Origin of the sequence: Nonomuraea maritima, assembly GCF_900100395.1 — a bacterium.
Taxonomy (GTDB): Bacteria; Actinomycetota; Actinomycetes; order Streptosporangiales; family Streptosporangiaceae; genus Nonomuraea; species Nonomuraea maritima.
Genome location: NZ_FNFB01000004.1, coordinates 1 through 56,378 on the forward strand (window position 1 = coordinate 1; position 56,378 = coordinate 56,378).

The 56,378-nt window shown below is 71.0% G+C and carries 49 protein-coding genes, 1 rRNA gene and 2 pseudogenes (1 of these 52 running past the window's edge); 24 read left to right on the plus strand and 28 right to left on the minus strand.

Annotated elements, in window-relative coordinates:
• Positions 1-221, minus strand: a 16S ribosomal RNA gene (locus tag BLR04_RS08805); the annotation flags it as partial.
• Between the two features lie 872 nt (positions 222-1,093).
• Between BLR04_RS08805 and BLR04_RS08810 the strand changes: the two genes are divergently transcribed.
• Entirely contained in the window at positions 1,094-2,551 is a 1,458-nt protein-coding gene (locus BLR04_RS08810; RefSeq protein ID WP_245740122.1) for a glycosyltransferase family 39 protein, read from the plus strand.
• 96 nt (positions 2,552-2,647) lie between these two features.
• Here the strand turns inward: BLR04_RS08810 and tyrS are convergent, their stop codons facing one another.
• On the minus strand, positions 2,648-3,913 hold the full coding sequence (tyrS, locus tag BLR04_RS08815; protein WP_090761612.1) for a tyrosine--tRNA ligase: 1,266 nt from the start codon (positions 3,911-3,913) through the stop codon (positions 2,648-2,650).
• An 87-nt stretch (positions 3,914-4,000) separates the two neighbouring features.
• On the opposite strand from tyrS, the gene BLR04_RS08820 reads away from it, so the two are divergent.
• Entirely contained in the window at positions 4,001-4,402 is a 402-nt protein-coding gene (locus tag BLR04_RS08820; RefSeq protein ID WP_090761614.1) for a PH domain-containing protein, read from the plus strand.
• Here the strand turns inward: BLR04_RS08820 and BLR04_RS08825 are convergent.
• From BLR04_RS08825 to BLR04_RS08875, 11 genes are all read right to left on the minus strand, one after another.
• On the minus strand, positions 4,342-5,031 hold the full coding sequence (locus BLR04_RS08825) for a DNA-3-methyladenine glycosylase (RefSeq protein WP_090761616.1): 690 nt from the start codon (positions 5,029-5,031) through the stop codon (positions 4,342-4,344). The two genes, BLR04_RS08820 and BLR04_RS08825, sit on opposite strands and share 61 nt — an antisense overlap.
• A complete protein-coding gene (argH, locus tag BLR04_RS08830; RefSeq protein WP_090762220.1) occupies positions 5,013-6,410 on the minus strand; it encodes an argininosuccinate lyase in 1,398 nt (465 codons plus the stop codon). Before argH ends, BLR04_RS08825 begins: the two co-directional genes overlap by 19 nt.
• Before the next feature lie 302 nt (positions 6,411-6,712).
• A complete protein-coding gene (locus BLR04_RS08835; protein WP_090761618.1) occupies positions 6,713-7,225 on the minus strand; it encodes an arginine repressor in 513 nt (170 codons plus the stop codon).
• Positions 7,222-8,145, minus strand: coding sequence for an ornithine carbamoyltransferase (gene argF / locus BLR04_RS08840; protein ID WP_090761620.1), 924 nt, complete (start codon positions 8,143-8,145; stop codon positions 7,222-7,224). The genes BLR04_RS08835 and argF overlap by 4 nt, the downstream gene beginning before the upstream one ends.
• Positions 8,142-9,308: an acetylornithine transaminase gene (locus BLR04_RS08845; RefSeq protein ID WP_090761622.1), complete on the minus strand. Its 1,167-nt coding sequence runs from the start codon at positions 9,306-9,308 to the stop codon at positions 8,142-8,144. Before BLR04_RS08845 ends, argF begins: the two co-directional genes overlap by 4 nt.
• Positions 9,308-10,180, minus strand: coding sequence for an acetylglutamate kinase (argB, locus tag BLR04_RS08850; RefSeq protein ID WP_090761624.1), 873 nt, complete (start codon positions 10,178-10,180; stop codon positions 9,308-9,310). Before argB ends, BLR04_RS08845 begins: the two co-directional genes overlap by 1 nt.
• Positions 10,177-11,328 (minus strand): bifunctional glutamate N-acetyltransferase/amino-acid acetyltransferase ArgJ, encoded by a 1,152-nt coding sequence (gene argJ, locus BLR04_RS08855; RefSeq protein WP_090761626.1) that lies wholly within the window; start codon positions 11,326-11,328, stop codon positions 10,177-10,179. The genes argB and argJ overlap by 4 nt, the downstream gene beginning before the upstream one ends.
• Positions 11,325-12,347 carry an N-acetyl-gamma-glutamyl-phosphate reductase gene (argC, locus tag BLR04_RS08860; protein ID WP_090761628.1) on the minus strand — a complete coding sequence of 341 codons (1,023 nt, stop codon included), beginning with the start codon at positions 12,345-12,347 and terminating at the stop codon, positions 11,325-11,327. Before argC ends, argJ begins: the two co-directional genes overlap by 4 nt.
• Before the next feature lie 182 nt (positions 12,348-12,529).
• A complete protein-coding gene (locus tag BLR04_RS08865) occupies positions 12,530-14,572 on the minus strand; it encodes a bifunctional aldolase/short-chain dehydrogenase (RefSeq protein WP_090761630.1) in 2,043 nt (680 codons plus the stop codon).
• Between the two features lie 7 nt (positions 14,573-14,579).
• The gene (gene rhaI / locus BLR04_RS08870) at positions 14,580-15,737 is read right to left on the minus strand and encodes an L-rhamnose isomerase (protein WP_090761632.1); all 1,158 of its coding nucleotides are present in this window, start codon (positions 15,735-15,737) and stop codon (positions 14,580-14,582) included.
• A gap of 10 nt (positions 15,738-15,747) precedes the next feature.
• Positions 15,748-16,065 (minus strand): L-rhamnose mutarotase, encoded by a 318-nt coding sequence (locus tag BLR04_RS08875; protein WP_090761634.1) that lies wholly within the window; start codon positions 16,063-16,065, stop codon positions 15,748-15,750.
• 169 nt (positions 16,066-16,234) lie between these two features.
• Here BLR04_RS08875 and BLR04_RS08880 point away from each other — a divergent pair, with 169 nt between their 5' ends.
• From BLR04_RS08880 to BLR04_RS08905, 6 genes are all read left to right on the plus strand, one after another.
• A complete protein-coding gene (locus BLR04_RS08880; RefSeq protein WP_090761635.1) occupies positions 16,235-17,236 on the plus strand; it encodes a LacI family DNA-binding transcriptional regulator in 1,002 nt (333 codons plus the stop codon).
• Positions 17,233-18,654, plus strand: coding sequence for a rhamnulokinase (locus tag BLR04_RS08885; protein ID WP_090761637.1), 1,422 nt, complete (start codon positions 17,233-17,235; stop codon positions 18,652-18,654). The genes BLR04_RS08880 and BLR04_RS08885 overlap by 4 nt, the downstream gene beginning before the upstream one ends.
• 80 nt (positions 18,655-18,734) lie before the next feature.
• Positions 18,735-21,977, plus strand: coding sequence for a formate dehydrogenase (gene fdh / locus BLR04_RS08890; RefSeq protein WP_090761639.1), 3,243 nt, complete (start codon positions 18,735-18,737; stop codon positions 21,975-21,977).
• Position 21,978: 1 nt separating this feature from the next.
• Positions 21,979-22,848: a 4Fe-4S dicluster domain-containing protein gene (locus BLR04_RS08895; RefSeq protein WP_090761641.1), complete on the plus strand. Its 870-nt coding sequence runs from the start codon at positions 21,979-21,981 to the stop codon at positions 22,846-22,848.
• Entirely contained in the window at positions 22,845-23,840 is a 996-nt protein-coding gene (gene nrfD, locus BLR04_RS08900; RefSeq protein WP_090761644.1) for an NrfD/PsrC family molybdoenzyme membrane anchor subunit, read from the plus strand. Before BLR04_RS08895 ends, nrfD begins: the two co-directional genes overlap by 4 nt.
• 134 nt (positions 23,841-23,974) lie before the next feature.
• The gene (locus BLR04_RS08905; protein ID WP_090761646.1) at positions 23,975-24,511 is read left to right on the plus strand and encodes an NUDIX hydrolase family protein; all 537 of its coding nucleotides are present in this window, start codon (positions 23,975-23,977) and stop codon (positions 24,509-24,511) included.
• Positions 24,512-24,577: 66 nt separating this feature from the next.
• On the opposite strand, the gene BLR04_RS08910 is transcribed toward BLR04_RS08905, so the two are convergent.
• From BLR04_RS08910 to BLR04_RS08920, 3 genes are all read right to left on the minus strand, one after another.
• Positions 24,578-26,212 (minus strand): arylsulfatase, encoded by a 1,635-nt coding sequence (locus BLR04_RS08910; RefSeq protein WP_176903007.1) that lies wholly within the window; start codon positions 26,210-26,212, stop codon positions 24,578-24,580.
• A 76-nt stretch (positions 26,213-26,288) separates the two neighbouring features.
• Positions 26,289-27,179, minus strand: coding sequence for a sulfotransferase family protein (locus BLR04_RS08915; protein ID WP_090761651.1), 891 nt, complete (start codon positions 27,177-27,179; stop codon positions 26,289-26,291).
• A gap of 66 nt (positions 27,180-27,245) precedes the next feature.
• Positions 27,246-28,130, minus strand: a complete 885-nt coding sequence (locus BLR04_RS08920; RefSeq protein WP_090761653.1) for a MurR/RpiR family transcriptional regulator — start codon at positions 28,128-28,130, stop codon at positions 27,246-27,248.
• Positions 28,131-28,208: 78 nt separating this feature from the next.
• Between BLR04_RS08920 and BLR04_RS08925 the strand changes: the two genes are divergently transcribed.
• From BLR04_RS08925 to BLR04_RS08955, 7 genes are read left to right on the plus strand one after another with little or no spacing between them, the layout of a single operon-like run.
• Entirely contained in the window at positions 28,209-29,750 is a 1,542-nt protein-coding gene (locus tag BLR04_RS08925; protein WP_090761655.1) for an ABC transporter substrate-binding protein, read from the plus strand.
• A 1-nt stretch (position 29,751) separates the two neighbouring features.
• A complete protein-coding gene (locus tag BLR04_RS08930) occupies positions 29,752-30,720 on the plus strand; it encodes an ABC transporter permease (protein WP_090761657.1) in 969 nt (322 codons plus the stop codon).
• On the plus strand, positions 30,717-31,547 hold the full coding sequence (locus tag BLR04_RS08935; RefSeq protein ID WP_245740123.1) for an ABC transporter permease: 831 nt from the start codon (positions 30,717-30,719) through the stop codon (positions 31,545-31,547). Before BLR04_RS08930 ends, BLR04_RS08935 begins: the two co-directional genes overlap by 4 nt.
• Complete coding sequence (gene murQ, locus BLR04_RS08940; RefSeq protein ID WP_090761659.1) at positions 31,544-32,458, plus strand: N-acetylmuramic acid 6-phosphate etherase; 915 nt, start codon at positions 31,544-31,546, stop codon at positions 32,456-32,458. The genes BLR04_RS08935 and murQ overlap by 4 nt, the downstream gene beginning before the upstream one ends.
• The gene (locus BLR04_RS08945) at positions 32,455-33,618 is read left to right on the plus strand and encodes an anhydro-N-acetylmuramic acid kinase (protein WP_090761661.1); all 1,164 of its coding nucleotides are present in this window, start codon (positions 32,455-32,457) and stop codon (positions 33,616-33,618) included. The genes murQ and BLR04_RS08945 overlap by 4 nt, the downstream gene beginning before the upstream one ends.
• Positions 33,615-34,655, plus strand: coding sequence for a serine hydrolase domain-containing protein (locus BLR04_RS08950; RefSeq protein ID WP_090761663.1), 1,041 nt, complete (start codon positions 33,615-33,617; stop codon positions 34,653-34,655). Before BLR04_RS08945 ends, BLR04_RS08950 begins: the two co-directional genes overlap by 4 nt.
• Positions 34,652-36,250, plus strand: coding sequence for an ABC transporter ATP-binding protein (locus BLR04_RS08955; RefSeq protein ID WP_090761665.1), 1,599 nt, complete (start codon positions 34,652-34,654; stop codon positions 36,248-36,250). The genes BLR04_RS08950 and BLR04_RS08955 overlap by 4 nt, the downstream gene beginning before the upstream one ends.
• Before the next feature lie 174 nt (positions 36,251-36,424).
• On the opposite strand, the pseudogene BLR04_RS08960 reads toward BLR04_RS08955, so the two are convergent.
• Positions 36,425-37,486, minus strand: a pseudogene (locus BLR04_RS08960) (RNA-guided endonuclease InsQ/TnpB family protein); the annotation flags it as partial.
• A gap of 53 nt (positions 37,487-37,539) precedes the next feature.
• Positions 37,540-37,893, minus strand: a pseudogene (gene tnpA / locus BLR04_RS08965) (IS200/IS605 family transposase); the annotation flags it as partial.
• Positions 37,894-38,059: 166 nt separating this feature from the next.
• Between tnpA and BLR04_RS08970 the strand changes: the two are divergent.
• The 8 genes from BLR04_RS08970 (at position 38,060) to BLR04_RS09005 (ending at position 46,385) form a co-directional block, all read left to right on the plus strand.
• The gene (locus BLR04_RS08970; RefSeq protein WP_090761667.1) at positions 38,060-38,881 is read left to right on the plus strand and encodes an alpha/beta fold hydrolase; all 822 of its coding nucleotides are present in this window, start codon (positions 38,060-38,062) and stop codon (positions 38,879-38,881) included.
• A 51-nt stretch (positions 38,882-38,932) separates the two neighbouring features.
• A complete protein-coding gene (locus tag BLR04_RS08975) occupies positions 38,933-40,288 on the plus strand; it encodes an extracellular solute-binding protein (RefSeq protein WP_090761669.1) in 1,356 nt (451 codons plus the stop codon).
• Positions 40,285-41,199: a carbohydrate ABC transporter permease gene (locus tag BLR04_RS08980; RefSeq protein ID WP_090761671.1), complete on the plus strand. Its 915-nt coding sequence runs from the start codon at positions 40,285-40,287 to the stop codon at positions 41,197-41,199. The genes BLR04_RS08975 and BLR04_RS08980 overlap by 4 nt, the downstream gene beginning before the upstream one ends.
• Positions 41,196-42,017, plus strand: a complete 822-nt coding sequence (locus tag BLR04_RS08985; protein ID WP_090761673.1) for a carbohydrate ABC transporter permease — start codon at positions 41,196-41,198, stop codon at positions 42,015-42,017. The genes BLR04_RS08980 and BLR04_RS08985 overlap by 4 nt, the downstream gene beginning before the upstream one ends.
• 110 nt (positions 42,018-42,127) lie before the next feature.
• On the plus strand, positions 42,128-42,733 hold the full coding sequence (locus BLR04_RS08990; protein WP_090761675.1) for a VOC family protein: 606 nt from the start codon (positions 42,128-42,130) through the stop codon (positions 42,731-42,733).
• A 130-nt stretch (positions 42,734-42,863) separates the two neighbouring features.
• Positions 42,864-44,525 carry a class I adenylate-forming enzyme family protein gene (locus tag BLR04_RS08995; protein ID WP_090761677.1) on the plus strand — a complete coding sequence of 554 codons (1,662 nt, stop codon included), beginning with the start codon at positions 42,864-42,866 and terminating at the stop codon, positions 44,523-44,525.
• A 113-nt stretch (positions 44,526-44,638) separates the two neighbouring features.
• Positions 44,639-44,989, plus strand: coding sequence for a nuclear transport factor 2 family protein (locus tag BLR04_RS09000; RefSeq protein ID WP_090761679.1), 351 nt, complete (start codon positions 44,639-44,641; stop codon positions 44,987-44,989).
• A gap of 133 nt (positions 44,990-45,122) precedes the next feature.
• Positions 45,123-46,385, plus strand: a complete 1,263-nt coding sequence (locus BLR04_RS09005; RefSeq protein WP_245740124.1) for an MFS transporter — start codon at positions 45,123-45,125, stop codon at positions 46,383-46,385.
• A gap of 54 nt (positions 46,386-46,439) precedes the next feature.
• On the opposite strand, the gene BLR04_RS09010 is transcribed toward BLR04_RS09005, so the two are convergent.
• Positions 46,440-46,673 carry a hypothetical protein gene (locus BLR04_RS09010; RefSeq protein ID WP_090761681.1) on the minus strand — a complete coding sequence of 78 codons (234 nt, stop codon included), beginning with the start codon at positions 46,671-46,673 and terminating at the stop codon, positions 46,440-46,442.
• Positions 46,674-46,770: 97 nt separating this feature from the next.
• Between BLR04_RS09010 and BLR04_RS09015 the strand changes: the two genes are divergently transcribed.
• Entirely contained in the window at positions 46,771-47,394 is a 624-nt protein-coding gene (locus tag BLR04_RS09015) for a Uma2 family endonuclease (protein WP_245740125.1), read from the plus strand.
• Positions 47,395-47,440: 46 nt separating this feature from the next.
• Here BLR04_RS09015 and BLR04_RS09020 read toward each other — a convergent pair whose 3' ends face one another.
• The 9 genes from BLR04_RS09020 to mltG all read right to left on the minus strand — a co-directional run.
• Positions 47,441-49,996: a phenylalanine--tRNA ligase subunit beta gene (locus BLR04_RS09020; protein ID WP_090761683.1), complete on the minus strand. Its 2,556-nt coding sequence runs from the start codon at positions 49,994-49,996 to the stop codon at positions 47,441-47,443.
• Positions 49,996-51,036 carry a phenylalanine--tRNA ligase subunit alpha gene (pheS, locus tag BLR04_RS09025; protein ID WP_245740163.1) on the minus strand — a complete coding sequence of 347 codons (1,041 nt, stop codon included), beginning with the start codon at positions 51,034-51,036 and terminating at the stop codon, positions 49,996-49,998. The genes BLR04_RS09020 and pheS overlap by 1 nt, the downstream gene beginning before the upstream one ends.
• A gap of 130 nt (positions 51,037-51,166) precedes the next feature.
• On the minus strand, positions 51,167-52,258 hold the full coding sequence (locus BLR04_RS09030; RefSeq protein WP_090761686.1) for a sensor histidine kinase: 1,092 nt from the start codon (positions 52,256-52,258) through the stop codon (positions 51,167-51,169).
• A gap of 50 nt (positions 52,259-52,308) precedes the next feature.
• Positions 52,309-53,112: a TrmH family RNA methyltransferase gene (locus BLR04_RS09035; RefSeq protein ID WP_090761688.1), complete on the minus strand. Its 804-nt coding sequence runs from the start codon at positions 53,110-53,112 to the stop codon at positions 52,309-52,311.
• A 71-nt stretch (positions 53,113-53,183) separates the two neighbouring features.
• Positions 53,184-53,567, minus strand: coding sequence for a 50S ribosomal protein L20 (rplT, locus tag BLR04_RS09040; protein ID WP_090761690.1), 384 nt, complete (start codon positions 53,565-53,567; stop codon positions 53,184-53,186).
• Positions 53,568-53,591: 24 nt separating this feature from the next.
• The gene (gene rpmI, locus BLR04_RS09045) at positions 53,592-53,786 is read right to left on the minus strand and encodes a 50S ribosomal protein L35 (RefSeq protein WP_090761693.1); all 195 of its coding nucleotides are present in this window, start codon (positions 53,784-53,786) and stop codon (positions 53,592-53,594) included.
• A 122-nt stretch (positions 53,787-53,908) separates the two neighbouring features.
• Positions 53,909-54,601: a translation initiation factor IF-3 gene (infC, locus tag BLR04_RS09050; protein ID WP_425413433.1), complete on the minus strand. Its 693-nt coding sequence runs from the start codon at positions 54,599-54,601 to the stop codon at positions 53,909-53,911.
• Between the two features lie 240 nt (positions 54,602-54,841).
• A complete protein-coding gene (locus BLR04_RS09055; RefSeq protein ID WP_090761695.1) occupies positions 54,842-55,690 on the minus strand; it encodes a shikimate dehydrogenase in 849 nt (282 codons plus the stop codon).
• 114 nt (positions 55,691-55,804) lie between these two features.
• A protein-coding gene (mltG, locus tag BLR04_RS09060) for an endolytic transglycosylase MltG (RefSeq protein ID WP_090761698.1) crosses the window boundary here: on the minus strand, positions 55,805-56,378 show its 3' portion. It continues 575 nt past the right edge of the window; the window shows 574 of its 1,149 coding nt (coding positions 576-1,149); the start codon falls outside the window, past its right edge; its stop codon occupies positions 55,805-55,807.

Sequence of the window (56,378 nt, forward strand, 5' to 3'; positions counted from 1 at the left end):
ATCCCCAACCGAAAAACTTTCCACCACCAGCCCATGCGGACGGTGGTCATATCCGGTATTAGACCCAGTTTCCCGGGCTTATCCCAGAGTCGGGGGCAGGTTGCTCACGTGTTACTCACCCGTTCGCCGCTCGAGTACCCCGAAGGGCCTTTCCGCTCGACTTGCATGTGTTAAGCACGCCGCCAGCGTTCGTCCTGAGCCAGGATCAAACTCTCCAAAAAATGTTTGGAAACTTCGTCCAAGCAAAACCGTCAAACAATTGTTTTGACGAGGTGTTGCATGAAAAATCATGCACTGGCTTTTAACACACTGTTGAGTTCTCAAGAAACGGACGCGTACTTCCTGACCAGAACCACTTTCGTGATCCTCGCTCGGAGGCGCTATCTCGCTTACCTCAATCTTAGCAGATCCTCTAGCTCCTGTCAATCTCTGGAGCCGATCTGATCTTCTAGGATCGTGTGCCCCGGCTTGGGGCAACCCTCGTAACTTACCGTGTCACCGGCCCCGTGTCGAATCAACCGGTTTTCGGTGGATGCGAACGAGTCCTGAGACAATCCGGGCAAGAGCATGCCGAAGCAGCTTCGCCGGATGGCTCGTTTTCGAGGACTTGCCCTGGGGCCCGTCCGCCTCATCGGCGTCCGGCTCACTCCCGGGGCGAGGAGAAACATTAGGTCGCGATTCGCCACTCGTCAAATCGCCCCGCAGGAGGTGTTCGATCTTTGCTGTGACCACTATCGGATCCTCGGAGATTCCGGGGGTTCCGGCCGAGGTTCGATCACCACACTCTGGCGAATGGCGTGGTGCCACGGGAACAACCATCCCCTGGCGCCGGCGTGCACACCACTCGGACGGGTGTGTGCCAAGGGCTGGAGCCGGGCGAGGGTGGGCCGTGGGTCGGGACGGTTCTGTGGCCCCGACCCCGGCGGCTTCACGGAGCGCAGGCCGGCCGTTGGCGACGTGCACTCCAGCGGGTGGACCCGGCTGTGGGGCCATGCGGAGATGGCGCGCACGGCCGGCTTCCGCCGTAACGTAGACAAGATCCAATACGACGGTATTCGCCATACGGCATACCTCTGTTGCGTATTCTGCCCGGATGACCGCTGCTACCACCCTGACCTCCGCGACCCGTCCCACCATTCGTCCGCGAGGCTCGGCTCGATGGTGGATGGGGTCGCTGGCGGGGATCGCGGCGTTCTCGGGGAACGGTGTGGCGTCGCTCAACGGCGACGAGATCGCCACCATCAGCGCCGCGTCGAGGTCACTGTCCGGGATATTCGAGCTGGCGCGCCACATCGATGGCCATTTCTTCCCTTACTACCTGTTCATGCACCTCTGGACGCTGGTGGGGACGACCGAACTGTGGTTGCGCCTGCCGTCGGCGGTGGCGATCGGGGTCGCCGCCTGGCTGCTGACCGACCTGGGACGGCGGCTGCACAGCGTTCGGGCGGGCGTGATCGCGGCCGCGATCTTCGCGATCCTGCCGTCGGTGTCCTATTACGGAGCCTTCGCCCGACCGTACGCGCTCGCCGCCGCGGCGGTCGTGTTCGCCTTCTGGGCGCTGCACCGAGCCCTCGAACGACCCACCGGCCGCCGGTGGGTCGTGTACGGGGTCGCGGTGGCGCTCGTGTGCTGTGCGCACCTGTTCGCGGTGCTCGTCCTGCCTGCCCAGGTCCTGCTGGTGCGGCGGGCGGTGCTGGGACGGATGGTCGCCGCGCTCGGCCTCGGGTGCGTGCCCGCCGTCGTCCTGGGGCTCATCGGGTACGGGGAGCGGCACGCGATCAGCTGGATCCCCCAGCGCGGGATCGACGTGCTGGCGACGTTCCCCAAGATGGTCTCGGAGGCGGCGGTGCTCGGCGTGGTGCTGTTCGCGATGGCACTCGCCGGGGTGGCGCTGCTGTGGGTCTCCTCCCGGCATGAGCGCGCGGGCGCGGGGGTGTGGTCCCTCGCGCTGGCGGGATGGCTGCTGCTCCCGCCGCTCCTGCTGCTGGCGGTCTCGCACCTGGTGACGCCGGTGTACGTCGACCGCTACCTGTTCGTCACCGCGCCCGCCCTGGCGCTGCTGGCGGGGCTTGCCGTGGCATCCCTGCCGCGGATGCACGTGGTGGCGGGGATCGCCGTCGTCGTGCTCGGGTGCGCGCTGGCCTTTCCCGAGCACGTGGGCGTCCGTGAGGAGAACGGGCGTACCGACAACGTCCCGTGGGCGCTGCGGGTGATCACGGCGGAGCCGGGCGACGCGATCGTGTACGGCCAGAGCCATCTGCGCGGCGGCTTCGACTACTACGCCGACTCGCTGATGCCCGCGGACGTGCTACGCATCGGGCAAGCACCGGATCCCGAGGGGTTCAGCTATCCGGAGCGCTCCGATGTCTCGGCGGCGCTGCAGGGGCACGAGCGCGTGTGGGTCGTGTGGCGCGGGACGAAGCAGTCGGGCCTGGATGACGACGACCTGCCGCGGATCGGCGAGGTGGAACGGGCGGGCTTCAAGCTGTCGCTCGCCAAGCATTCCGGCGACCTGCCCGGGATCACGGTGGCGTTGTTCACCCGCCGCTGACCACGAGCCGCCTCACCCCGAACGGGGCGAAGCCCGAGCCACACGCAGCGGGCCTTCCCATCGTGGGAAGGCCCTTGCGACGCGCGGGACAGCTGGTCAGCCGACCTCGACGCCGCCGATCGACTTCTTGCCGCGGCGCAGCACCATGAACCGGCCGGCCAGCAGGTCGTCGGCGGTCGGCACGTACGTCTCGTCGGTGATCTTGACGTTGTTGAGGTACGCGCCGCCCTCCTTCACCGCACGCCGCGCCGCCGACTTGGACTCGACCAGCCCGCTGTCGGCCATCAGGTCGACGAGCGGCGCCCCGAGTGCCGGGACCTTCGCCTTGGGCACCTCGGCCAGGGCCGCGGCGAGCGTGGCGGACGGCAGCTCCTCCAGCGCGCCCTGCCCGAACAACGCCTTGGACGCGGCCACCACGGCGGCCAGCTCGTCGGGCCCGTGCAGCAGCTCGGTGAGCTCCTCCGCGAGCGCGCGCTGGGCCTCACGGGCGAACGGGCGCTCGGCGACCGCCTTCTCCAGCTCCTCGATCTCCTCGCGGCTCCGGAACGTGAACACCTTGAGGTAGTGGATCACGTCACGGTCGTCGGCGTTGAGGAAGTACTGGTAGAAGGCGTACGGGGAGGTCATCTCCGGGTCGAGCCAGAGGGCGCCGCCGGCCGTCTTGCCGAACTTGGTGCCGTCGGCCTTGGTGATGAGCGGCAGGGTCAGCGCGTGGACGTGACCGCCCTCGACCCGACGGATGAGGTCGGCGCCCGCGGTGATGTTGCCCCACTGGTCGCTGCCGCCGATCTGCAGGCTGCACTCGTAGCGGCGGTAGAGCTCGAGGTAGTCGTTGGCCTGGAGGATCTGGTAGCTGAACTCGGTGTAGCTCAGCCCCTCACCGGCGAGGCGGGCGGAGACCGACTCCCTGGCCAGCATGCGGTTGACCGGGAAGTGCTTGCCGATGTCGCGCAGGAAGTCGATGGCGCTCAGCTTGCCGGTCCAGTCGAGGTTGCTGACCATCAGCGCGGCGTTCGGCTGGGCGTCGAAGTCGAGGAAGCGGCTGACCTGGCCGCGCAGTCGCTCCACCCACTCCTCGACCACTTCTGTCTCGTTGAGTGAGCGCTCGGTGTTGCGTCCGCTCGGGTCGCCGATGAGACCGGTGGCACCGCCGACCAGGCCGATCGGACGGTGGCCTGCCAGCTGGAGGCGGCGCAGCGTGAGCAGCGGGACGAAGTGACCGACGTGCAGGGACGGGGCGGTCGGGTCGAAGCCCGAATAGACCGTGATCGGACCTTTCGCCATGGCCGCGCGCAGGGCGTCGAGATCGGTGGACTGGGCGATCAGGCCTCGCCACGCGAGGTCGTCGAGGATGTCGGTCACGGTGTTATGGCTTCCTGAGTTGGACGACGATGCCTTTAGCCTGCCCGATCAGTGGGGATGCGCGCCACTTGGATACGCTGTGCAGCCATGTGGAGGGTCCGTCGCGAGCTGGCCGTTTTCAAGATCTTAGGGGCTCTGGCGTGTGCCGGGCTCGGGATTTACTGGTGGTTCGAGGACGATCTGCGCGGTGTGATCCTGGCCGTCCCGGCCACCGTGCTGCTGGGCGCGATGGCGCTGCGCGACGTGATCGTGCCCGTACGACTGAGCGCCGACGAGAGCGGCATCACGGTCGTGCACGGGTTCGCCGGCAAGCGGCACGTGCCCTGGGACGCGATCTGGGACATCAAGGTGGACGTGCGCAGGCGCTGGGGCCTGCGCAGCCAGATGCTGGAGATCGACACCGGCGACCACCTGCACATCTTCAGCGCTCACGAGCTGGGCGCCTCCCCCACGGAGGTCGCCGCGGCGCTGCGGCGCCGCGGCACGTGAGCGCGGTAGGGGGACACGGTCGGGTCGGCGTCGATCCAGAACCGCCACGGCGTCTCCTTCGCCGTGGAGATGCCGGTACGCGGCCCTGACCTGATCAGCCCGGGGTCGGCGGGCCGGCCCTCCAGCACGGCGGCGGCCTGACGGGGCCACCCCTCGACCGGGCCCTCGCGGACGGCGTCGAGCCCGTTGTGCTCGCGAGCCAGGCCGAGAGCGGTGGCCAGGCGGGCGGGGCCTCTGGCCAGATCGCGATCGGGCACGCGGCGGCCGGAGGTGCGCCGGGCGCGAGCCACGTCGAGCCCGGCCACGATCTCGCCGCCACGCATCAGCACGGCCGAGCCGTGGCCCTCGGGCAGGCACACCAAATTGGCGCAGAAGTGCATGCCGTACGTGAAGTACACGTAGATGTGGCCCGCGGGGCCGAACATGACGGCGTTGCGCGGCGTCCTGCCCCGGTAGGTGTGCGCGGCAGGGTCCTCGCCGGGGCCGCCGTACGCCTCGACCTCGGTCAGGCGTACGGCGACGGGGCCGTGCACGAGGACGCGCCCGAGCAGGTCGGGCGCCACCTCGTGGGAGGGCCGCTCGAAGAAGCTCCGCGGCAGCGCGGCGGAGCTCAGCTCCCCGCCGCCCATGCCGCCTGGGCGTCGACCGTCTCGGTGAGCGAGGCGAGCTGGTCGCGGACCCGGTCGGGGGCGGTGCCGCCGTGCGCCTTGCGCGCGGCGAGGGCCCCCGGCACGTTGAGCACGTCGCGGACGTCGGGCGTCAGGTGCGGAGACACCTTGGCCAGCTCGTCGTCGGTGAGCTCGCCGAGGTCCTTGTCGTTGACCTGGCACCACACGACGAGGTGGCCGACGGCCTCGTGCGCCTCGCGGAACGGGACCCCGCGCCGTACGAGGAGCTCGGCCAGGTCGGTGGCCAGCGCGAACCCGTCGGGAGCTGACGCCTCCAGGCGGGCGGTGTTGACCCGCATGGTGGCGACCAGGCCGGCCATCGCGGGCAGGACCAGCAGGAGCGTGTCGACGCTGTCGAAGACCGGCTCCTTGTCCTCCTGCAGGTCGCGATTGTAGGTCAGCGGCAGGCCCTTGAGCGTGGTCAGCAGCGACATGAGATTGCCGATGAGGCGGCCGGACTTGCCGCGGGCCAGCTCGGCGACGTCGGGGTTCTTCTTCTGCGGCATGATCGACGAGCCGGTGGAGTAGGCGTCGTCCATCTCGATCCAGCGGAACTCCTGCGAGGCCCACAGGACGATCTCCTCGCCCAGCCGGGACAGGTGCACGCCGATCATGGCCGCGTCGAAGAGGAACTCGGCGGCGAAGTCGCGGTCGGCGACGGCGTCCATCGAGTTGGGCGTGGCGGCGGAGAAGCCGAGTTCGGCGGCCACGGCCTGTGGGTCGAGCGGGAGCGAGGAGCCCGCCAGCGCGCCGGAGCCGAGCGGGGAGAACGCGGCGCGCTTGTCCCAGTCGATGAGGCGGTCGATGTCGCGGGCGAAGGCGTGCACGTGGGCCAGCAGCTGGTGGCCGAACGAGACGGGCTGCGCGTGCTGCAGGTGGGTCATGCCGGGCGCGGCCGTCTCGGCGTGCTGCTCGGCCTGCGCCATCAGCGCCGTCTCGAGCTCGACCAGGCGCGAGACGATCGTGCGGGCGTGGTCGCGGAGGTAGAGCCGCAGGTCGGTGGCGATCTGGTCGTTGCGCGAGCGACCGGCGCGCAGCTTGCCGCCGAGGGTGCCGAGCCGCTCCAGCAGGCCGCGTTCGAGGGCGGTGTGCACGTCCTCGTCGGCGACCGTGGGCCGGAAGTCACCGGCCTTGCACGCCTGCTCGAGGTCGTCGATCGCGCCGATCATGCGCTCGAGCTCGTCGTCGCTCAGCAGCCCCGCCCTGTGCAGCACGCGGGCGTGCGCCCTGGACGCCGCCAGGTCGTACGGCACCAGCCGCCAGTCGAAGTGCACGCTCACCGACAGCCGGGTCAGCGCGTCGGAAGGCCCTCCTTCGAAGCGCCCGCCCCACAGCCGCATCGGCTTGCCATCACTCACCGTGTTCTCCTTCTCGTCCACCGCGACGATAATGCACGTCAGTCGTTGTCGGCGTCTCGCGCGGCGGCGATCTTAGCCGGGCGGGGGAAGAGCTCGACGAACCCTTTGGCCCGCGACTGTTCGTGGCGTCGCCTGTCGTCGTACGCCGGGCCGGCGCCGCCGCGCCTGCGGCGCGACGGGCGCGTCGCGCGGCCTGTCGGGGCGGCGAGAACCGAAGGTCATCGTAGACCAGCCGGTTCTCCCGCCGGTTCCGCCTCGCGAGGCGGTGTCTGGATGTCCTGGCCTCAGGTGACGCTGCGCCGGTCGGCGACGCGCAGCAGCGCCTCCGCGACCGCCGCACCGCCGGTCGGGTCGCGGCTGATGACCAGGATCGTGTCGTCGCCCGCCACCGTGCCGAGGATCGAGTGCCAGTCGGCGTGGTCGATGGCGGAGGCGAGGAACTGGGCCGCCCCCGGGGGCGTCCTTACGATGATCAGGTTGGCCGATGCCTCCGCCGCGACCAGCAGTTCCTCGGCGATGCGGTGCAGCCGCGCATCGGGCGACTCGCCGGTGCCCAGCCGGGTGAGGGGGATGCGCCCGCCGCCCTCGCCGGGCAGTGCGTACACCAGCGAGCCGTCGTCGGCGCGCAGCTTGAGCGCGCCGAGCTCGTCGAGGTCGCGTGAGAGCGTGGCCTGGGTGACCTCGACGCCGCTCTCGGCGAGCAGCTTGGCGAGTTCGGGTTGGGAGCGCACGGCCTGCCGCTGCAGCAGGTCGGTGATCTTCGCCTGCCGCGCGGCCTTGGTCATCGGGATCGTCATCGTCGTCGTACCAGCCAGTGGAGCAGCGCCTTCTGGGCGTGCAGGCGGTTCTCCGCCTGGTCCCACACTACGCTGCGCGGGCCGTCGAGGACCTCTTCGGTGATCTCGTAGCCGCGGTAGGCGGGCAGGCAGTGCAGCACGATCGCGTCGGGCGCGGCCCGCTGCAGCAGCTCGTCGTTCACCTGGTACGGCATGAGCGCCTTGACCCGCTCGTCCTTGCCGTCCTGGCCCATCGAGACCCAGGTGTCGGTGGCGACCACGTGGGCGCCGTCGACCGCGGCGCCGGGGTCGGTCAGCGCGACCACCGAGCCGCCGGTCTTCGCGGCGATGGCGGCCGCCCGGCCGAGGACGAGCGCGTCGGGCTGGTAGCCGGCCGGGGAGGCGATGCGCACGTGCAGGCCGGCGGTGGCGCCGCCGAGCAGGTAGGAGTGGGCCATGTTGTTGGCGCCGTCGCCCACGTACGTGAACGTGAGCCCGGCGGTGCGGCCCAGCTTCTCGTGCACGGTCAGCAGGTCGGCGAGGATCTGGCAGGGGTGGAACTCGTCGGTGAGCGCGTTGACCACCGGCACCCGCGAGTGGGCGGCCATCTCCTCGATGAGCCGCTGGCCCGTGGTGCGCCAGACGATCGCGGCGACCTGCCGGTCGAGCACGCGGGCGAGGTCGGCGGGCGGCTCTCCGCGGCCCATGAGCGCCGAGACGTTGTCGACGACCAGCGGCAGGCCGCCGAGCTCGCCGATGCCGGTGTGGAAGGAGACGCGGGTGCGCGCCGACGGCTTGTCGAACAGGACGGCGACCGTCTGCGGCCCCTCGAAGGGCCGGTAGCCGAACCGGTCCTTCTTCATGGCGGCGGCGAGTTCCAGCACCTCGGCCTGCTCGGCCGGGGTGAGGTCGTCGTCGGCGAGGAAGTGCCTGGTGCTCACTTGGCGGCCTCCTGGAGAACCGCGGGGAAGGCGGCGAGGAAGGCGTCGATGTCGTCCTCGGTCACGACCAGCGGGGGCGCGATGCGCAGCGCGTCCGGCTGGACCGCGTTGACGAGGAAGCCGGCGTCGGCGGCGGCCTGCTGCGCGCGGGCCGCGACGGGCTCGGTCAGCACGGCGGCCAGCCACAGGCCGCGCCCGCGCACCTTCTGCAGCAGCGGGTGACGGACGGCCTCCAGGCCGTCGCGCAGCCGCGCCGCGGCAGAACGCACGTGGTCGAGGTCGACGTGGTCGAGGACCGCCAGCGCCGCGGCGCACGAGACGGGGTTGCCGCCGAACGTGGAGCCGTGGTCGCCCTTCTCGAACAGCTTGCCCGCGTCGCCGAAGCCGACGCACGCGCCGATCGGCAGCCCGCCGCCGAGGCCCTTGGCCAGGGTCAGGATGTCGGGGGTGACGCCTTCTGCCTGGTGGGCGAACCAGTGTCCGGTACGGCCGATGGCCGACTGGATCTCGTCGGCGACCAGCAGGGCGCCGGTCGAGTCGCAGATCTCGCGGGCGGCCTCGAAGTAGCCGTCGGGCGGCGGCACCACGCCGGCCTCGCCCTGCGTGGGCTCGAGGAAGACCGCGATGCAGTCGCCGGTGACGGCCTCCTTCAGCGCGTCGGCGTCGCCGTACGGGACGAAGCGGACGTCGACCGGGAAGGGGCCGAACTGGTCGCGGATCGAGGGCTTGCCGGTCAGGGACAGCGCGCCGATCGTGCGGCCGTGGAAGCCGTTCTCCGCGGCCACGAAGTAGGAGCGTCCCTCGCGCCGGCCGTACTTGAGTGCCAGCTTGTACGCGGCCTCGTTGGCCTCGGTGCCGGAGTTGGCGAAGAAGACCCGGGCGGGGCCGTCGAGCAGGCCGAGCAGGCGTTCGGCGAGCAGCACCTCTGGCTCGTGCAGGAACAGGTTGCTGGTGTGGGCGATGGTGGCGACCTGGCGGGACACGGCGTCCACCACGGCGGGGTGGGCGTGGCCGAGCGAGCTGGTCGCGATGCCCGCGATGAAGTCGAGGTATCGCCGGCCGTCGACGTCCCAGACCTGGGTGCCCTCGCCGCGCGCGAGCGCGATCGGCGGGACGCCGTAGTTGGGCATGAACGCCTGCTCGAACCTCTCGTACAGACTCATCAGGGCATCACCATCGTTCCGATTCCTTCATTGGTGAAGATCTCCAGCAGCAGCGAGTGGGGCACACGCCCGTCGAGGACGTGGGCCTGAGGAACTCCGCCTTGGACGGCCGTCAGGCAGGCCTCCATCTTGGGAACCATGCCGCTGGACAGCGTGGGCATGAGCGTCTCGAGCTCGTCGGCGGTGAGCGAGTCGATGACGTCGGCGTCGTCGGGCCAGTTGGCGTACAGGCCCTCGACGTCGGTGAGCACGATCAGTTTCTGTGCCTTCAGCTCGACGGCGAGCGCGGCGGCGGCGGTGTCGGCGTTGACGTTGTAGATCTCGCCGTCGTCGCCTCGGGCCACGCTGGAGATCACGGGGATGCGGCCGTCGTCGACGAGGGCGCGCACGGCTCCGGCCTCGACCTTGACGATGTCGCCGACCTGGCCGATGTCGACCGGCTCGCCGTCGACGATCGCGTGCTTGCGCACGGCGGTGAACAGGTGGGCGTCCTCGCCTGACATGCCGACGGCGAACGGGCCGTGCCGGTTGACCAGGCCGACGATGTCGCGGTTGACCTGGCCGGTCAGCACCATACGGACGACCTGCATGGCCTCGGGCGTGGTGACCCGCAGCCCGGCCGTGAACGTGGACTCGATGCCGAGCTTGTCGAGCGCGCTGCTGATCTGGGGGCCGCCGCCGTGCACGACGACCGGGCGCAGGCCCGCGTGGTGCAGGAAGACGACGTCCTCGGCGAAGCCCTCCTTGAGCGCTTCGTCGGTCATGGCGTTGCCGCCGTACTTGATGACGATGGTCGCGCCGTGGAAGCGGGTCAGCCAGGGCAGCGCCTCGATGAGCGACTCGGCCTTCGACTGGGCCGTGGTGAGCCTCATGACGAGTACGCCGAGTTCTCGTGGACGTAGTCGGCCGTCAGGTCGGTGGTGTGCACCGTGGCGGTGTGCGCGCCCGCTGACAGGTCGATGGTGATCGTCACGTCGCGGGGCCGCATGTCGACCTTGGAACGGTCGTCGCCGACCGCGCCGCCGCGGCAGATCCAGATGCCGTTGATGGCCACGTTGAGCCGGTCGGGCTCGAACACGGCGTCGGTGGTGCCGACGGCGGCGAGCACGCGGCCCCAGTTGGGGTCCTCGCCGTGGATGGCGCACTTGAACAGGTTGGAGCGGGCGACGGAGCGGCCGACCGTGACCGCGTCGTCCACGGACGCCGCGCCGACGACCTCGATGGCGATGGCCTTGCTGGCGCCCTCGGCGTCCACGAGGAGCTGCCGGGCGAGGTCGGCGCAGACCTCGGTGACCTTCTGCTCGAACTCGGCGAGGTCGGGCTTGACCCCGGACGCCCCGCTGGCGAGCAGCAGCACGGTGTCGTTGGTGGACATGCAGCCGTCGGAGTCGAGCCGGTCGAACGTGGTGGATGTCGCGCGGCGCAGCACGGTGTCGAGTTCGTCGCTGGTGACGTCGGCGTCGGTGGTGATGACGCAGAGCATGGTGGCGAGGGCGGGGGCGAGCATGCCGGCGCCCTTGGCCATGCCGCCCACCATGTAGCCGGAGGCGCGCTTGAAGGAGATCTTGGAGACGGTGTCGGTGGTGCGGATGGCGTCGGCCGCGGCGAGGCCGCCGTCGCGGGAGAGCTGGCCGGCCGCGGTCTCGACCCCGGCCAGCAGCGCGTCCATCGGCAGCCGCTCCCCGATCAGGCCGGTGGAGCAGACGGCGATCTCGCCGGCGGAGTCCTGCAGCACCTCGGCGACCTTCTCGGCGGTGGCGTGGGTGTCCTGGAACCCTTCAGGGCCGGTGCAGGCGTTGGCGCCGCCGGAGTTGAGCACGACCGCGCGCAGCCGTCCGCCGGCCAGCACCTGCTGCGACCACAGGACGGGCGCGGCCTTGACGCGGTTGGCGGTGAAGACGCCGGCGGCGGCTCGGCTGGGTCCGTCGTTGACGACGAGGGCCAGGTCGCGGGCGTCGCCGGACTTGATGCCTGCGGCGATGCCCGCGGCCCGGAAGCCGAGAGGGGCGGTTACGCTCATGGTGCGACTCCTGTCAGGGGAAGGCCGAGCTCTTCCGGCAGGCCGAGGGCCAGGTTGACGCTCTGGACGGCGCCCCCGGCGGTGCCCTTGGTGAGGTTGTCGATGGCGATGACGGCGATGACCCGGCCGGCGCGCTCGTCGAGCGCCACCTGCAGGGCGGCGGTGTTGGCGCCGTAGGTCATGGAGGTGGCCGGCCAGACGCCTTCGGGCAGCAGCCGGACGAACGGCTCGCCCTTCAGGGCCGCCTCGTACGCCGACCGCAGCGTCTCCTGGGTGACGCCGGGCGCGGCGGGGGCGGTGCAGGTGGCCAGGATGCCGCGACTCATGGGGGCCAGCGTCGGTGTGAACGACACGCGGACGGGCGTGCCCGCGACCGCCGACAGGCCCTGTTCCATCTCGGGCGTGTGGCGGTGGACGCCGCCCGCGGCGTAGGCGCTGACCGAGCCCATGACCTCGCTGCCGAGCAGGTGGGTCTTGGGCGACTTTCCTGCGCCGCTGGTGCCGCTGGCGGCCACCACGACGACGTCGGGTTCGGCGAGCCCGGCGGCGAACGCCGGGAACAGGGCCAGCAGGACGGAGGTCGGGTAGCAGCCGGGCACCGCGATGCGGGTGGCCTTCTTCAGCGCGTCGCGCTGTCCGGGCAGCTCGGGCAGCCCGTACGGCCACGTGCCCGCGTGCTCGCCGCCGTAGAACTCCTGCCAGGCGGCCGGGTCGGCGAGCCGGTGGTCGGCTCCGCAGTCGACCACGATCGTGTCGGCGCCCAGCTGGGCGGCGACGGCGGCCGAGTGGCCGTGCGGCAGCGCCAGGAAGACGACGTCGTGCCCGGCCAGCGTCTCGGGAGTGGTCTCCTCGATGACGCGGTCGGCGAGCTGCGGAAGGTGGGGCTGGTGGGAGCCGAGTAGGCCGCCCGCGCTGGACGCGGCGGTCAGCGCGCCGATCTCGAACTCGGGATGACCGAGCAGGATGCGGAGCAGCTCACCTCCCGCGTAGCCGCTGGCTCCGGCGATCGCTGCTCTCATCGACCCTCCTGCATAGTTATGCATCACAACTCATGACCTTGCTTACTTCTTAAGATGATGCACTGTACAGGATGAACATGCAAGCCCTGACCGCTCCGCCCTGTAGGCCGTACCCCGTGCCCGTGAACGCGAACGGGCCGCCGTGATGGCATCACGACGGCCCGTTGCCCCAAAAGGGGGTGTCAGCGGAGGAAGGCGGCGGCGACGCCGGCGTCCACCGGGATGTGCAGGCCCGTGGTCTGCGACAGGTCGCCGCCGGCGAGGGCGAAGACGGCGTCCGCCACGTGCTCGGGCAGCACCTCGCGCTTGAGCAGCGTGCGCTGCGCGTAGAACTCGCCGAGCTTCTCCTCCTCCACCCCGTACACCTGGGCGCGGTTGGCGCCCCAGCCGGAGGCGAAGATGCCGGAGCCACGGACGACGCCGTCGGGGTTGACGCCGTTGACGCGGATGCCGTAGGCGCCGAGCTCGGCGGCGAGCAGGCGCACCTGGTGGGCCTGGTCGGCCTTCGCGGCGCCGTAGGCGACGTTGTTCGGGCCGGCGAAGACGGAGTTCTTCGAGGCGATGTAGACGACGTCGCCGCCCATCGCCTGGTCGATCATGACCCTCGCGGTCTCCCGCGAGACGAGGAACGAGCCGCGCGCCATCACGTCGTGCTGCAGGTCCCAGTCGGCCAGCGTGGTCTCCAACAGCGAGCGCGACAGCGACAGGCCGGCGTTGTTGACGACGAGGTCGATCCCGCCGAACGCCAGCACGCCCGCGCGTACGGCCGCCTGGACCTGCTCCTCGGAGGTGACGTCCACCCCGACCGCCACGGCGACGTCGGCGACCCGGTAGGCCCCAGCGCCGATCTCGGCGGCCACCTTCTCGGCCGCGCCGAGGTCGCGATCGGCCACGATCACGCAGGCGCCCTCGGCGGCCAGCCGGCGAGCGGTCGCCGCGCCGATGCCCGAGCCGCCGCCGGTCACCAGCGCGACCCGGGTGGCCAGCGGCTTCGGCCTGGGCATGCGGCGGAGCTTGGCCTCCTCCAGCTCCCAGTACTCGATGCGGAACTTCTCCGACTCGGGGATGGGCGCGTAGGAGGAGACGGACTCGGCGCCGCGCATGACGTTGACGGCGTTGAGGTAGAACTCGCCGGCCACGCGGGCGGTCTGCTTGTCCTTGCCGAAGGAGAACATGCCGACGCCCGGCACCAGGACGATCGCCGGGTCTGCGCCGCGCATGGGCGGCGAGTCGGGGGCGGCGTGCCGCTCGTAGTAGGCGGTGTAGTCGGCGCGGTAGGCGGCGTGCAGCTCGCGCAGCCGGGCGACGGCCTGCTCCAGCGGGGCGTCCGGCGGCAGGTCGAGCACCAGCGGCGCCACCTTCGTGCGCAGGAAGTGGTCGGGGCAGGACGTGCCGAGCGCCGCGAGCCTCGGGTGCTCGGCGCGCGAGACGAAGTCGAGCACCTCGGGCGTGTCGGTGTAGTGGCCGACCACGCGCACGTCGGTCGAGGCCAGGCCGCGTACGACGGGGAAGAGCGCGGCGGCCCTGGCCAGGCGTTCGGCCTCGGGCAGCGGCTCGTGCACCACCGGGCCGAACGGATCGGGACGGCCGTGCTCGGCGAGGTACGTCTCCGCGGTGCGGATGATCTCCAGCGAGCGGGCCTCGCACTCCTCGGAGGTCGAGCCCCACGCGGTGATGCCGTGCCCGCCGAGTATGCAGCCGATCGCCTGCGGGTTGGCGTCCTTGATCGCGGCGATGTCCAGGCCGAGCTGGAAGCCAGGCCGCCGCCAGGGCACCCACACCACCCGGTCGCCGAAGACGCGCCGGGTCAGCTCCTCGCCGTCGGCGGCGGTGGCGAGGGCGATGCCGGCGTCGGGGTGCAGGTGGTCGACGTGCGCGGCGTCGACCAGTCCGTGCATGGCGGTGTCGATGGACGGCGCGGCCCCTCCCCTGCCGTGCAGGCAGTAGTCGAAGGCCGCGACCATCTCGTCCTCGCGCTCGACGCCCGGGTAGACGCCGGTGAGGGCGCGCAGCCGGTCGAGCCGCAGGACGGCCAGCCCGGACTCCTTCAGCGTGCCGAGGTCGCCGCCCGACCCCTTCACCCACAGCAGCTCCACGTCCGTACCGGTGACCGGGTCGGTGGCGGCTCCCTTCGCCGAGGTGTTGCCGCCCGCGAAGTTGGTGTTGCGCGGGTCGGCGCCCAGGCGGTGCGAACGGTCGAGCAGCTCTTTCACGACGTTGTCCATGGTGTGGCTAGGCCCCCCAGCCGGCCTGCGTGCCGCCGACGCGCTCGGCGGCGATCTTCTCGAAGTATCCCGATCGGGCGTAGGCGCCCATCGGGTCGGAGGCGAGCCCCATCTCCTCGCGCAGCTCGCCGAGCAGCGGGCGCACGTCGGTGTTGTAGGCGTCCATGAGAACGGCGTTGGCGCCCAGCACGTCGCCGGCGGCCTGCGCGGCGGCCAGCGCCTCGCGGTCGACCAGCAGCGCCTTGGCGGTGGCCTCCTGCACGTTCATGACCGAGCGGATCTGGCCGGGGATCTTGGGCTCGATGTTGTGGCACTGGTCGAGCATGAACGCGACCCCTGACCCGGGGTCGAGCCCGCCGCCGCGCACCACCTCGTACATGATGCGGAACAGCTGGAACGGGTCGGCGGCGCCCACCATGAGGTCGTCGTCGGCGTAGAAGCGGGAGTTGAAGTCGAAGCCGCCGAGCTTCCCCTCGCGCAGCAGGAACGCCACGATGAACTCGATGTTGGTGCCCGGCGCGTGGTGGCCGGTGTCGACCACGACCTGCGCCTTCTGGCCGAGCTTGACGCAGTGGGCGTACGCGGTGCCCCAGTCGGGCACGTCGGTGGCGTAGAAGGCGGGCTCGAACAGCTTGTACTCCAGCAGGAACCGCTGGCCCTCGCCGAGCCGCTCGTACACCTCCGCGAGCGCCTCGGCCAGGCGGTCCTGGCGGGCGCGGATGTCGTCCTGGCCGGGGTAGTTGATGCCGTCGGAGAACCACAGCTTGAGCGTGTCGGAGCCGGTGGCGTCCATGATGTCGACGCATTCCAGCAGGTGGTCGGTGGCCTTGCGGCGGACGCGCGCGGCCGGGTGGGTGACGCTGCCGAGCATGTAGTCGTCGTCCTGGAAGACGTTGGAGTTGATCGCTCCGATGCCGACGCCCAGGTCGCGGGCGTGCCGGGCCAGGTCGGCGTAGTCGTCCACCTTGTCCCACGGGATGTGCAGGGCCACCGTGGGGGCGATCCCCGTGTGGGCGTGCACCTGGGCGGCGTCGGCCAGTTTCTCGTACGGGTCGCGCGGCACGCCCTGCTGGGCGAAGACCTTGAACCTCGTGCCGCTGTTGCCGTACGCCCACGACGGCGTCTCGATGCGCTGCGCGCGCAGCGCAGCCTTGATGTCAGTCATCACTCCCCGATCAGTCCAGGTGGAAGATTTCGTCGAGCGGGACCATGCTCTCGTCGGGGCGTCCGTCGACGGCCTCGAAGAAGGGCGCCATCTCGGCCTGCCAGCGGGCGTTCACGCCGGTCTCGGCCATGGCCTTCCTGGCGGCCTCGAAGTCCTCGGTCTCGAGGTAGCCGACGAGGAGTCCGTCGTCCCTGAGGAACAGCGAGTAGTTGTGCCAGCCGGTGCGCGACAGGGCCTCTCGCATCTCGGGCCAGACGTCCCGGTGGCGTTCGCGGTACTCCGCCAGCCGCTCGGGGCGGACTTTCAGCAGGAAGCAGACGCGTTGCACGGCACTCCTTTTGAAAACGTTTTAATCCTCGTCCAGGAAACTATGATTCCGGCTCCAGGGATGTCAATGCGTCCCCTGCTTTTACCTGGTCAGCCGGGCGCGACGCTGGGTGCGCACCGGGCTTTCCGCGACTGGCGTCCTCATGGTTAGTACGTTTTAATGACTCTTCATGGCCATGGTCAGCATCAAGGACGTCGCCGCCCGCGCCGGCGTCTCCCCGGGCACGGTCTCCAACGTCCTCAACCGGCCCGGCAAGGTCGCCCCGGCGACGCGGGAGCGGGTCGAGGCGGCGATCAGCGAGCTCGGGTTCGTCCGCCACGGCTCGGCCTCCACGCTGCGCGCCGGCCACAGCCGCACGATCGGGCTGAGCGTGATCGACATCGGCAACCCGTTCTTCACCGAGGTCGCCGCCGGTGTCGAGGACGTCGTCAGCGAGCTCGGCTACGCCGTCATCCTCGGCAACTCGGCGGCCTCCCCCGAGAAGGAGGACCGCAACCTGCGGGTGCTGGCCGAGCACCGGGTGCGCGGCGTGCTGATCACCCCCTCGGGCGAGGACACGGCCCGGCTCGACCGGCTGCGCGAGCACGGCATCAGCGTGGTGCTGGTCGACCACCCCGCCCACCGGCCCGACCAGTGCGCGGTCGCGGTGGACGACGTCGCGGGCGGCCGGGCGGCGGTCGCCCACCTGCTCGCGCGGGGCGCGCGCAGCATCGCGTACGTGACCGGCCCGCTCACCATCCGCCAGTGCGTCGAGCGGCGGACGGGCGCCGAGGCGGCGATGCGGGAGGCCGGGCTCGACCCGGAGGGCCTGCGCGTGGTGCGGGCCGCGACGATGACGGCCAAGGCGGGCGAGAAGGCCGCCGCGGAGCTCGTCGCGCAGGGGCTGCCCGAGGCGGTGTTCTGCGCCAACGACCTGCTCGCGCTCGGCGTCCTTCGCGCGCTGCTGCGGTCGGGGGTGCGGGTGCCCGACGACGTGGCGCTCATGGGCTACGACGACATCGACTTCGCCGCCGCCTCGACGGTGTCGCTCAGCTCGATGCGCCAGCCGACGTACCAGCTCGGGCGGATCGCCACCGAGCTGCTGCTCGACGAGTGCGACAACCCCGACACGCACGCGCATCAGCACATCATGTTCCAGCCGGAGCTCGTCGCCAGGGAGTCGACGCAATGAGCCCTCATCCCCACCGTTTCGCCGCCGTCGACCTCGGAGCCTCCAGCGGACGGGTCATGGTGGCCGACCTGTCGGACGGACTCTCGCTGACCGAGGTGCACCGATTCCCCAACGGCCCGGTGCGCGTGGCGGACCGCCTGCACTGGGACATCCTCGGCCTCTACCGCGAGATCCTGGCCGGGCTGCGCGACGCGGGGCCTGTCTCCTCGATCGGCGTCGACTCGTGGGCCGTCGACTACGGACTGCTCGACGAGCGCGGCGCGCTGCTGGGCAACCCCGTCCACTACCGTGACGACCGCACGCGCGGCGTGGCCGAGCGGGTCGCCGCGGACGTCGGCGCCGACACCCTCTACGACGTCTCCGGCCTGCAGGTGCTGCCCTTCAACACCGTCTACCAGCTGCTCGCCGACCGGCTCGACGGGGCGGCCACGATGCTGCTGATCCCCGACCTGATCGGCTACTGGCTGACGGGAGAGCTGGGCGCCGAGGTCACCAACGCCTCGACGACGGGCCTGCTCGACGTGCGCACCCGCTCGTGGGCGACGTCCCTGGCGAAGCGGCTCGGCCTGCCCCCGGGCATCCTGCCGCCGCTGCGGCAGCCGGGTGAGGCGGTCGGCGGGCTGCGGCGCGACGTGGCGGCCGAGATCGGCTGGACGGCGCCCGTACGCGCGGTCGGGTCGCACGACACGGCCTCGGCCGTGGCCGCCGTGCCTGCCACGGGTCCTGCCTTCGCCTACGTCTCGTGCGGCACCTGGTCGCTGGCCGGGGTGGAGCTGCCCGGCCCGGTGCTGACGCCCGAGAGCCGCGCCGCCAACTTCACCAACGAGGCGGGCATCGACGGCACCGTCCGCTACCTGCGCAACGTCATGGGCCTGTGGCTGCTGCAGGAGTGCCTGCGTGCCTGGCCCGGCTCCGACCTGGGCGAGCTGCTGGCCGCAGCCGAGCGGGAGCGGCCGTTCGCCGCCGTGGTCAACCCCGACGAGCCCGTCTTCCTGCCGCCGGGCGACATGCCGGCGCGGATCGCCGCCGAGTGCCGCCGCACCGGCCAGCGGCCGCCGTCGTCACCCGCCGCGTACGTGCGGTGCGTGCTGGAGAGCCTGGCGCTCGGGCACCGGCGGGCCGTGCGGCAGGCGGCGCGGTTGTCGGGCCGCACGGTCGAGGTCGTCCATCTGGTGGGCGGCGGGTCGCGCAACGAGCTGCTGTGCCGGCTCACCGCCGACGCGTGCGGGCTGCCGGTCGTGGCCGGGCCTGCGGAGGCGACCGCGCTCGGCAACGTGCTCGTGCAGGCGCGCGCCGCCGGGCTGGTCGCGGATCTGGCCGAGACGCGCGCGCTGGTGGCGTCGTCGCAGCCGCTGCGCCGCTACGAGCCGGCCGGCGACGCGGCCGCGTGGGACGAGGCCGACGCCCGCGCGTTCTGAACCGCTCTGACCTGCGTCTTCCGTTTTCCCCCTTCTGCTTCAGGGCAGGACTCGTGCCACGGGGGGCATCGGGGGGTGTCATGGATTTCGCGTGGCCGCTGCTGCGGCAGCTGACCGGCAAGGACCGTACGGCGCGGGGTGAGGCGGCGAAGTCGGCCAAGACGGCGGCGCTGCGGGCGCGTACGGAGACCGCCGACCGGGTGGTCAAGTCCGTCTGTCCGTACTGCGCGGTCGGCTGCGGCCAGAACGTGTACGTACGGGACGAGAAGGTCATCCAGATCGAAGGTGATCCCGACTCGCCCATCAGCCGGGGCCGGCTGTGCCCCAAGGGCGCGGCCAGCCTGCAGCTCACCACCGGCCCCGGCCGCCGGCACAAGGCGCTCTACCGGCCGCCGGGCGGTGCCGACTGGGAGGAGATCGACCTCGACCGGGCCATGGACATGGTGGCCGACCGGATCATCGCCACCCGGCGCGAGACGTGGGAGTGGGAGAAGGACGGCCTGCGCACCGCCCGGACGATGGGGATCGCGAGCCTCGGCGGCGCCACGCTGGACAACGAGGAGAACTACCTCATCAAGAAGCTGCTCACGGCGCTCGGCGTGGTGCAGATCGAGAACCAGGCGCGGGTCTGCCACAGCTCGAGCGTGGTGGGCCTCGGCTCGTCGTTCGGCCGCGGCGGGGCGACCACGTTCATGCAGGACCTCCAGCACTCCGACTGCGTGGTCATCCAGGGCTCGAACTTCGCCGAGGCGCACCCGGTGGGGTTCCAGTGGGTGATGGAGGCCAAGGCGCGCGGCGCGGTCATCATCCACGTCGACCCGCGCTTCACGCGCACCAGCGCGCTGGCCGACGTGCACGTGCCCATCCGTCCCGGCTCGGACGTGGCCTTCGTCGGCGGGCTCATCAACTACGTCCTGGACAACGAGCTGTACTTCCGCGAGTACGTGCTCAACTACACCAACGCCGCCACGATCCTGCGCGAGGACTACCGCGACACCGAGGACCTGGACGGCGTCTTCTCCGGCTTCGACCCGGACAGCCGCGAGTACGACACGACGTCCTGGCAGTACGTCGGCATGGAGGCGGTCGCCGCCTCGGGCCGGCGCGAGCAGCACTACGAGGAGCGCACCGAACAGGAGCGCACCGGGCACGAGCCGCCCGGCCGCGCCGAGATGCACGGCAGCGCGGGCGCCCCGATGGACGGCACCCCGGAGCGCGACGAGACGCTGCGCCACCCGCGCTGCGTCCTTCAGGTGCTGCGCCGCCACTTCGCCCGCTACACCCCCGAGATGGTGGAACGGACGTGCGGCGTGCCGCGCCACCTGTTCGAGGAGGTCTGCCGCCGCCTGACGGAGAACTCGGGGCCGGACAAGACCGCCGAGTTCGTCTACGCGGTCGGCTGGACCCAGCACAGCGACGGCTCGCAGTTCATCCGCTCTGCCTGCATCCTGCAGCTCCTGCTGGGCAACATCGGCCGCCCTGGCGGCGGCATCCAGGCGCTGCGCGGGCACGCCAGCATCCAGGGCTCCAGCGACATCCCGACGCTGTTCAACCTGCTGCCCGGCTACCTGCCGATGCCGTACGCGCACGAGCACGAGGGGCTGCGGGACTTCCTGCAGGCCGACGCGCCGCCCAAGGGCTTCTGGGCCAACATGCCCGCGTACATGATCAGCCTGCTCAAGGCGTGGTGGGGCGACGCGGCCCAGCCCGACAACGACTTCCGGTTCGGCTGGCTGCCGCGGCTGACCGGCTCGCACAGCACGTACGACACCGTGCTCGAGCAGCTGAACGGCGTGTGCAAGGGCTACTTCCTGCTCGGCGAGAACCCGGCGGTCGGCTCGGCCAACGCCAAGATGCAGCGCCTCGGCATGGCCCAGCTCGACTGGCTGGTGGTGCGCGACTTCACCCTGATCGAGAGCGCCACCTGGTGGAAGGACGGCCCGGAGATCGAGACGGGCGAGCTGCGCACGGCCGACATCGGCACGGAGGTGTTCTTCTTCCCCGCGGCCTGCCACACGGAGAAGTGCGGCAGCTTCACCAACACCAACCGGTGGCTGCAGTGGCGCCATCAGGCCGTCGAACCGGAAGGCGACGCCCGCAGCGACCTGTGGTTCATGTACCACATGGGCCGCATCATCCGCGAGAAGCTGGCCGGCTCGACCGACCCGATGGACGAGCCGGTGCTCAACCTCACCTGGGACTACCCGGTGAGCGGCCCGACCGCCGAGCCGTCGGCGGAGGCGGTGCTGGCCGAGATCAACGGCGTCGACGCGCACGGACGGCCGCTGTCCGGCTACCACGAGCTGAAGTCCGACGGCTCGACGCGCTGCGGCTGCTGGATCTACAGCGGCGTGTACGCCGACGGCGTCAACCAGGCCGCCCGCCGCAAGCCGCACACCGAGCAGGACTGGATCGCCGCCGAGTGGGCGTGGGCGTGGCCGGCCAACCGGCGCATCCTCTACAACCGCGCCTCGGCCCGGCCCGACGGCAGCCCGTGGAGCGAGCGCAAGCGGCTCGTCTGGTGGGACGAGCAGGCCGGCCGGTGGACCGGCCACGACGTGCCCGACTTCGAGGCGGACAAGAGCCCCGGCTACCGTCCGCCGCCCGAGGCGAGGGGCGCCGAGGCGCTGTCGGGCGTCGACCCGTTCATCATGCAGGCCGACGGCAAGGGCTGGCTGTTCGCGCCCGCCGGGGTGGTGGACGGTCCGCTGCCCACCCACTACGAGCCGCAGGACTCGCCGGTGCCCAATCCGTTCCACGGTCACCAGCGCAACCCGGCGCGCAAGGTGTACGAGCACGAGCACAACCGCTACCAGCCGAGCGGCAACGAGCCGGGCTCGAACGTCTACCCGTACGTGGTGACGACGTACCGGCTGACCGAGCACTTCACGGCGGGCGGGATGAGCCGGTTCACGCCGTACCTGTCGGAGCTGCAGCCGGAGATGTTCTGCGAGGTGTCGCCGGAGCTCGCCGCCGAGCGCGGGCTCGTGCACGGCGACTGGGCGACGATCGTCACGGCGCGCAACGCGATCGAGGCGCGGGTGATGGTGACCGACCGGATCCCGTCCCTGCATCTCAACGGACGCGTCCTGCACCAGATCGGGCTGCCCTTCCACTTCGGGCCGAACGGTATGGCGACGGGTGACGCGGCCAACGAGCTGGCGTCGATCTCGCTCGACCCGAACTCGCACATCCAGGAGGTCAAGGCCATGGCGGCGGACATCCGTCCGGGCCGGCGGCCGCGCGGTCCCGCGCTGCCCGAGCTCGTCAGGTCCTACCAGCGACGCGCGGGCGTGACCGCCGGCACCGGAACGGAGGCCTGAGATGGCGTTCGACCTGGACCACAGCCTCGCCGAGCAGCCGACGGACGGCCACCGCCGGGTGGGGTTCTTCACCGACACGAGCATCTGCATCGGGTGCAAGGCGTGCGAGGTGGCCTGCAAGGAGTGGAACGACGTCCCCGAGGACGGCCTCGACTTCACCGGCATGTCGTACGACAACACCGTGGGGCTGAGCGCCGACACCTGGCGGCACGTCGCCTTCATCGAGCAGCGCCGCCCGCTCGGGCACCAGGAGCCGGGCGTCGGCGAGATGGACTTCCGCTGGCTGATGGCCTCCGACGTGTGCAAGCACTGCACGCACGCGGCCTGCCTGGACGTCTGCCCGACCGGCTCGCTGTTCCGCACCGAGTACGGCACCGTCGTGGTGCAGGAGGACGTCTGCAACGGCTGCGGGTACTGCGTGCCCGCGTGCCCGTTCGGGGTGATCGGCAAGCGCGAGACCACGGGCGTGGCGGCCAAGTGCACGATGTGCTACGACCGCCTGCCCGCCGGGGAGCAGCCCGCCTGCGCCAAGACGTGCCCGACCGACTCCATCCAGTTCGGCGACCTCGACGAGCTGCGCGAGCGCGCCGACCGGCGGCTGGCGCAGGTGCGGGAGGCGGGCATGACCTCCGCCCGCCTGTACGGGCACGACCCTGACGACGGCGTCGGCGGCACGGGCGCGTTCTTCCTGCTGCTGGACGAGCCCGAGGTGTACGGCCTGCCGCCCGACCCGGTCGTGACGACCAAGGACCTGCCGTCGATGTGGCGGCACGTGGGGGTCGCGGCGGTCGCCCTGCTCGCGGGCGTCGCGGCGGCGGCATGGGGACGGACCGGCTCGGGCACCACCGGGCCGAGGGGGAGGATCCGATGAGCCAGACCGACGTCCGGATGGACGGCTCGGCCGAGACCCGCGCCGACCGCGAGGCCACGCCCGGCTCGGCGGGCCGCCGCCGCGAGCGGCTCGTGCCGCAGTCGTCGCCGGCCGACTCCTACTACGGACGGCCCGTCCTGAACGAGCCTCCGTGGCACGCGCCCGACATCGCGGGCTACCTCTTCCTCGGCGGCCTGGCGGGGGCGTCGTCGGCGCTGGCCGCCGCGGCCGAGCTCACGGGCAGGCCGACGCTGGCCCGGGTGAGCAAGGTGGGGGCGCTGGGGGCGCTCGGCGGCTCGCTCTACTGCCTGATCCACGACCTCGGCCGGCCCGAGCGCTTCCTCAACATGCTGCGGGTGTTCAAGGTGACCTCGCCGATGAGCGTCGGCACCTGGATCCTCACCGCGTACGGCCCGCAGGCCGGGTGCGCGGCGGCCACCGACCTGTCGGGACGGTTCCCGGGCCTCGGCCGGGCGGCCGGTGTGGGCGCGGCGGTCACGGGGGCGGGCGTCGCCACGTACACCGCGGCGCTGATCTCCGACACGGCGGTGCCCGCCTGGCACGACGGCTACCGGGAGCTGCCGTTCCTGTTCGCCGGGTCGGCGGCGGCCGCCGCGGGCGGGCTCGGCCTGCTGGCCGCGCCGCTGGACGAGGCCGGCCCCGCCCGGAGGCTCGCGCTGCTCGGCGCTGCCGTGGAGTGCGTGGCCGCCACCCGGATGGAGCGGCGGCTCGGCCCGGTGGGCGAGCCGCTGCGGCGCAGCGTGCTGATGCGGCTGGGCGAGGCGCTGAGCCTGGCCGGCGCGCTGGCCGGGGCGAGCATGGGCCGCCGCAGCCGGGTCGCGGCGATGGCGGCCGGGGCCGCCCTGCTCGCGGGTTCTGCCTGCACCCGGTTCGGCGTCTTCCGGGCCGGCATCGAGTCGGCAAACGATCCCAAGTACACCGTCCAGCCGCAGCGCAGGCGGCTGGCCAAAGCGAGAGCGGAGCTCACATGAAGCGCGAGATCGTCGAGTACCTGCCGTTCCTCGGCATCGTGGCCGTCATCTGCACGGCGTCCTGGCTGGCCGGTCGTTCGGCCCTCACCAAGAGACCGGTACGCCGCTGAGGCGCCGGGCCTTACCATCAGCAGATGACCGAAAAGACCGAAACCACGCCCGCCTGGCTCTCGCCGGAAGAACTCGAGTCGGTGCGCGGCCGGATGCCGATCCTCTACATCGACGCCGTCCCGGTGCGGGTCGACGACACCGGTGTGGTCACCCGGGTCGGGCTGCTGCTGCGGATCCACTCGGACGGCACGGTCAGCCGGGCGCTGGTCTCGGGACGGGTGCTGCACCACGAGCGCATCCGCGACGCGCTCATGCGTCATCTGGAGAAGGATCTCGGCCCGGTGGCGTTGCCGAACATCCCGCCGTCGCCGCAGCCGTTCACGGTCGCCGAGTACTTCCCCACGCCGGGCGTGACCCCCTACCACGACGCGCGCCAGCACGCGGTGTCGCTGGCCTACATCGTGCCGGTGGCGGGCGACTGCCGTCCGCGGCAGGACGCCCTCGACCTGGTGTGGTTCACGCCGGAGGAGGTGGCCTCCCCCGCGGTGCAGGGCGAGATGACCGGCGGGCAGGGCGTGCTGCTGAAGCAGGCACTGGCCCACGTGGGCCGGCTCGTCTGACGGCCGCCCCGGCCCGGGCTCTTTCCTGACGTGCGGCCGGGTCCCCCTGGACCCGGCCGGCACCCGTCAGTGGGTGAGCACGATGCGCTGGTGCACCTGGACGTGCTTGCGGCGGAAGACGTGCGACCTGCCGTTCGCCTCGAAGTCCGCGCGCGCGACGATCCGTCCGGACGGCACGGGGAAACCGGCCGAGAACGCCGTCCCCGGTTCGATCACGGACACGGTGTGCGCGTCCGCCTTGCCGGCCTTGTCGAGGTTGATCCGGACGTCGCGCCACGGCACCTTCGACCCGTTGTGCAGCGTCACCACGACCTCGTCGCCGCTGACCTCCGTACGCAGCCCGTACGGCAGGCGCGGGTCCGGACCGATCGCCGCGTCGAGCTCGGCGCACAGCTCCTCGGCGAGGAGGGGCTTGGCGGCGGCGAGGTTGTGACGTTCGCCGATGTCCTTGTTCAGGTCGTACAGCTCGACGCGGCCGTTCGGCCCGGCGCCGCCGATGTGCGGCGCCCACCTGACCACCTTCCACCGGCCGCGGCGGATGGCCTGGGCCTTGCGCGGCCGGTTCCAGATGAGGTGCTTGTGCCGCGGGGCGCCGCCGCCGGTGAGCAGGCCGCGGAAGGACCGGCCGTCGAGATGGGCGGGCACCGGCACGCCCGCGAGGTCGGCCAGCGTCGGCAGCACGTCCCAGAAGGTGACCGGCCGGGTCTCGACCCGGTGGCGCAGCGTGGGCGACCAGGCGATCACGGGAATGCGGATGCCGCCCTCGTACAGCTCGCGTTTGTCGCCGCGGAAGGGGCCGTTGGAGTCGAACAGGCGGGGCGTCACGCCCTTCTCGTGGTGCGGGCCGTTGTCGCTCATGAACAGCACGAGCGTGCGCCTGGCCACGCCCGCCTCGCGCAGCGCGTCGACGAGCGCGGCGACGTCGCGGTCGAGGCGGGAGACCTGTTCGGCGTGCCGGCGGTTCTGGATGGTCCAGGGCTCGTCCCGGTACTCGCCGGCGTCGCCCCCGGGCACGACGCTCGGGGCGTGCGGCAGGTTGGAGGCGTAGTAGAGCAGGAACGGGTGGTCCTTGTTCTGGTCGATGAAGGTGATCGCCCGCTCGCGGAACAGGTCAGGCGCGTACGACTTCCCGCCCAGGTGCACCTTCGCGCCGTTGTGCCACAGGTACTCGGGGTAGTACTGGTGGGCGTGCTTGTGGGTGATGTAGCCGAAGAACTCCCCGAACCCGCGGACGTTCGGGTGCGATTCCTGGTCGGGCTGCTCGGGGCCGAAGCCCCACTTGCCGAACAGGGCCGTCCGGTAACCCGCGAGCTGCAGCAGTTCGGCGAAGGTGAGGTCCGCGTCGAGCAGAGCGTGCTGCTCCTTGCCCTCGGGATTCTCCCGCACCGTGCCGTGCCCCGCGTGCAGCCCGGTGAGCAGCGCGCAGCGCGACGGCGCGCACAGCGGCGCGCCCGCGTACGCGGTGTCGAACCGCACGCCCTCGGCGGCGAGCCGGTCGAGGTTGGGCGTGTGGATCTTGCGCTGTCCCTGACTTCCGATCTCACCCCAGCCGAGGTCGTCGGCGAGGACCAGGACGATGTTCGGCCGCGCGGGCAGGCTGCCGCGGGCAGTGGCCTCGGCGCTCGCGGGCAGTGCCGCGGGCAGGGCGAGGCCGGCGAGAGTACCGGCGAATAACGCTCGGCGCGAGGGGCCGTTGATCACGAACGGCAACATATCGGAGCCCCAGGCGAATGGCGGGCAAATCGCGAGCGAAGTCTGTCACACCTGTGTGACCTGGTCACGGAAGGTAGTTCCATGTCCTGCAGATGTCATGAAGCTCGGCCGGGATGTCCTCGGGCCGCGGCAGCGGGCGGCCCGCGACGACCGTGCCCGCGCGGATCTTGTCGCGCCAGTCGCCGATGCCCTTGACGAAGGCGCCGTGCTCCTGCCGGCCGTAGTCGAGCATGGCGGGTTCGAACTCGACGCCCAGGAACAGGCAGAGCCGGCGCAACTCGCCCTCGGGGTCGGCGACCAGGTCCTCGTAGCGTACGGTCAGGCCCTCCAGGTGGGTACGGGCCTCCTCGACGCGCGTCATGTACGCGAGCGTGCGCGGCACCGCCGTCGCCATGGGGCGCTTGTCCGGGTCGGCCTCGTGCCACGACTGGACGATCGACATGGGGTGGCGCAGCAGGAAGACGAACCGGGCGTCCGGCCAGCAGCTGGAGATGCGCCGCCAGGCGAACACGTTGCTGGGCGTCTTCTCCGCGAGGACGGGCTTGCCGCTGCGGGCCAGCTCGCGGTGCAGGAGGCGGTCCCAGACGATGTGCTCGATGTCGCTGTGGGTGTGGCCGAGCGCCTCCATGGCCTGCCGTACGGGCTCGGTGCCGAGGCTCACGCTCATCCGGCGGAAGTGCGTCTCGATGGGCGAGTGGATCCTGGAGTGGCTGTTCAGCATGACGCGCAGCAGCGTGGAGCCGGACCGTACCGACGACATGATGAAGACCGGCTCGCGCAGCAGGCGGTCGTGCTCGGGGTCGGCGGCGGGACGCACCTTGTCGCCCGGCAGCCGCTGCATCTCCAGAGGCACCTTGGGCGGCGGCGGCTTCGGCGGCTGCATGGGCACCCGCCGCGTCAACGTGTAGCCCGTCAGTCCCTCAAGGGTCGCGTTGGCCCGGTACCTCCAGCTCATGGGGGTCCAAGGTACGGGCGGCCCGTGAACCCCAGGTGAATGGCCGCTGTGAAGCAGGAGGAGGTTTCACGGCGCCCTGCGGGCGACCCGGTCACGCACCACCGCGTACGTGTTGCGCAGCGCCGTCATCGACGCGTCGTAGGAGGCCTGGGCGACCCCGGTGAACAGGCAGTCGACGACCATGAGCTGGGCGATGCGGCTGCCCAGCGCGCCCGAGCGGAACTCGGTCTCGCGCGCGGCCGTGGTGAGGGTCACGTCGGCCTGGCCGGCCAGCGGCGAGTCGCGGAAGTTGGTGATGGCCACGGTGGCGGCCCCCGACCTGCGGGCGATCGACAGGAACTCGACGGTGTCCGTGGTCGCCCCGGTGTGCGAGATCGCCACGGCCACGCAGCCGGGGGTGAGCGTGGCCGCCGACGTCCACGCCGAGTGCGAGTCGTGCCAGTTGATCGCCGTACGGCCGATGCGGGAGAGCTTCTGGTGCAGGTCGAGGCTGACGAGCGCGCTCGCACCCACGCCGAAGCTGTCGATCCTGCGGGCGGCCAGCAGCAGGCGTACGGCCTCGGCGAGCGCGGCGGTGTCGAGCGAGCGGGCCGTGTCGGCGATGGAGAGGGTCTCGTTCAGGGCGACCTTGGAGACGATGCCCTCCAGGCTGTCGTTGCGGTCGATGTCGCCGGACACCTCCGGCAGGCTCGACGCCGCGAGCTCCTCCCTGGCCACGGCCCTGGTCAGGTCGATCCTGAAGTCCTTGTAGTGGGCGTAACCCATGCGCCGGTAGAAGCGCACGACCGTGGTCGTCGAGGTGCCGCAGGAGGCGGCGAGCGCGGCGATGGACAGGTTGGCCGCGGCGGCGGGGTCGCTGACGAACGCGGAGGCGATCCGCCGCTCCGACGGCCGCAGGCCCGGCAGGGCCGCGCGGATGCGGATCAGGAGAGTCCCGGCGTCCTCGCTCATCTCACCCCGCTGAGGAAAATAAGTACCTTAGTGGTAAGGTCTGCGTAATTTTATGACCTACTCCCCTGAGGAGACTACATGCCCCGTGGCGTCCTCCCCGCGGTCGGCATCGCCGCTGCGCTGTCGCTTGCCCTCACCAGCTGCTCGTCATCCTCCGGCTCCGCCCCCGGCGCCGCCGCGTCAGGTCAGGGCGGCGGCACGCTGGTCGTCGGCGTGACCTCCGACCCCGACACGCTCTTCCCCTGGAAGGCCACCCAGTTCCAGGCCGTCAACGTGCTGCAGAACCTGTACGGCACCCTCACCGAGTTCGACAAGGACCTCAACGTCGTGCCCGGCCTCGCCGAGTCGTGGGAGACCTCAGAGGACGGCAAGAAGGTCACCTTCAAGCTGCGCCAGGGCGTGACGTACGCCGACGGCAGCGCCTTCGACTCCGCGGACGTGAAGTCGTCCCTGGACAAGCTCATGGACGAGAAGACGGCGGCCGTGGCCCGCGCGTCGCTGTCGTCGGTGAAGGAGGTGCAGGCGCCCGACCCGAACACGGTGGTGCTGGAGCTGACCGGCCCCGACGCCGCGCTGCCCGCCAACCTGGCCTCGGTGAACCTGGCCATCCTCTCCTCCGACGACACCGAGGAGGAGCTGAACGCCAAGCCCAACGGCACCGGCCCGTTCACGCTGGGCAACCGGGTGGCCAACCAGTCGATCAGCCTGGTCAGGAACGACAAGTACTGGCACGACAAGCCGAAGGTCGCCTCGATCGAGTTCCGGGTCATCCCCGACGAGTCGTCGATCGTCTCGGCCATGCAGTCGGGCAACGTCCAGCTCGCGGTCTTCAACGACCCGCTCGTCGCGCAGACCGCGCAGGGCGGCGGCGTCGAGGTCGCGAAGACGCCGCAGCTCAACTACCACGTGCTGCAGCTGAACGCCCAGCACGGTGACCTGAAGGACGTGAACGTGCGCCTGGCCATCCAGTGCGCGATCGACCGCAAGCAGGTGCTCGACACCGCCGCGCTGGGCGAGGGCGAGGTGGTCGGGCCGATCACCTCGCCCGCGTACAAGTCCGACCCGGCCAAGCGGCCCTGCCCCACCCGCGACCTCGCCAAGGCGGCCGACTACCTCGCCAAGGCCGGCAAGTCGAGCGGCGTGACCGTGAAGGCCATCGTCTCCCAGGGCGAGTACGCCACCTCCGTCAACGAGGCGCAGAACCTCAAGGCCCAGCTGGCGGAAGCCAAGATCAATCTGGACCTGGAGGTGCTGGAGTCGGGCGCGTTCGTCGATCGCTGGGTCGCGGCCGACTTCGACGCCGCCGTCGCGCTGAACGGCGGACGTCCCGAGCCCGACGGCTCCTACGGCCGCTACTTCACCAGCACCGGCAACCTGAACAAGGTGGCCGGCTACAGCTCTCCCGAGCTGGACAAGCTGTTCGCCGAGGGCAAGGCGGCCACCGACCAGGCCGCCCGCAAGGCCGTCTACGACCAGGTGGCGGCGGAGCTGGAGAACAACGCCGCCTGGATCTGGCTGTTCTCCGGTTACACCTACACCGCGACGGCGGCCGGCGTGCAGGGCTTCGTCCCGATGGCGAACGGCTCCCTGCAGTTCCTGCGGACCACCTCCGTCGCCTGACATGCGGTCATTCGTACGCAGCCGCGTCGTCCGGCGTGTGGCGGGGACGCTCGGCACCCTGTTCGGGGTTGCCGTGTTCGTCTTCGTCATGCTCCGGGCGATCCCCGGCAACCAGATCACCGCCAACCTCGGCACCGAGGCCGCCGCCCTGACGCCCGCCCAACAGCTGGCTTTGGAGCGTTACTACGGTCTCGACCAGCCACTCGTCACCCAGTTCTTCTCGTGGCTCGGCAACCTGTTCACCGGCAACTTCGGCTGGTCGGCGCGCGCCCAGCAGAGCGTGCTCGATCTGACGCTGCGGTCGCTGCCGGTGACGTTCGAGCTGGCGGTGTTCTCGATCGTGCTGGCGCTGCTCATCGGGGTGCCGCTCGGCATGCTGGCGGCGTCCAGGACGAACTCGGCGCGTGACGCGGCCGGGCAGGCGGTGAGCCTCGCGGGTCTGTCGATCCCCGCCTTCCTGCTGGCCACGACGCTGCTGTCGGTGTTCGCGGCGTCGTTCGGGTTCAACCCCAACGGGCAGGGCTTCGCCACCTTCCTCGACGACCCGCTGCTCAACCTGCAGCAGATGGTCCTGCCTTCCCTGGTGCTGGGCTTCGGCATCGCCGCCCCGATCCTGCGCACGACCCGCGCGGCGGTGCTGGAGGTGCGGGCCGACGACTTCGTGCGCACCGCGCGCGCCAAGGGCGTGCCGGAGCGGCGGCTGCAGGTGCGGCACGTGCTCGGCAACGCGCTCGTGCCCATCGTCACCATGACCGGCCTGCAGTTCGGCTACCTGCTCGGCGGGGCCGTCGTCGTCGAGCAGATCTTCTCCGTGCCCGGCATCGGGCGGCAGGTCCTGCTCGGCATCCAGCAGAAGGAGTACGCCGTCGTCCAGAGCACGGTGCTGGTAATCGCGCTCGCGTTCGTGCTGGTGAACCTGCTGACCGACACGCTCTACCGGATCATCGACCCGAGAGTGAGGGCGTCGTGACCGCCCTGCTGCGGCGCAGCCCGGCCGGGGCGGCGGGCGTCGTCATCCTCGTCGTCCTGGCGGTGCTGGCGGCGCTGTCGTACCTGGGGCTGCTGCCGTACGACCCGATCGCGCAGCAGCCGCCGTCGCGGTTCCTCGCCCCGTCGGGCGCGCACCTGTTCGGCACCGACCAGTTCGGCCGGGACGTGTTCTCCCGGGTGGCGGCCGGGGTCGGCAACTCGGCGCTCATCGCCGTGGTCGCGGTGGCGTTCGCGACCGTGGTCGGCACGCTGGGCGGCCTGGTGTCCGGCTTCTACCGCGGGATCGCCGACGGCGCGATCGGCGGGGTGACGAACGTGCTGTTCGCGTTCCCGCCGCTGCTGCTCGCCCTGTCGCTGGCGTCGGTGCTGGAACGTGACTGGTTCACCGTCGCGGTGGCCATCGCCGTCGTGTACGTGCCGATCTTCATCCGCGTGACGCGCGGCCCCGTGCTGTCGCTGCGCGAGATCGAGTACGTACGGGCGGCCGTCTCGACCGGCCAGAGCCGCTGGCAGATCATGCTGCGCCACGTCCTGCCCAACATCACCTCGATCATCGTCATCCAGGTGGCGCTGTCGCTGTCCTGGGCCGTGCTGACCGAGGCGTCGCTGAGCTTCCTGGGCCTCGGCACCCCGCCGCCCGCGCCCTCGCTGGGCTCCATGATCTTCGAGGCGCGCAGCCTCGTGTTCGTGGCCCCGTGGACGCTCATCGCGCCGGGCGCGGTCGTCGTGCTGCTGGTGGTGGGGCTCAACCTGCTCGGCGACGGCCTGCGCGACACACTCGACCCGCGAAACCGAGGGAATCGGTGAACCTCTCAGAACTGACGACCGAAGCGGCCGATCCACGTTTCGCCGGCATCGACTCCATGAGCGTGGCGGAACTGGCGGCGACCATGAACGCCGCCGACGCCTCGGTGCCCGGCGCGGTGGCCGCGGCGCTGCCGCGGATCACCGCGGCGATCGAGGCGAGCGCCGAACGCATGCTGCGCGGCGGCCGGCTCGTGTACGTGGGCGCCGGCACCCCAGGCAGACTCGGCGTGCTGGACGCCTCCGAGTGCCCGCCGACCTTCTCCACGCCGCCCGAACAGGTCTTCGCGATCATCGCGGGCGGCGAGAGCGCGATCGTCGCGCCCTGCGAGGGGGCCGAGGACGACGAGGAGGCAGGCGCCGCCGCCGTGGACGAGGCAGGCGTCGGGCCGCTGGACACCGTGGTGGGCATCGCCTCCAGCGGGCGGACGCCGTACGTGCTGGCCGCGGTGCGGCGGGCGCGTGAGCGCGGGTCGCTGACGGTGGGCCTGTCGTGCAACGCGGGGACGCCGCTGAGCGCGGCGGCCGAGCACGGCATCGAGGTGCTCGTGGGGCCCGAGGTGATCAGCGGCTCGACCCGCCTGAAGGCGGGCACGGCGCAGAAGCTCGTCCTCAACATGTTCTCGACGATCGTGATGGTGCGGCTCGGCAAGACGTACGGCAACCTCATGGTCGACGTCAGGGCCACCAACGGCAAGCTGCGTGAGCGGGCGGTGCGCATGGTGCGGACCATCACGGGCGCCGAGCGCGCAGAAGCGGTGGCGGCGCTGCAGGTCAACGGGTACTCCGTCAAGCAGGCGGTCGTCGCGCTGCGCTTCGGCCTGAGCCCGCAGGAGGCCGCCGGTCGGCTGGCCCGCGCGGGCGGCCGGCTGCGGGCGGCACTGGATGAGCGCACGATCGGGGAGCGGGCATGAAAGTACTCGGGATGATCTCCGGCACCTCGCACGACGGGATCGACGTGGCCGTGGTGGACTTCGAGCTCGTCGGGAGCAGGCTCGAAGGGCGTGTCGGTCACACGGCGAGCACGCCGTACCCCGGCGAGCTGCGCGCCCGGCTGGCCGCCGCGCTGCCGCCCGCGCCGACGACGCTGGCCGAGGTGTGCGAGCTCGACACGCTCATCGGGCAGACGTTCGCCGAGGCGGCCGCCGCCGCGATCGCCGCAGGCGGCCCCGTCGACCTGGTCGTCTCCCACGGCCAGACGGTCTACCACTGGGTGGAGGGCACGCACGCGCTCGGCACCCTGCAGATCGGCCAGCCCGCCTGGATCGCCGAGCGCACGGGCACGCCCGTGCTGTCGGACGTGCGGATCAGGGACATCACGGCGGGCGGGCACGGCGCGCCGCTGGTCTCGGTGCTCGACGGGCTGCTGCTCGGCGGGCTCGCGGGCGGGGCGGGCGCGCTCAACCTGGGCGGCATCGCCAACGTCACCGTCGTCCGCGACGGCGAGCTGTACGCCTACGACATCGGTCCTGCCAACGCCCTCATCGACGCGGTGGTGGTCGGACGTGGGCTGCACCCGCGCGGCTTCGACGAGGACGGCCGGATCGCCGCCTCAGGGCACGTGGACGCCCGCCTGCTGGAGGTGCTGCTGGACGAGCCGTACTACCGCCTCGCGCCGCCGAAGAGCACCGGCAAGGAGCTGTTCCACCTCGCCTACGTGGAGCAGGCGCTGGCCAGGGCCGGGGTCACGCCCGGCGACGCCGACCTGGTGGCCACGCTGACCGAACTGACCGTGCGCACGGTCGCCGCCGACGTGCGGGCCGCCGGGGTCGGCACGCTGGTGGTGTCGGGCGGTGGCTGCCGCAACCCCGTGATCATGGACGGGCTGCGCCGCGCGCTGCCGGGCGTCGAGGTGGGGCCGTCCGACGACCACGGCGCGCCCTCCGACGACAAGGAGGCGATCGCGTTCGCCCTGATCGGCTGGCTCAGCGCGCACGGCCTGCCGGGAACCGTCCCCGGCGGGACGGGCGCCCGCGCCGGGCGCGTCCTCGGCACCCTGACGCCCGGCGCCGGGCCGCTGGTGCTGCCCGCGCCGCTCGCCGAGCCGCCCCGATCGCTGGTGCTGCACCGATGAGCACGGACATGCCCCCGGGCCTGGTCATGGCGGCCCGTACGCCGTGGTTCGACCTCACCGAGTGCACCGGCCACCGCACGCTCACGTGGGAGGACGGCGAACCGGCCGGGCTCGCGCCGATGACCCTCGACACCTACCACGACCTCGCCTCGGTCACGAAGGTCCTCGCGACCACCACGATGCTCATCCGGCTGGTGTCGGAGCGGCTGGTGGATCTGGACGCACCGCTGAGCGCGTACCTGCACCGGTCGTACGAGGCCATCACCGTACGCGACCTGCTGCTGCACCGCGGCGGGCTCTGGGAGTGGTGGCCGCTGTACGTCCAGCCGTCGTTCCCGCCGCCCCGCTACCGTCCCGGCCGGGCCCGGCACTACTCCGACCTGGGCTTCATCCTGCTCGGGCAGATCGTCTCCGCGGTGGCCGGGCAGCGGCTCGACCGCGCGCTGGCCGAGCTGGTGACCCGGCCGCTCGGCCTCACCTCCACGACGTACGCCGGGCCGGCCGGCGCGGAGGTCGCCATGAGCGCCCTGGACGACCGGGTCGAGATGACCATGCTCGACACCGGCAGGCCGTACCCGGTGCCGTACCGCAGCACCGACTTCGCCGGCTGGCGGCGCGCTCCGGTGCTGGGCGAGGTGGCCGACGGCAACGCCCACCACGTCTACGGCGGCGTCAGCGGGCACGCGGGCCTGTTCTCGACCGTGCCCGACCTGCTGAAGTACGCCGTCGCGCTGTCCCGCTACGAGGAGTACGACCACCTGTGGCGGCCCGAGGTCGTCCGGGAGTTCCTGGAGCCTGGCCCCGACCCGGAGCAGGCGCTCGGCTTCCGCCGCTACGCGCTCGAACTGCCCGGCGAGACGGTCACCGTGCTCGGCCACCCCGGCTACGTGGGCTGCGCGGTCGGGTTCGTGCCGGGCCGCGACATCGCGCTGGCCCTCGCCTCCAACCGGCTCCTCGTCGAGGGGCAGCCGACTCCGACCGAAGAGCTCTGGAACGGCCTGCTGCAGGCCACCGCACAACGAGCGGAGACCGCATGACGCCGCTGCTGCAGATCCGCGACCTGTCCGTCGCCTTCCGCACCCGCAAGCAGGACGTGACCGTCGTCAAGAACGTCTCGATGGAGATCCTCGCGGGCCAGACCGTCGCCGTGGTGGGCGAGTCGGGCTCCGGCAAGTCGACCACGGCCGCCGCCGTCAACCGGCTGCTGCCCGACAACGGCCGCATCACCGGCGGGCAGGTCCTGTTCGAGGGGCGCGACCTCGCGACGGCGAGCAGGAAGGAGATGACCGCGATCCGCGGCGCGGGCATCGGCCTGGTGCCGCAGGACCCGATGTCGAACCTCAACCCGCTCATGCGCATCGGCGACCAGATCGCCGAGGCGCTGGAGGTGCACGGCGTCGCCACCGGCAAGGCGGCCCAGGCCCGCGCGGTGGAGCTGCTCGACATGGTGGGCATCCCAGAACCGGCGCGCCGGGCCGCGCAGTACCCGCACGAGTTCTCCGGCGGCATGCGGCAGCGGGCGCTGATCGCGATGGGCCTCGCCTGCCGGCCGCGGCTGCTCATCGCCGACGAGCCGACCTCCGCACTCGACGTGACCGTCCAGCGGCGCATCCTCGACCAGCTCGGACGGCTCACCGCGGAGATGGGAACGGCGGTCCTGCTCATCACGCACGACCTGGCGCTCGCGGCCGAACGCGCCGACACGGTGGCCGTGATGTACCAGGGGGAGATCGTGGAGACCGGACCGGCGGCGGGCATCCTCGCCGAGCCCGGTCACGACTACACGCGGCGGCTGCTGAAGGCGGTGCCGAGCCTCGCCTCCGCCCGCGTCCCCGAGCCGCCCCGCGACGCTCCCGACCTGGTCGTGGTGGAGAACCTGCGCAAGGTGTTCCCTGCCAGGGGCTCGGGCGAGGAGTTCACCGCGGTGGACGACGTGTCCTTCACCATCCCGCGCGGGCACACCGTCTCGATCGTGGGCGAGTCGGGCTCGGGCAAGTCGACCACCGCCAACCTGGTGCTCGGTTTGGACGAGCCGACCTCGGGCGCCATCCGCTTCGACGGCACCGACCTGGCCGGGCTGCGGCGGCGCGAGCTGTTCGCGTTCCGCCGGCGGGTGCAGCCGGTCTTCCAGAACCCGTACGCCTCGCTCGACCCCCGCTACACGGTCGAGAAGTCGATCACCGAGCCGCTGCGCGTGCACCGCGTCGGCACGGCCGCGGAACGCAGGAAGACGGCGGCGGAGCTGCTGGAGAAGGTGTCGCTGCCGGCGTCCATGGGCGAGCGGCTGCCGCACGAGCTGTCCGGCGGGCAGCGCCAGCGGGTGGCCATCGCGCGAGCCCTCGCCCTGTCCCCCGACCTCGTGGTCCTGGACGAGGCCGTCTCCGCGCTGGACGTGCTGGTGCAGGCACAGATCCTCGACCTGCTGGCCGAACTGCAGCGCGAGCTCGGCCTCAGCTACCTGTTCATCAGCCACGACCTGGCCGTGGTGCGGATGATCTCGCACGCCGTGCACGTCATGCACGAGGGCACGATCGTGGAGAGCGGCACGACCGAGGAGATCTTCGACCACCCGCGCGACGACTACACCCGCGAACTGCTCGCCGCCATCCCCGGGCGCGCCGCATCCCGCTGACGCGGACCGTTGGCGGCCGGTCCCCTGAGGATTACAGTGGGCGGTCTGGTGACTCCTCCGCTGAGCGGCTTCTCGCCAAGCCGCTTCCGCAGCCCGGCGAAGGGCAAGCCCTGCCCTCAAGATGTTGACCGCCGCGTTCACGTCGGCGTGCGCGGCATGCCCGCACGCCGTACAGGCGAACTCGGCCTGGGTGAGACGGTTCTCCTTTGCCACGTGCCCGCACCGGGCGCAGGTGCGGGAGGTGTTGGCGGGGTTCACCGCGATCAGCTCTCGACCGGCGCTTTCAGCCTTGTGCGCGAGAACCGTCAGGAACACCCCCCAACCCGCGTCGAGGATGCTTCGGTTGAGCGCGGACTTGGCAGCGACGTTCCGTCCGGGCTGCTCGATCGTGCCCGCAGCGGAGCGGGTCATGTTCGCGATCCGCAGGTCCTCGTGCACGATCACGTCGTGGTCGCGGACCAGCGCGTTCGCCGTCCTGTGTGCGTGATCGAGTCGCTGGCGGCGGACCTTGCCGTGCAATGCGGCGATCCGTGCCACCTCCTTGCGACGGCGTTTGGACCCGCGCTTCTTGCGGGCGAGGCTCCGTTGCGCGGCGGCGAGGCGATCAGCGGTCGCGGCGAGGTGACGCGAGTTGGCCACGTGCGAACCGTCCGACGTCGTGACAAGCGAGGCCACACCCATATCCAGGCCGACCACAGCGCCCGTGGCGGGAAGCGGCTCGGCGGGCACGCCGTCACAGGAGAGGATCACATACCAGCGGGAGCCTTCCCGCCGCACGCTGATCGTCTTGACGGTGCCAGGCACGCGGCGGTGCTGGTGCACGCGGACATGCCCGATGCCCTGCAACCGCACGAACGTCGCGGTGGGGTGCTCGGGCTGGGAGTCCCATCGGCAGCCGTCACCGTCCTTCGGCCACTCGACCGTGTCGAACCAGCCCCGGCCCTTGAAACGGGGGAAGCCGGGCCTACGACCCTCGCGGACCCGCTCGAAGAACCAGGTGAACGCCTTGTCCAGGCGGCGCAGGGTGGCCTGTCGGGAGGAGAACGACCAACGCGACTGCCCGTCCGGGTCATCAGCACGGATGTGCTTCGACTCGCCCGACTGATCGCCGTACCGGACCGTCACGCCTGCCTTGCGGTAGGCGGTGCGGCGGTGCTCCGAAGCGGCGTTGTAGAGCTGACGGTGGTCTTCCAGGCACGCGGCGAGTGCAGCGGCCTGCTTGGCGGTGGGTCGCAGGAGGAACTTGAACGACCTAACGCACGGTCACCGCCCTTGGACGGCCGCTCGTCCTGCGTCTCGATGTAGCGCTGGACCGTCTCGGCGGACACGGCGCCAACCGTGGCCACGAAAGAGGACCGTGACCACAGTGTGGGCAGTTGGGAGCGCAGGTGGTGGGAAGTGAAGCCTTGAACTGGTTGGCCACGTACGACGGCGAGTTCTTCGGGTGGGGCTTGACGAACAGGTGCACGTGGTCGGGCATCACCTCAAGCGCCACGATCTCCCCGCCCGTGCTCGTCGGCCTTGGCGCGGATCAGCTCCTGCAGGCGGTCCTTCACCCGGCCGCCGAGGACCGGACCGCGGTACTTCGGGCACCACACCACCTGGTATCCGAGGTCGTAGGCCGCGCCCGGGGACGTGCGCACCTGACGAGTCACACGATCACTATGACAGCGCCATCCATCTGACGCGCGATGAACGGAGATCTCCGATGCGCGGACCTGACAGGTCACTGCACGCTCGGGCCTTGACGGCCCTCCCGCTCCCGATTCCCCTGTCACCTCAAGGCGACGGTCCCCTCGGGAGGATCTGATGGACTCAGGAGTGCTCGACGTACCCGGCGCGCGGCTCTACTTCGAGGTGCGCGGAACCGGTCCGGTGCTGCTCACGATCATCGGCGGCGGCTCCGACGCCGCGATGGCCGCCCCGCTGGCCGAGGCGCTGTCCGGCCGCCACACCGTCATCACCTACGACCGCCGCGGCGCCACCCGCAGCCCGCTCACAGGGCCGCCCGGGCAGCAGCGGGTCGAGGAGCACACCAGCGACGCGCTCCGGCTGCTGGAGGCCACGGGTCCCGGCCCGGCCGACGTGTTCGCCACCCATTCGGGGGCGCTGATCGGCCTCGACCTGCTGGCCCGCCATCCCGGGCGGGTGCGGCGGCTGGTGGCGCACGAGCCGCCCGCCTTCGCGCTGCTGCCCGACGCGGCGAGCTGGCAGCGGCTGGCGCGCGACCTGCTCGACGTGCACGCCCGCGCGGGCGTCGGCGCGGCGCTGCGCGCGCTCGGCGAGGCGACCGGCGTCCCGCCGCCGCCCGGGCCCGATCCCGCGCTGCCGTCGTGGGTGCGCGCGATGCTCACCCGGATGGCCGCCAACCTGGAGTCGAGCCTGCTGCATGAGCTGGGCCCGTTCAGCGCGTACGTCCCCGACGCGGCGGCGCTGCTGGGCGCGCCGGTCGTCGTCGCGTACGGCGCGGGCACCCGCGGCCGCCCCCTGCACCGCACCACTCTCGCCGTCGCCGCCGCACTCGGCACGAGCGCCGTCGAGCTGCCCGGCGACCACGTCGGCTACCTGCGCAGCCCGGCCGAGTTCGGCGACGCCCTCCACCGGCTCCTGACAGAGACATTGACCGCCTAGATCAAGAAGACTTACGTTCGCGGTGACCCAAGGAAACAAGGGGAGGCCGTGATGAAACGCAGGCTGGCCGGTTCCCTCCTGTTGCTGGCGGCGATCGCCGGCTGCGGCGCCGGCGCCTCACAGGAGAACTCCGGCGGCAAGGAACTCGAAGTCCTCTACCGGGTGGATGTGACGTGGCCGCATCTGGAGAAGATGCTCGGCAACGCGAAGAAGCAGTACGAGGCCGCCCACCCCGGCGTGACGATCCAGCTGACCGCGGTGCAGGGCACCCCGGAGGCGTACTACACCAAACTGGCGCTGCTCAACCGCTCCCCCGACTCCGCGCCCGACCTCTACTACCACGACACGTTCCAGGTGAACGCGGACGTCGCGGCGGGCAAGCTCGCCCCGCTCGACGAGCATCTCGCCACCTGGCCCGACTGGGACACCCAGTTCCCCGACTCGGTCAAGGCTGCCGCGAGAGGCACCGACGGCCGGATCTACGGCGTCCCGATCAGCACCGACACGCGCGGCCTGTGGTACCAGAAGGAGGTCTTCGCCAAGGCGGGCCTGGCCGTGCCGTGGCAGCCGAAGACCTGGGACGACGTCCTGACCGCGGCCCGCACGATCAAGCAGCGGGTCCCCGGGGTGGTCCCGTTCAGCATGTACTCCACGAAGATCCACGGCGAGGCCACCACCATGCAGGGCTTCGAGATGCTCCTGTACGGCACCCCCGGCGGCACCCTGTACGACGACACCCAGCAGAAGTGGGTGGCCGGCGGCAGGAACTTCACCGACGCCCTCGCCTTCGTCAACACGATCTACCGGGAGGAACTCGGTCCCCGGCAGGCCGACGCGCAGAACCCCAAGCTCGCCGACAAGGTCAACATGGACTGGTTCCCCGCGGCGAAGCTCGGCATCTCGCTCGACGGCGCGTGGACCGCGGCGGCCTGGAAGCCGACCAGCACGAAACCGTGGCCGGAGTGGACGGACAAGATCGGCTGGGCGGCGATGCCCACGCAGAACGGCCAGGAGCCCGGTTCGGTCAGCATGTCGGGCGGCTGGGTCATGGCGATGAGCGCCTACACCCCGCACAAGAAGGAGGCGTTCGACTTCATCACGGTGGCCACGAACAAGGAGAACTCGATGGCGTACTCGGTGGGCACGGGCGACCTCGCCCCCCGCAGGGACGTCGCCGCCGACCCTGCCTACAGCGCCGACAACCCGAGCGTGCAGTTCTTCACCGAACTGGCCGCCGTGACGCACTACCGGCCGGCGTACGAGGCCTATCCGAAGGTGTCGGCGCAGATCCAGGAGGCCATGGAGGCCATCACGACCGGTTCGAGAACACCTGAGGAGGCCACCGCCGCCTACGCCAGGTCGCTGCCCGCGGCCGTCGGGGGCGCCGACAAGGTCCTCGGTCCATGACGATCGCCACGGCGCCGTCCCCGCCCGCGACGCAGGCGCCCTCGGGCGGCCCGTCGCGGCGCGGGGCGCTGCGCCGGCTCCTGCCCCTGGTTCCCTCGTTCGTCCTGCTGGCGCTCTTCCTCGCGGGGCCCATCCTGTGGAGCGTCTACGTCGCCTTCACCAACGAGACGCTGACGGGCTCGGCCTCGGTGAACTCGACGTTCGTGGGCCTCGACAACTTCGTCCGGATGTTCGGCGACCCGAACTTCCTCAACTCCTTCCTGCTCACGTTCGTCTTCGTCATCGGCTCGGCCGTCATCGGGCAGAACACGCTCGGCCTGGTCATCGCGCTCCTGCAGCGGGGGCGCGGGCGGCTGCTCCGCAGCGTGGTCAACGGGGTGGTCATCGCCGCGTGGGTCATGCCCGAGATCGTGGCCGCCGCCTGCTGGTTCTCGTTCCTCGCCGAGGACGGGACCCTCAACACGGTGCTCGGCATCTCACAGGAGTGGCTCTACACGGCGCCCATGGTCGCGGTCATCCTCGCCAACGTGTGGCGCGGCACGGCGTTCTCGATGCTGGTGTACTCGGCGGCGCTGTCGGAGGTGCCCGCCGACCTGGTGGAGGCCGCCGCCGTCGACGGTGCCGGTCCGCTGCGCCGCCTCGTGCACGTCACGCTCCCCCTGATCCGCCGGTCGATCATGGCCAACCTCATGCTGATCACCTTGCAGACGCTCGCGAGCTTCGGCCTCATCTACGCCCTGACCGGCGGCGGTCCCGGCACCGCGAGCCAGACCACCCCGCTCTACATGTACGAGCAGGCGTTCCGCTACTTCGAGATCGGCTACGGCTCGGCCATCGCCCTGGTGCTGCTGGTGATCGGCGCGCTGTTCTCGCTGGTCTACCTGCGCCTGATCAAGGTGGAGGACGCATGACCCGGCACGCCGCCCGGACGGCCGCCACGCTCGCCCTGCTGCTCATCGCGGTGGCGTTCGCGGGGCCGTTCCTGTGGGTGCTGCTCGCGTCGGTGCAGCCGGAGGCCACCCTGGCCGCCGCGCCGGCGCTCACCTTCTCCCTGGACAACTTCCGGGCCGTGCTGACCTGGGAGACGATCATCCTGCCGCTGATCAACTCGATCGTGATCTCGGGCTCGACCGCGATCCTGACGGTCGTGGTGGCGGGGCTGGCGGCGTACCCGCTATCGCGTTACCAGCTGCGCTTCCGCCGTCCGTTCATGCTGACCCTGCTGTTCACGACGGGCCTGCCGGTGACCGCCGTCCTCGTGCCGGTCTACGCGATGTTCTTCCGCTTCAACCTGTACGGCTCGGTGCCGGCGATGGTGCTGTTCCTGACGGCGAGCTCGCTGCCGTTCTCGATCTGGATGATGAAGAACTTCATGGACGGGGTGCCGGTCAGCCTCGAGGAGGCCGCCTGGGTCGACGGGGCCGGGTGGTTCCAGTCGCTGCGGGCGGTCGTGGGGCCGCTGATGGCGCCGGGCATCGCGGTGGTGGCGATCTTCGTCTTCGTCGGCCAGTGGGGCAACTTCTTCGCCCCGTTCGTCCTGCTCGACGCTCCAGAGAAGCAGCCCGCCGCCGTCACCGTCTACACCTTCTTCTCCCAGTACGGCCAGGTCGCCTACGGCCAACTGGCCGCCTTCTCGATCCTCTACACGGCCCCCGCGGTCGTCCTGTACGTGGCCGTCAACAAGTACCTCGCCGGCTCCTTCAGCTTCGCCGGCTCCGTCAAGGGCTGAACACCCACCGCACCCCACCCAAGAGACGCCGCACCACGAACCGCCTGTTCCTCCAAGAGGCGCCGCACCACGCGCTTCACAGAGATAGTTGAAAGGCGTACCGTCAGGACATGGCAGCAACTCCCGACACGGTGCACTGGCGTGGCGTGCACCACCTCGCCCTGGTGACCGCGGACATGGACGCCACCGTGCGCTTCTGGCACGGGGTGCTCGACGCCCGCCTCGTCGCCACCCTCGCCCTCCCCGCCTTCCGGCACTACTTCTTCGACATCGGCGAGGGCAGCACGATCGCCTTCTTCGAGTACACCGACCAGTCCATCGACAGCTTCGCCAAGCCGGCCGGGGTGCCGTACGCGAAGGCGGCCCAGTTCGACCACCTGTCGATGCACCTGCCCGACGAGGACGCGCTGCTCCGGCTGCGCGACCGGCTCAAGGAGCACGGCTGCGAGGTGACCGACGTCATCGACCACGGCTTCCTGCGCTCGATCTACTTCAGCGACCCGAACGGCATCGCGATGGAGGCGTCCTGGTGGACGCTCGACCCGACGGGCAGGCCGGCCGACCACTCCGACGGGCGGCTGTTCGCCGACCCCGACCCCGTGCCCGCCGTACGCGAGCTGCGCGACGAGGGCCGCCTGCGCCACACGGTGGCGACCCGCCTGGTGGACGGCGTCATCGAGGACCTCCGCCGCGAGGGCATCACCCTGGAACGCTGACCTGACCTGAGGACGGGCCCGGGGAGTGCCGTCCCCGGGCCCGTCCTCCGTTTCACCTGCTCTAGCGCGACGTACCTACCGGTCGGTACTGTGAATTCCGGAATAATCGTCCACAGCGGGAGTTCTGCGCATGTCTCTTACGCACGCCCAGGTCCAAGCCCAGCTCACCGGACCCGGCCAGCTGTTCGAGATAGAAGAGATCGGTGATACCGGCGTACGGACATGGAAGAACGCGCCGGCGAGCTTCCGCACGTTGCTGGAGCTGAGCCGTTTCCACGGCGACAAGGTCTTCCTCGTCTACGAGGACGAGCACATCACGTTCGAGGACCATTTCCGCCGCGCCGCCACCCTCGCCAACCGCCTGGTCGAGGAGTACGGCGTGACCAAGGGCGACCGCGTCGCCATCGCCATGCGCAACTACCCGGAATGGGCGGTCTCGTTCTCCGCCGTGCTGGCCGCCGGCGCCATCGCCGTCCCCCTCAACGCCTGGTGGACGGAGGCCGAGCTGGCCTACGGCGTGAGCGACTCCGGCGCCAAGGTACTCATCGCGGACGGCGAGCGCGCGCTCCGGCTGGCCTCGACCGGGGTGCCGCTGATCGTCACGCGCGGCGAGCTTCCCGAGGGCGCCCGCGCCTTCACCGACGTCATCGGCGAGCCGACGGCCGACGTGACGCTGCCCGACGTCACCCTCTCCCCCGACGACCCGGCCACGATCTTCTACACCTCCGGCACGACCGGCCGCTCCAAGGGCGCGCTCGGCAGCCACCGCAACATCGGCCAGGCCCCCATGACCGTGGCGTACGGGCTCGCGCGGGCGAGCGCCGTCGCCGGCCGCGACTTCGCGACGGCCGCGGCGGTCCGCCGGATCACGCTGCTGACCGTCCCGCTGTTCCACGTCACCGGCTGCTTCTCCGCCTTCATCACCACGCTGTTCAGCGGCGGCGGGCTCGTGCTCATGTACAAGTGGGACCCCGAGCAGGCCCTGCGCCTGATCGAGCGGGAGCGGGTCACCGCGATGATCGGCGTCCCGACCAACGCCTGGCAGCTCATGTCGCACCCCGACTTCGGCAAGTACGACCTGTCGTCGCTGAGCACCCTCGGCTACGGCGGCGCCCCCGCCCCGCCCAAGCTGCTGGAGCGCATCACCCAGAACCTGCCGAACCGCGCCCCCTCCAACGGCTACGGCATGACCGAGACGAGCGCGCTGGCCATCGGCAACGGCGGCGCCGACTACCAGGCCAAGCCCGACAGCATCGGCAAGCCGTCCCCGGTCGTCGACGTCCGCGTGATCGACCCCATGGGCGGCGACCTGCCCGCCGGGCAGGTCGGCGAGCTGTGCGTCCGCGGCCCCAACGTCATCCTCGGCTACTGGAACAAGCCCGATGCCACCGCGCAGACCTTCATCGACGGGTGGGTGCACACCGGCGACCTGGCGAAGATCGACGAGGAGGGCTTCGTCTACATCGTCGACCGGGCCAAGGACATGGTCATCAGAGGCGGCGAGAACGTCTACTGCGCCGAGGTGGAGGCGGCCTTGTTCGAGCATCCGGCGGTGGACGACGTCGCCGTCATCGGCGTGCCGCACGACGAGCTGGGCGAGGAGGTGGGCATGGTCGTCCGCCCGGCTCCCGGGCAGTCGATCACCCTGGAGGAACTGCAGACGTTCCTCGGCGACCGGATCGCCAAGTTCAAGATCCCGGTGCATCTGTGGGTCCGCGACACCGAGCTGCCCCGCAACCCCGGCGGCAAGATCCTGAAGACCCATCTCCGCAGGGAGATCCTGGGCGGCTGACCCGGCGGCCCGGCGGATGCTCCGCCGGGCCCTTACCTGCGGCGTAATCGCGGCGCCTATCCCTGGGCTGGCATCGTTCAGGAGTCACGAACGACGCCGGCAAAGGAGCCACCATGACCCTCGTCGAACAGTACGTCGCCGCCTGGAACGAGACCGACCCCACCGCCCGCGCCAAGGCCGTGGCCGAGCTGTGGACCGAGGACGCCACCTACACCGACCCGCTGGCCGACGTCGCCGGGCACGACGGCATCGCCGCCGTGATCGAGGGCGCCCAGAGCATGTTCCCCGGACTGGTCTTCACCCCCGGCGACCACTACGACGCCCACCACCACACCGCCCGTTTCACCTGGCACCTCGGCCCGGAGGGCGGCGACCCGGTCGCCGTCGGCTTCGACGTCGTCGAGCTGGCCGACGACGGCAGGATCCGCAAGGTGCTCGGCTTCCTCGACAAGGTCCCGTCCTGACCCGGCACGGCCCCCGGATCCCTCCGGGGGCCGTTCACCACCGAAAAGAGATTGCGCCGAAGGGCCCGCGACCCGACAATCGGACGTCGTGCACCAAACCGTGAGACGCCTTCTTCACCACATCTCCGTCGATGTGACCCCCCTTCGCGATTCCCGCGACTACCGACTTCTCTTCAGCTCCGGCGTCATCACGATGTTCGGCACCTTGATCACCATGGTCGCGGTGCCGTACCAGATGAAGCAGCTCACCGACTCCTTCCTCGCGGTCGGCCTGGTGAGCCTGGCGGAGTTCGTGCCGATGGTCGTGTGCGGCCTGTGGGGCGGCGCCATCGCCGACGCGCTCGACCGCCGCAAGATCATCGTGTTCAGCGAGCTCGGGCTGCTGGTCACCGCCGCCGCCCTCACGGTCAACGCACTCCTGCCCGACCCGCAGATCTGGGTCCTGTACGTGGTGGGCGCGATCTCCACGGGCATCGCCTGCCTGCAGCGTCCGAGCCTGGAAGCCGTGCTCCAGCAGGTGGTCAAGCACGACCAGCAGGCCGCGGCGGCCGTGCTGTCGAGCCTGCGCTGGAACTTCGGCGCCATCGTCGCCCCCGCCCTCGGCGGCCTCCTGCTCGCCCAGTACGGCCCCGCGCTCGCGTACGGGATCGACGCGCTGACCTTCCTGGTGTCGCTGCCCCTGCTGTGGGCGACCAGGTCGGTCCCGCCCGCCGAGGACGCCGCCCCGCCCTCCCTGCAGTCGCTCGTCGAGGGCATGCGGTACGCGCTGAGCCGCAAGGATCTGATGGGCACATACCTGGTCGACATCGCGGCGATGGTGTTCGCGATGTCGAACGCGCTCTACCCGTTCCTCGCCGATGAGCTGCGGGCGCCCGAGGCGGTGGGGCTGCTGTACTCCGCCGCGGCCGTCGGCGCCCTGATCGCCTCCATCACCGGCCGGTGGACGACGCGCGTGCACCGGCACGGCCTCGGCGTGATCGTCGCCGCGACGGTGTGGGGCGTCGCGCTGGCGCTGACCGCGCTGGCCCCCAACGTCTGGCTGGTCTTCACCTGCCTGGCCCTGGCCGGCGCCGCCGACATGATCAGCGGCATCTTCCGCGGCACCATGTGGAACCAGACAATCCCGTCGGAATACCGCGGCCGCCTGGCCGGCATCGAACTGCTCTCCTACGCCAGCGGACCGATGCTGGGCAACGCCCGCGCCGGCGTCATGGCCGACATCACCGGCACCCGCTTCTCCCTCGGCGCGGGCGGCCTGCTGTGCATCGGCGCCGTCCTCGGTCTCGCCGCCGCCCTTCCGAAGTTCCGCCGGTACGACGCCCGCACCGACGAGCACGCCCTGGCGGAGAAGGCCCGCCGGGAAGGCCTCGCCGAGGCCCAGCAATCCGCCGTCTAGAAGGCGGTCGACCAGGCGTCACCACCACCACCCGGCTGGTCGGGTGCCACCCGATCAGCCGGACTCGCGCCAGCCCGCGTACCGCTCGACCAGCTCGTCCACCTTGGTGAGCCGGCTCTCGTCGAGCCCTTCGACGACGACCACCCACTGGGCGTCCTCGGCGTCGTCCTCACCTGCCAGCGTCTCGCGCACCACACGCGGCTCGCCGAGCTCGGGAAACCATTCACCCAGCATCTCGGCGACCTCCTCGGCGTCGTCCCGCTCGCCGAACACCAACAGCTGCCTCATGCCCCGATTCTCCCAGCCCTGACTCCTCCACCCCAGATCCGGCTACGCGTATGCCCGTTCACGAGGCGTGAGCACCATAGATTGATAGCGTTACAACATGACCATGGCTGCCGAAGCGGTGATCACCACGATGACGCCCCACCTCTCGCTTCCCGACTGGGTGTTCCCTCCCCCAGAGGGCTTCGTCGCGGAAGACCTCGATCACATTCCGGATCTACCTGCGCACACAGAGTTGATTGATGGAAGCTTGGTCTTCGTGAGCCCCCAGCGACACTTCCATCAGTCGGTCATCTTCCGGCTCCATGCGGCACTCGACAAGCTTGCCCCCGCAGGCCATGAGGTGATCCAGGAGATGAGCGTCAAGCTCGGACCTCAGCAGCGTCCCGAGCCCGACCTCATCGTCGTTGGCCCCCAAGCGGTCATCGGCAGCGAGATCAGTTTCTTCGAGGCCGAAGACGTCGTCCTGGCCGTCGAAGTGGTCTCCCCCGACTCCGCCGTACGCGACCGGGAGCGCAAGCCCGTCCTCTACGCGCAGGCGGGCATCCCGCATTACTGGCGGATCGAGGAGATCCACGGCAAGCCCGCCGTGTTCGTCTACGAGATCGACCCGGCCACGAATTCGTACGTCGCCGCCGGCGTCCACCACGACCGGCTGAAGCTCAGCGTCCCCTTCGACGTCGACATCGACCTCGACACGCTGTACGTGCTTCGAAGCCGATGAGGGGCCGGTGCGGCGGTTCGCCGCACCGGCCCCTCAGCCGTCGATGTCAGCTGCTGCGCAGCTGGGCGCCCACCCGGTCGGCGGCCACCGCCACCGCCGCGTCGCGCGCCGCCGTCGTCTCCTCCACCGTCAGCGTCCGGTCGGAGGCACGGAACCTCATGGTGTACGCGAGCGACTTGTTGCCCTCGCCCACCTGCTCCCCGGCGTAGACGTCGAACAGCCGGATCGACTCCAGCAGCTCGCCCGCCCCGTCACGCAGCGCCGCCTCGACGTCGGCCACCGGCGTGAAGTCGGGCACGATCAGCGCGACGTCCTGCGTCGCCACCGGGTACGCCGACACCGCGGGGGTCTCGACCGGGCCCGGCATGACCGACTCGAGCCGCGACAGCTCGAGCTCCATCGCCGCCGTGCGGGGCGGCAGCCCGTACGCCTCGATGACGCGCGGGTGCAGCTCGCCCGCGTGCCCCACCAGGGTGTCGCCCACGTAGAGGGCGGCACACCGGCCGGGGTGCCAGGGCTCGTGCTGATCGGCGCTGATGGACAGCTCCACCCGCGCCTCACCCGCGACCAGCCGCGCGGCCTGCACCGCGTCGGCCCACGAGGCCGCGCGACCGGCGCCCCACCAGCCGGACCGCTCGAACTCCCCGGCCAGCACCACCGCGACCCGCAGCGGCTGGTCGGGCAGGGCGGCCTCGATCGAGGCGAGTTCCTCCTCGGTCGGCCGGCGCTCGACCCCGAACACGGGAGCCGCCTCGGGCGCGTCCTCGCGCGGCCGGTAGACCGACCCCGTCTCGAACAGCGCCACGTCGGTGAACCCACGCCCGGCGTTGCGCACCAGGGTCTTGAGCAGCCCGGGCAGCAGCGTCGTGCGCAGCAGCGGCTCGTCCTCCGACAGGGGGTTGGCCAGCCGCATGGCCGAGCGCCGCGCGTCGTCGGCGGGCAGCAGCAGCCGGTCGAAGTCGGCGGAGCTGATGAACGGGTAGCTCAGCACCTCGACGTAGCCGCCCTCGGCCAGCGCCCGGCCGACCCGGCGGCGCAGCCGCTGCCCCTCGGTGAGGCCCGCACCCGCGGGGGCGGAGGGCAGCACCGACGGGAGGTTCTCGTAGCCCTCCAGCCGGATGACCTCTTCGGCAAGGTCGTTGGGGTCGGTGAGGTCGGGCCGCCAGGACGGCGGCGTCACCGTGATCATGTCGTCGCCGGTGACGGCCAGCTTCGCGGCCAGCTCGCCGCCGGTGACCACGCCCGTCGGGTCGACGCCGCCACGGCGCACGGCCGGGTCGGCGCCGTCGGTGACGACGCAGCCCACCTGCTCCAGCCGCGCGACCACGGTCTCCGTGGTGTACGGAACGCCGGCCACCGCGCCGGGATGGCTCGCCGGGATCGCGATGCGCGGCGGCGACACCTCGATCTCGGTGTGGGTGAGACCGGGCTGCACCGTCGCGCCGCCCAGCTCGGCCAGCATCCGCACGGCCTTCCATGACGCGACGAGCGGCAGCTCGCGGTCGACACCCCGCTCGAAGCGCTTCGACGACTCCGACACCAGGCCGTGGCGGCGCGAGCCGCGCGAGATGCCGGTGGCGGAGAAGTGGGCGGCCTCGACGACGATGTCGGTCGTGTCGGCGGAGATCTCGGTCTGCAGACCGCCCATCGTGCCGGCCAGCGACAGCGGCCCCGACTGGTCGGTGATGAGGATGTCGTCAGGGTCGAGCTCGCGGACGACGTGGTCGAGGGTCTCCAGCCGTTCGCCGGGCGCCGCCCGCCGTACGACGATCTCACCGGTGAGCTTGGCCCGGTCGAACGCGTGCAGCGGCTGGCCGAGCTCCAGCATCAGGTAGTTGGTGACGTCGACGGCCAGCGACACCGGACGCATGCCGGCCCGCGTGAGGCGTACGCGCATCCACAGCGGGCTCTCGGCGGCCGGGTCGAAGCCGGTCGCCTCGCGCAGCACGAACCGGTCGCACGCCGTCGGGTCGGCGATGGAGGCCGGCCAGGCGGGCCCGGTCGCGGCGGGCAGCTCGACGTCGGCGGGGTCGCGGAAGGCCACCCCGAACGCCGTCGCCGCCTCGCGCGCCACGCCCCTGATCGACAGGGCGTAGCCGATGTCGGGCGTGATCTCGAGCTCGATCACGTCGTCGCGCAGCTGGAGCAGCTCGACCACGTCGGCGCCGAGCGGCGTGCCCGCGGGCAGCACCATGATGCCGTTGTGGTCCTCGCCCAGCCCGAGCTCACGCTCGGAGCAGATCATGCCCTCGGACATGCGCCCGTACGTCTTGCGCGCCCCCACCTCGAACCCGCCGGGCAGCACGCCGCCCGGGAGCACGACGGGCACGCGGTCGCCGACCACGAAGTTGGTCGCGCCGCAGACGATCATCCGCGGCTCGGCCTCGGCCGTGTCGACCCTGCAGTGCCGGATCGGCTTCTTGAAGCCGGTCAGCTCCTCGATCTCGAGGACCTCGCCGACGACGACGTTCTTGACGTCGTGGCCGTGCGAGGTGATCGCCTCGAGCTTCAGACCGGCGGCGGTGAGCTTGTCGGCCACCTCGTGGGCGGTGACCGCCGGGAGATCGGCGTACTCCCGCAGCCAGGAAAGCGGGACCTTCATCAGATCTCCATTCCGAACGGGAGGGTGAAACGCACGTCGCCCTCGACCATGTCTCGCATGTCCTCGGCGTTGTGGCGGAACATCAGCGTCCGCTCGATGCCCATGCCGAACGCGAACCCGGAGTAGCGGGCCGGGTCGACGCCACAGGCGATCAGCACGCGCGGGTTGACCATGCCGCAGCCGCCCCACTCGATCCAGCCCTCCGACTTGCAGGTGCGGCAGGGCGGGTTGCCGGGGACCGCGGAGGCGCCCCGGCAGACGAAGCACTTCAGGTCCATCTCGGCGGACGGCTCGGTGAACGGGAAGTAGTTGGGCCGGAACCGGGTCGTGATGCCCTTGCCGAACATCACCTCGGCGAACCGGTCGAGCGTGCCCTTCAGGTGGGCCATCGTCAGGCCCTCGTCGATGGCGAGCCCCTCGGTCTGGTGGAAGACCGGGGTGTGGGTCGCGTCGAGCTCGTCGGTGCGGAACGTCTTGCCCGGCGAGATGACGTAGACCGGCAGCTCGCGCTGGAGCAGGGCCCTGATCTGCACCGGCGAGGTCTGCGTGCGCAGCACCATGCCGGAATCGGTGGACCCCACGAAGAACGTGTCGTGCTCGCTGCGCGCCGGGTGGTCCTTGGCGATGTTGAGCGCGTCGAAGTTGAACCATTCGCCTTCGAGGTCGGGCCCCTCGGCCACCTCGTATCCCATGGCGACGAACGCGTCGGCGATGCGCTCCTGCAACGTGGTCAGCGGGTGGCGGGCGCCGCGCGGCCGGCGGTCCCACGGCAGGGTGACGTCGACGGTCTCCTCGACGAGCACCCGCGCGTCGCGTTCGGCCTCCAGCTCGGCCTGGCGGGCGGCCAGCGCCTCGTTGATCGCTCTGCGGGCGCTGCCGACGCGCTTGCCGGCCTCGGCGCGGGCGGCCGGTGGCAGCGCGCCGATCTCGCGGTTGGCCAGGGCGATGGGCGAGCGGTCGCCCGCGTGCGCCAGCCTGGCCTGCTTCAGTGCGTCGAGGTCGCCGGCCGCTTTGATCGCCGCGATGGCGTCGGCCTCCATGCGGGACACCTCGTCGGCGTGCAAGGGTGTCACCTCAACGGGGTCGTAGTCAGACAAGAGTGAGCTCCGTATCCAGGGCTTGAGCGGAAAAAGTCTAGTGGGCCCGCCCACCGGGACCGACTTGCGCGCCCTACGGGGTGGCGAAGTCGGGCGTGCCGGTGGGCACGGTAAATCGGAACTCCGCTCCGCCCTCGGGTGCGCGCTGCACGACGATCGTGCCGCCGTGCGCCTCGACCAGGCCCTTGACGATGAACAGGCCGAGCCCCGTGCCACCGCGGCGGCGGCTGTTGCCGCCCCGCCAGAACTGCCTGAAGACGCGCGGGGCCAGCTCGGGCTCGATGCCCTCGCCCTCGTCGCGCACCGACACGGCGACTCCCCATCCGACCGACTCGATTTCGATGGTCACGGTGCCGCGCCCATGGCGCACCGCGTTCTCCACCAGGTTACCCAGGATCTGGTCGATCTTGTCCTGGTCGAGCCACATCTCGGGAAGTTCGTCCCCGACGACGAGACGGAAGCGGTCCTCCCGCTCCCCGGCCGCGACCCGGCCCGCGATGAGCCGGCGCGCCCGCGCGGGCAGGTCTACGACCTGGCGGCGCACCTCCAGCCGGCCCGACTCGATGCGCGAGACGTCGAGCAGCTCGGTGATGAGCCGGGTGACGCGGTCGGCGTCGTTGTTGACGGTCTCGAGCATGACGAGCTTCTGCTCGTCGGTGAAGCGCGACCACTTGGCCAGCAGCGTCGCGGTGAACCCCTTGACGCTGGTGAGCGGCGAGCGCAGTTCGTGGGCCACGGTGGAGACCAGGTCGGCGCGGCTGCGCTCCAGCCGGGCGCGCGCGCCGCCGTCGCGCAGCGTGATCGCGACCCGCTCGACCTCGCCGCCGCGCTCGGGCTCGCGTACGAGACGGGCCGCGACGTAGAGCTCCTGACCACCGGGCAGGTGCAGCGGGCGCTCGGGCACCCGGACCCGGGTAGGCAGCCCGCTCTCCGGGTCGAGGGCTTTCCACCAGTCGCGGCCGTCGTGGTCGCGGAAGGGGAACACGTCGTTCATGTGCCCGCCGACCGCGCGCTCCATCGGGACGCCGGTGAGGCGGGCGGCGGCCCGGTTGACGGCCAGCACGCACCCGTGGCGGTCGGCCACGATGAGCCCGTCGGGAAGGTCGTCGACGGCTATCGTGCACGAGGCGGCCACCAGCCGCCCCTCGGTGTCTGCGCCGTGCACGACCTCGCCTCCTCCGCCTACAACGCCGACAATAGCGGGTTTCCGGCCGCCTAGGGCACCCGCTGAGCCCTCGCCGAGGAGTAGAGGCAGACCGCCGCCGCGGTGGCCAGGTTCAGGCTTTCCGCCTGTCCGTAGATGGGCACGCGCACCACATCGTCCGCCTCGGCGAGGATCTCCTCCGGAAGTCCCCAGGCCTCGTTGCCGAAGATCCACGCGGTCGGTCCTGAAAGATCGACATCATCGAGCGTGTGCTTGCCCGCGCCGTCGGCCGCCAGCACGCGCATGCCCCGCTCCTTGAGTTGACGCACGGCGGAGGCGACCGGTGCACCGATGACGACGGGCAGATGGAAAAGGCTCCCGGCGCTCGCGCGCACGCACTTGCCGTTGTACGGGTCGACGGAGGCGTCGGTGAAGACCACGGCGTCGGCTCCGGCGGCGTCGGCCGCCCGCAGCACCGTGCCGGCGTTGCCGGGGTCGCGTACGTGGGCGAGCATCGCCACCAGCTGCGGCCGGCCCTCGAGGCTCTCCTCCAGCGGCACGTGCAGGAGCCTGCACACGGCCACCAGCCCCTGCGGCGTCACGGTCTGCGACAGCTCCGACATGACCTCGCCGCTGGCCCGGTGGACGGGGATGCCGCGCAGCGTGGCCTCGGTGATGAGCTCGGGATGGCGCAACTCGGCGTCGGCCGTGCTGAACAGCTCCAGAGTGACGCCGTCGAGCTTGAGCGCCTCGCGCACCGCCTGCGGCCCCTCGGCCAGGAAGCGGCGGTCCTGATCGCGGAAGGCCCGCTTGGTGAGTCGTCTGGCGGCCTTGACCCGCGGCGATCTCACGTTGGTCAGCTCGGATCCGGCCATCGTCTCTCCCACTCGTGCGAACAACAAAGGGCCCACCGACATCGGTGGGCCCTGCGTCAAGGCAATGTGCTTCAGCCGGCGGCCGGAGCATTCACGTTCGCCGGCAGCGCCTTCTTGGCGGCCTCGACGAGCGTGGCGAAGGTCTGGCTGTCGTTGACCGCGAGGTCGGCCAGGATCTTACGGTCGACCTCGATGTTGGCCAGACGCAGACCCTGGATCAGACGGTTGTAGGTGATGCCGTTCTGCCGGGCCGCGGCGTTGATGCGCTGAATCCACAGACGACGGAATGCGCCCTTACGGTCCTTGCGGTCCCGGTAGGCGTACGTCATCGAGTGGAGCATCTGCTCCTTGGCCTTGCGGTACAGCCTCGACCGCTGGCCGCGGTAACCGGCGGCCCGCTCGAGTACGACCTTACGCTTCTTCTTGGCGTTGAGCGCCCGCTTCACGCGTGCCATGTTTCTTCTCCCCGGGGGTTCGCGCTACTTGGCGAGCAGCTTCTTGATCTTCTTGGAATCGGCGTCGGAAAGGACGACCTCGTTCTTGAGACGGCGCGTCAGCGTGGACGACTTCCACTCGTTGTAGTGCGCACGGTTGGCACGGCGGCGCTTGATCTTGCCGGTGCCGGTGACCCGGAACCGCTTCTTCGCACCGCTGTGCGTCTTCATCTTCGGCATGTCGCCGTCTCTCCTCATGTGGTCGTGCCGGTGGCCGGGCCGGTGGTGGCCGACCCGGTCTCGGCGTCTTTCGTCTGCTGGCGGCTGCTGGGGCTGCAGTAAAGGCTAACCCCAACGGCGGGTCACGCTTCCGGTGAGGAAGGTTCCGGTGAGGAAGGCTCCTCGTCGCCGCGCTGCGCCTTGGCGGCGGCCTTTTCGGCCTTGGCCTCGGCCTTCTTCTTGTGCGGACCGATCACCATGATCATGTTACGGCCGTCCTGCTTGGCGTGGGATTCCACGAAGCCGAGCTCCTGGACGTCCTCCGCCAGCCGCTGCAGCAGCCGGAAACCGAGTTCCGGCCGGGACTGCTCTCGTCCGCGGAACATGATCGTGACCTTGACCTTGTCCCCTGCCTTGAGGAACCGCACCACGTGACCCTTCTTGGTCTCGTAGTCGTGCGGGTCGATCTTCGGCCGGAGCTTGATCTCCTTGATGATCGTGTGCGCTTGGTTCTTGCGCGCCTCGCGCGCCTTCATCGCGGACTCGTACTTGAACTTGCCGTAGTCCATGAGCTTGCACACGGGCGGTCGAGCCGTGGCCGCGACCTCAACAAGGTCGAGGTCGGCCTCCTGGGCGAGCTTGAGGGCATCGTGAATCGAGACGATGCCGACCTGCTCGCCGTTCGGGCCCACGAGGCGAACCTCGGGAACTCGGATACGCTCGTTGATGCGGGGCTCAGTGCTGATGGGGCCTCCTAGGTTTGCGATCCCTACGTGCTCGTCGTACGAGGGCTTGACGCGTTCCCTCGAACGCGAAAAGCCCCGCACGTCGCGCATGCGGGGCCACTGAGCTCTGTGGCTTTCGTGGCCTCGAGCTCCCCGGAGTAGTCCGGCGTGATCCTGGACCCGGCCACCTTTCGGCGACCCGGGTGGGAGGGAGACCTCCGCTTGCGCGTCCAGCAAGGCATGCCGGACCGATCAGAGAGCTACACTACCACAACCCCGCGGGCCCGCCGAATCATCCCCGACCAGGGTTACAAGTCGGGCAGAGGGCCGCAAAACCCTGACCAGCTTCGCTCAGCCGGCCGAGCGGCGCCGCAGCTCGGCCTCCCCGGCCGCCCGCATCGCCTCGATCGGCACTCCGGCCGAGCCGGTCATCAGCTGCACCTGCCGTACCGCCTGGTGGAGCAGCATCTCGAACCCACCGATCACGATGCCGCCGGCGGCACGGACCGCCGCGGCCGCCCGCGTCGGCCAGGGGGCGTAGACGACGTCGAACAGCGCGGGCACCTCCGCCAGCTGCTCGGCGAAGGCGTCGGCCGCCCCGCCCGGCAGCGTGGAGACCACCAGGTCGGCCCGGGTGAACAGGTCGAGCTTGTCGAACGTCTCCACCTCCAGCGCCACCCCCAGCCGCTCGGCCACCCCGACCGTCTCACCGGCCCGCGCGGGGTCGCGGACGAGCAGCGTCACGGAATGCAGGCCGAGGTTACGCAGCGCCGCGAGCGCGGACGCCGCCGTGGCCCCGCCGCCCAGCACCGCCGCCGACCGGGGCGCCGGAACCCCGGCCTCGGCCAGGGCCCGCTCGATGCCGTGGACGTCGGTGTTGTCGCCGTGCGCGCGCCCGTCGCGGAAGACCACGGTGTTGGCCCCGCCGACGTCGACGGCCAGCGTGGAAACCGTGTCAAGCAGAGGGAGCACGGCCCGCTTGAGCGGCATCGTGAGCGACAGCCCGGCCCAGGCGTCATCTCCGGCGCCGGGCGCGCCGCGCACCGGCCTCAGCTGCTCCAGCAGCCCTGGCAGCCGCTCCTCGTCGCACTCGAACGCCTCGTAGCTCCACCCGTCGAGCCCCATCGCGTGGTAGGCGGCCCTGTGCAGGCAGGGCGAGAGCGAATGGCCGATGGGTGACCCCAGCACGGCAGCGCGCATCCCCACTCCTTCCGAACAGCACGACCCTATCGCCGCCCGCCCGCCACTCACGGACGGACGGCGACACGGGCAGCGACACGTGCAGCGACACGGAGAGCGACACAGCCTGCGGGGTCAGCCGCCGCAGCCGCCGTTCCTCATGCACTCGGCGACCAGCGCCTGGCGTTCGGTGTCGGTGGTGGCGAACTTGGTGACGTTGCTCTTGGGGTCGGTGGCCACGAAGAACAGCCAGGGGCCGTCGGCCGGGTTGAGCGCCGCCTCGATGGCGTGGTCACCGGGGTTGGCGATCGGCCCCGGCGGCAGGCCGGTGTACTTGTAGGTGTTGTAGCGCGACTTGGTCTCCAGCTCGGCGTGCGTCGCGTACGTTCCGTACTTGTTGAGCGCGTACATCACGGTGCTGTCCATCGACAACGTCATCGCCGGGTTGTGCTCGAGCCGGTTGTAGATGACGCGGGCGATCTTCCGCATGTCCTCGGCGCGGCCGGCCTCGGCCTGGACGATGCTCGCGATCGTCATGATCTCGTGCGGCGTGTGCCCGAGCGCCTTGGCGCCGTCCTCGAGCTCGACACTCTTGGCCGTCTGCCGGAAGCGCTGGACCATCGCCGCGAGCATCTCCTTCGGCGTGGTCTTCGGCTCGAACTCGTACGTGGCCGGGAAGACGTACCCCTCCAGCTTGCCCTTCGCGTAC

What these genes read in the sequence shown, in the direction of transcription:
- BLR04_RS08810 (WP_245740122.1), top strand. Translation starts at nt 1,094, where the DNA reads ATGACCGCTGCTACCACCCTGACCTCCGCGACCCGTCCCACCATTCGT.
- BLR04_RS08820 (WP_090761614.1), top strand. Translation starts at nt 4,001, where the DNA reads ATGTGGAGGGTCCGTCGCGAGCTGGCCGTTTTCAAGATCTTAGGGGCT.
- BLR04_RS08825 (WP_090761616.1), bottom strand. Translation starts at nt 5,031, where the DNA reads ATGGGCGGCGGGGAGCTGAGCTCCGCCGCGCTGCCGCGGAGCTTCTTC.
- argH (WP_090762220.1), bottom strand. Translation starts at nt 6,410, where the DNA reads ATGCGGCTGTGGGGCGGGCGCTTCGAAGGAGGGCCTTCCGACGCGCTG.
- BLR04_RS08835 (WP_090761618.1), bottom strand. Translation starts at nt 7,225, where the DNA reads ATGACGATCCCGATGACCAAGGCCGCGCGGCAGGCGAAGATCACCGAC.
- BLR04_RS08845 (WP_090761622.1), bottom strand. Translation starts at nt 9,308, where the DNA reads ATGAGTCTGTACGAGAGGTTCGAGCAGGCGTTCATGCCCAACTACGGC.
- argB (WP_090761624.1), bottom strand. Translation starts at nt 10,180, where the DNA reads ATGAGGCTCACCACGGCCCAGTCGAAGGCCGAGTCGCTCATCGAGGCG.
- argJ (WP_090761626.1), bottom strand. Translation starts at nt 11,328, where the DNA reads ATGAGCGTAACCGCCCCTCTCGGCTTCCGGGCCGCGGGCATCGCCGCA.
- argC (WP_090761628.1), bottom strand. Translation starts at nt 12,347, where the DNA reads ATGAGAGCAGCGATCGCCGGAGCCAGCGGCTACGCGGGAGGTGAGCTG.
- BLR04_RS08865 (WP_090761630.1), bottom strand. Translation starts at nt 14,572, where the DNA reads ATGGACAACGTCGTGAAAGAGCTGCTCGACCGTTCGCACCGCCTGGGC.
- rhaI (WP_090761632.1), bottom strand. Translation starts at nt 15,737, where the DNA reads ATGACTGACATCAAGGCTGCGCTGCGCGCGCAGCGCATCGAGACGCCG.
- BLR04_RS08880 (WP_090761635.1), top strand. Translation starts at nt 16,235, where the DNA reads ATGGCCATGGTCAGCATCAAGGACGTCGCCGCCCGCGCCGGCGTCTCC.
- BLR04_RS08885 (WP_090761637.1), top strand. Translation starts at nt 17,233, where the DNA reads ATGAGCCCTCATCCCCACCGTTTCGCCGCCGTCGACCTCGGAGCCTCC.
- fdh (WP_090761639.1), top strand. Translation starts at nt 18,735, where the DNA reads ATGGATTTCGCGTGGCCGCTGCTGCGGCAGCTGACCGGCAAGGACCGT.
- BLR04_RS08895 (WP_090761641.1), top strand. Translation starts at nt 21,979, where the DNA reads ATGGCGTTCGACCTGGACCACAGCCTCGCCGAGCAGCCGACGGACGGC.
- nrfD (WP_090761644.1), top strand. Translation starts at nt 22,845, where the DNA reads ATGAGCCAGACCGACGTCCGGATGGACGGCTCGGCCGAGACCCGCGCC.
- BLR04_RS08905 (WP_090761646.1), top strand. Translation starts at nt 23,975, where the DNA reads ATGACCGAAAAGACCGAAACCACGCCCGCCTGGCTCTCGCCGGAAGAA.
- BLR04_RS08915 (WP_090761651.1), bottom strand. Translation starts at nt 27,179, where the DNA reads ATGAGCTGGAGGTACCGGGCCAACGCGACCCTTGAGGGACTGACGGGC.
- BLR04_RS08920 (WP_090761653.1), bottom strand. Translation starts at nt 28,130, where the DNA reads ATGAGCGAGGACGCCGGGACTCTCCTGATCCGCATCCGCGCGGCCCTG.
- BLR04_RS08925 (WP_090761655.1), top strand. Translation starts at nt 28,209, where the DNA reads ATGCCCCGTGGCGTCCTCCCCGCGGTCGGCATCGCCGCTGCGCTGTCG.
- BLR04_RS08930 (WP_090761657.1), top strand. Translation starts at nt 29,752, where the DNA reads ATGCGGTCATTCGTACGCAGCCGCGTCGTCCGGCGTGTGGCGGGGACG.
- BLR04_RS08945 (WP_090761661.1), top strand. Translation starts at nt 32,455, where the DNA reads ATGAAAGTACTCGGGATGATCTCCGGCACCTCGCACGACGGGATCGAC.
- BLR04_RS08950 (WP_090761663.1), top strand. Translation starts at nt 33,615, where the DNA reads ATGAGCACGGACATGCCCCCGGGCCTGGTCATGGCGGCCCGTACGCCG.
- BLR04_RS08955 (WP_090761665.1), top strand. Translation starts at nt 34,652, where the DNA reads ATGACGCCGCTGCTGCAGATCCGCGACCTGTCCGTCGCCTTCCGCACC.
- BLR04_RS08970 (WP_090761667.1), top strand. Translation starts at nt 38,060, where the DNA reads ATGGACTCAGGAGTGCTCGACGTACCCGGCGCGCGGCTCTACTTCGAG.
- BLR04_RS08975 (WP_090761669.1), top strand. Translation starts at nt 38,933, where the DNA reads ATGAAACGCAGGCTGGCCGGTTCCCTCCTGTTGCTGGCGGCGATCGCC.
- BLR04_RS08980 (WP_090761671.1), top strand. Translation starts at nt 40,285, where the DNA reads ATGACGATCGCCACGGCGCCGTCCCCGCCCGCGACGCAGGCGCCCTCG.
- BLR04_RS08985 (WP_090761673.1), top strand. Translation starts at nt 41,196, where the DNA reads ATGACCCGGCACGCCGCCCGGACGGCCGCCACGCTCGCCCTGCTGCTC.
- BLR04_RS08990 (WP_090761675.1), top strand. Translation starts at nt 42,128, where the DNA reads ATGGCAGCAACTCCCGACACGGTGCACTGGCGTGGCGTGCACCACCTC.
- BLR04_RS08995 (WP_090761677.1), top strand. Translation starts at nt 42,864, where the DNA reads ATGTCTCTTACGCACGCCCAGGTCCAAGCCCAGCTCACCGGACCCGGC.
- BLR04_RS09000 (WP_090761679.1), top strand. Translation starts at nt 44,639, where the DNA reads ATGACCCTCGTCGAACAGTACGTCGCCGCCTGGAACGAGACCGACCCC.
- BLR04_RS09010 (WP_090761681.1), bottom strand. Translation starts at nt 46,673, where the DNA reads ATGAGGCAGCTGTTGGTGTTCGGCGAGCGGGACGACGCCGAGGAGGTC.
- BLR04_RS09015 (WP_245740125.1), top strand. Translation starts at nt 46,771, where the DNA reads ATGACCATGGCTGCCGAAGCGGTGATCACCACGATGACGCCCCACCTC.
- BLR04_RS09020 (WP_090761683.1), bottom strand. Translation starts at nt 49,996, where the DNA reads ATGAAGGTCCCGCTTTCCTGGCTGCGGGAGTACGCCGATCTCCCGGCG.
- pheS (WP_245740163.1), bottom strand. Translation starts at nt 51,036, where the DNA reads ATGGAGGCCGACGCCATCGCGGCGATCAAAGCGGCCGGCGACCTCGAC.
- BLR04_RS09035 (WP_090761688.1), bottom strand. Translation starts at nt 53,112, where the DNA reads ATGGCCGGATCCGAGCTGACCAACGTGAGATCGCCGCGGGTCAAGGCC.
- rplT (WP_090761690.1), bottom strand. Translation starts at nt 53,567, where the DNA reads ATGGCACGCGTGAAGCGGGCGCTCAACGCCAAGAAGAAGCGTAAGGTC.
- rpmI (WP_090761693.1), bottom strand. Translation starts at nt 53,786, where the DNA reads ATGCCGAAGATGAAGACGCACAGCGGTGCGAAGAAGCGGTTCCGGGTC.
- infC (WP_425413433.1), bottom strand. Translation starts at nt 54,601, where the DNA reads ATGCGCGACGTGCGGGGCTTTTCGCGTTCGAGGGAACGCGTCAAGCCC.
- BLR04_RS09055 (WP_090761695.1), bottom strand. Translation starts at nt 55,690, where the DNA reads ATGCGCGCTGCCGTGCTGGGGTCACCCATCGGCCATTCGCTCTCGCCC.